This is a genomic window from Desulfosporosinus metallidurans, from assembly GCF_001936615.1.
Taxonomy (GTDB): Bacteria; Bacillota; Desulfitobacteriia; order Desulfitobacteriales; family Desulfitobacteriaceae; genus Desulfosporosinus; species Desulfosporosinus metallidurans.
The window spans coordinates 1-46,882 of the sequence record NZ_MLBF01000037.1; the positions used below are offsets into that span (position 1 = coordinate 1).

The window sequence follows — 46,882 nt, forward strand, 5'->3', positions numbered from 1 at the left end:
TCTTCACCGACACTATATGTTGATTTAACTGATAGTGTCATAGAACCAGGTAGAGAACTAGCAAAAGCTTGAGTTTGTGAAAATAAGATAGAACTTATTAAAATAAAGCATAAACCTAATACTTTTATTTTTTTACTATTTAGCATTGTTATGACCTCCCTCTACACACTACAATATTTTTCATTACCTCAGCATAACCAACTTTAGGTCCATTTTTCCGTGCTTGCAACAACCTGTTAAAAAGCTGCGACCGACATTCTGAGCTAGAATCTTGGTAGAATTTCCATTGATCTTCATTCGTAAATCCGCCTCCTTCCTGACTTGGCTTTCTTTAAACCCCCTCAATTTTTTATTTGCACTATATAGACGTCTTTAAATTGATTTTGGATTTAAAATAAAGAAAAAAATTTAAAAATATGAAAGGCACGAAGCAGAATATTCACTATGGCTAGTTAGATGTGGATGCAAATTCAACAGAATTAGTGCTTATTTGAGTGCTATAATTAGTTGTCATCGTAATACACTGGTTTTTGAATAGTGGGACTCCTGACATCAACACTGTCGGCAGTACACGTTAGTTCCAACTGAAACTGGATCCCGTGCTCACTTCTTCCAGAATAAGCCATGTATATCACACAAATACCCAGTGTTATTGCAATGTGAAAAAATACAATAATGTAATAATATGGGTTACCCTCAAATATTTCTATTATTTAGTAACTTCGACGAATTATAAAGCATTCCTTTATAAATATTTCGATTCATTATGCTAATATTCTACAGCGTTTTTCCTCGTATGTGAGCTAAAACTAATCTGGCAAAATCGGGATTTTAAGATATTAACAAGAATCATTTGCCTATAATATTATTATAATCAAGTTGATTATAGAATTAATGACAGCGACAAAGGGGTCAGCTCCACCTATACCGCTCCACCATCGGCAGATAGATATGTCCATTAATATTGTTCTCAAATAGGTCATGGGAGGATTCTGCTATCAGAATATCCTTGTATAGCGATTCCCTGCAAAATTCCTGCAAAGGCTTCGGCACACACAAACCCAATTTATGAATGTCCATATCCTTACAAGCATTTAACACTTGCAGATAGTCTTTTGCCTCATGGGGCAGGATGCTTCCGCAGAGCAAACGGATGTCCGCCTCTCTGAATATCGTGGGTGGTTTGATTTCCCCGCAGTCGTAAATGATGAAGTTGTAGTCTTTATCCAGATCATTGGTAAAATAGGGGTTGACACCGCCGACAGGATAGGCTTCTCCGTCTTTTTCCGCACTTATTACCATATTCAATCCGGCCTAATCTCAGCAACAGATGCACGCAATATACCGCCTGTTGCTGATGGTGGATAGGTCCCGTTCTTCTTCTATTTTTTATAAGCAATATGACGTTTGATGATTTTGGTTTCAAACTCTCTACAGTCGGCATAGCTGCTTTACTTGGGGCAAAAATGACAAAAAATGGACGTAGGGTATAAGGAAAGCTCCTTGTAACCCTACGTCCTTAATATTTTAAGCTAATTAAAGAACTAAACGACTTTAGAGCAGACCAATTTCATCATATAGGTAACGTTCATTCTCATGAGTATCACACAGGAGAAGAAATGTGGGAACAATGTGACGGCGATATTGATGCATATTTGGATTTTGTAGGAACAGCAGGGACATTTATTGGCTATGCAAAAACTTTAAAAAGGCACAAATTCGATATTAGATGTTATGTCGTCGAACCAGAAACAGCTTCTTTTTTAGCTGGTAAGCCAGTTTCAAATCCAAACCATAAGATACAAGGCGGTGGATACTGTATGGAACTAGGGTTCATAGAGAAAGAGTTGGTATCAGGTTATTTAAGTATTACTAATGAAGAAGCTATTCAGATGGCAAGAAGTTTAGCTAAAACTGAAGGAATATTTGCAGGTTTTTCTTCTGGGGCAAATGTAGCTGCCGCAATTAAACTTTTAAGTGGTGCTGAGAGAAATAATTCGATAGCACTAACAATAAACGATTCAGGATTAAAATATTTAAGCACAGATTTGTATGATGCCTAATAACAGAAAATGGAACACGCGGGAGCGCCTTATATGAAGTGCCCTAGGAGTCTGCCCTATATTACTAAACCCATCAAATGTGATACCTAATCTTTCATGTCTTCAACGTCATTAATATCGCATCCCGAAAATGCTCCAAAATTCACCCAGACGGACTTGTCTGAATCTTAGGAGACGCCCCGATTATCTAATACGGTCTATATCCACACGTTCCGATAGGTAATGACACCCCACAGCATTACCAGTTAGGGTTCCAAGTCGCGAAGATTGCCAACGAACAGCCGCGTGCATCAACCACGGTTTGGTGCGCGAGGGGGCGCTTTAGGCGATGGCTAAAGTGAGTTAAATGTGTCGATGTGCCGGGGCACACTGTTTAACAATCATTCTACAGACTTCTCTTTCCGGGCCTTTTTCTTTAGTGCCTTCTCTTGGCGTTTCTGATACATCTCATGAATCCAAATACTTACCGGAGCCTTCCACTGTTCACTTTTGCTTGGGATGTTTTTGATCAGACTTCTTGGATTCAATCCCATTTCTTTGGCCATTTTCACGGTTTCTTCGTTCAGTCTGCATTTCTTTTTTGCTTCAGCCCATTCAACATCCTTGTTGTTATTACTGGCCATACCATTGTCCTTTCTTGGGAAGATTTTTATCTAAGAGAATTATTGTCTTCTTTCAAATACCTTCTAGCCAATTCCCGCGCCTTCTCGATACCTTCTTCAGTCAGATATACTGATTTTGCACCGCGGCCGTCACTAACCAAACCCCCATCGGCCAATTCATTTAACGACTCGAATGGATACCCTTTCCAACTTCTGCGAACTGTAGTAAATCCAGCGTCTTCTTCCCAAGATGTTAAATACAACAGCAACAGTGTCAACTCATTAATCGTGTCGCCCATTTGGTGCTAAGTCACTCCTTCTTAATATTTGAGTAAAAAATTTATCTCATTTTTGCCGAACGTACCCACGCTCACAATAACTCGTCACCGAATATTGCCAACTGACATCCGTAGCGCATCAGCCACGGTACGGAGGCGAGGGGCGTGAGGGGCTTAGATATATGTTCTTTAGTCTGCTGCCGGACAACACATCTTACATACCCCCAACTCCATTTGAGAACCATGTTAGATAGCTGATCGGAATAATAGCATTACATAATAAAGCTATTATTCCGAACAAGAACCTCTTGTTTCTGTATAATGAAATAAGTGAAATTATGACTCCAACGAAAGAAATAACGAATACTACTATCAAAGAATATTCAAACAGATAAAACAAGTCCTCGATATGCAAAATGGGCCCTAAAAATACCATTATCACTATCGTTAATGTTGATAAAAAGGGGCAAACCCATATATTTTTTACCATTATAGCACCTCTTAATTAAGGTTTCACTGGAATACCAGTCACCCATCAAAAACGCCCATGTTTCCCCAAGACATTACCTCGGCGGTTCGCCATAGGGGGTTTTAACCAGATGCGCCATTCTTTCATCGTCCATGGTAGTCACCCCGCCACATATCCCAACGACCCTGTTTACCAAGATTTTACCCCGGCGGGCTGCGCCCATATATGTGCATCAAGCACGGTTCGGAGGCAATATCTCTGGAAGGGCTTAGGGTACGGGCTACACGCCATTTCTTAACAACTAACCAATATGTTGAGGTTCATTCCCTACAATTTTATATTTCTCTTCTTCGACGACGGTCCCATCTTCTTTGGCCTTTTTAAACGTTATCAGGTCATAGCCGTCACTGTTTTTACTTTGAGATGTTTCATAAATATATCTCACACCGTTTTCAAGCCGTTCTCTAGTTCCAATCCAATATGGACAGTTATTCAACAAGGGATTGGATTTTGTCAATTCTGCGAATAGTTTATTTGATGCCTGTACGTTAATATCTGGAAGCTTCCTTTGTACAGGAGCCGCACTTACTTCTGCCGTTCGCCCAATACTTTTTAGGTATTCTGCAGCCTAGGCTTCCTGCTGCTTTGATAGATCCAAATAATACTTGTCTGCTAAAAGCACTTGATCTTTAAACTTATTGGAGAACATCTTTTTCATTGAATCAATATACGCCGCTCCGTCCTGAGGTTCCTTATAATCAAGCAAAGAGTACTCGCCATGTTCATTTTTGGAAAATGTTATTACTGTCGGAATGGCTCCACTTCCGCTAACCTTAGTGAAAATGCCATTTTCGAAGCTGAAAGCTCCATAACTCGCTATAGTATAAACCTTGGTAGTTTCATTACTCTCCTCGGTACCAAGGATTATGTGTCCCTCAGTGGCAGTTTCCCCAGGTCCATAGGCAGTTATCCTGGATTTTATGGCATGGCTTACAGAAGTATCAATATCTTTTAAGATTTGAAGTTGTGGCCCCATTGGAGAACTTTGTTTAGTTAGGCCATTTGCCACTAGTACGCCACCCAGAACAACCATGCACAATAATCCAACAATAAGCACACGTCTTTTCCTAACACTTGCAAAGTATGCCACAAGTTTAGCCTCCTCTCTCAGATGAAACTGAGCTGACGCCAGTTTTACTAGACATTACCCAAGCGTGGTTCGCTATGTTTAGTAATGGAACTACCACCCCCCACAAAAAATCGCTACCGAGGATTGCCAACAGAGACCCATATGCATCGAGCACATTTCGGAGGCGCGGGGTGTAAGGTGTTTAGGGTACGACTGAAGATGTCGTCAATATAATCCGCCTAACATTCCATAAACATCCTTGAATTCTAATGTTATTTTGGGTATATACGAGTCCAAGTATTTCCTCCATCAGTCGTTTTAAGAAGAGTATTAGGAGAACTGTCCTTTGACCGAACAAGCACCCAGCCGATCTTGCAATCGGCAAAGTCAAGCTCCATGATGTTTTGCCCTTTCTGAAGCAACTCCTGAAGAGTTTTATCAGGATTGGTTTCACTCCAAGTCTTGCCCCCATTACTGGTATGATAAAGCTTTCCATTAACCGGAGCAGTGGAACCGGTATCCCGATGTTCCGATCGCCAGTGCCACCAATCATTGGCGTTAATGAAATCTATTGTTAGGCTTTCAGGCTTGACAGGTTTCCGACTTTGCCACGTTAATCCCCCATCTTGGGTTACGTAAAATATAGTCGCGTATTCAATAGTTTTATGGCTTTCAGGTACAAATGTAGTCATGAGAATGCCTTCCTTAGAATCAGTCGAAAGAAATACTGGAGGAGAAACAACATCAATTTCACCGCCTGAAAAACCATTTGGAAGAACGAGTTTTTGCTGCTGCCAAGTGAGACCGCCGTCCCGCGTCATATACAGCTTATTGCGGGTAGTGCTGGTGTTAGCTCCCACTACCCAGCCGGTAGCAGAATTGCGGAAACGAATCGTTCCCCCAAAGGGAAGAGCATTTTGAGAACCATCTGTAATGGATATTTTAGACCATGTAGCCCCACTGTCAGTGGTTGCAAACAATTGGCCAGGAGAAGAATTCATGCCGTGATCCGGTTCTATCATCAACCACCCGCGTTCTGAATCTATAAAGTTCAGAGAGCGGGGGAAGCGTTCGGCACCATTGTTCTCCACCGACACTGGGGCAGACTGCCAGGATTGCCCCCCATTATTGGTCCGGAAAACGATTATTTTGGACCCTTTGGACCCATCTTCTGTCGATGTTGCCACCCAGACAGTGTTAGCATCGAGAAATGCCAGAGTAGTACCACGAGGATTCGCAAGTTTCTCGGGTGGTGTGATATCCTCCCACTGGTTACCTCCATCGATCGTCCGCAAGATCCTGCCATTGCCTAAAGCCCAGCCGGTGGTTTCAGTAACCATCCGGATAGACGACAGTCCAAGTGCTTCCTTGGATGTATTGTCAGTCGTATTAACTGGTTGATTTGTTTGAGGCTCAGCAGGTTTCCCCATTGACAAACCAGAGCATCCCACCAGCAACAAACTTATAATCAATACAGCCACAGGTATGCTAATTTTCTTTTCCATTAAAGCCTTCTCCCTTTCCTCAACGCCTTCCAGTTTGCCTAGACTTTCCCCCTGCGTGGTTCGCTTTGTTTAGTAACGTACCTACCTACCGCCTACGATAACTCGTCACCGAAGATTGCCAATGGAGGGCTATATGTATCAAGCACAGTTCAGAGGCCAGCTATCATATTGTCTTTTTTCTAATTATTTTGATCCTCCAACACCTATAGACTTCATGCACCGTAGGATTTTTATGGCATCACCTGGGTTATCCCGCCAGTCTAGCAGATACCAGACTGAATCATTCACCTTCCAGAAGATTTCTGTGGTAGGGTGGTTTGCGCCAAGATAAAGGAAATATAATTTCCCGGGGGAACCCGAAAGAGCCAGGCCATTTACTCCAATGGTTTTGATGATCTCGGAGGCATAATTTCTGGTGCTATCCTCTTTATTGTTCGGTCGAGCCGCAACAAAGTAACTCCACTGACCAATTTCCCATGAGATTGCCCTATAAGCATCAAGGTCCATAATATATTCCTTGCCTTCAATTCCATTAGGAAGGGTGATCGTTTTTACTTCTTTGTTTTCATTGATAAACTGCTCTACTATTGGTGGTCCTAGAGGGTTCTCAATGTTACCGGAAAGTGTCCCTGCATATGTACCGGTATCGGTTCTTTGATCTGGAGTCCACTGGTCGATTTCTATCGTAAATCTATTCTTGCTTGTTTCGAGATTAAGATGCCACTTATTTTCCTGATAAGGGGGAGGAAGGTAAGATGGTAAATAAACAGGGAAATTACTGGTTTCTAACAACAACTTTCCGGAAATAGGTCTAAATGGTGTGGCTATTTTCGTTATTGTTCCACCTTCAACCATAAATGCTTTTGTACCCATAGATGAAATTAGGATGACTATAAAAATGATCGTAATGGCAAATGAAGTCGTTATTTTCATATGATTTCTCTCCTTGGCCTTGAAATTTTTCGGCGATTCAAGTGCCCGAATAAATACCCACGATATACTCCCCGGTGTTAAGCCTAATACACCCACCGCCCCACTATAGCAGATCCTCTAAGATTACCAACAAACCACCGCCCTCATCAACCACGGTTCGGAGGCGCGGCGGCGGGAGAGATCTTTGGGCACGGCTAGCGGAATGGGAAAATGGACAAGCAGGGAAGATGCAGTGTGAATGTGCTGTAAGAAGGCAATTGATTTTGCTTTGCAATTTCCTATTTAATTCTTCTTGCTGTTTTCTAACAAATCTATGATTCGATCGAGTTTCCTCAAAACCTCCATGTCACTTTTCCGCTTGTTCGAAATGGATATTAACTTAAACAATATTAAGCAAATGACTAAAAACGAAACCACCTGTGCGATTAAAGTATAATCAATAGCAATTGGACTACCCACCGAAATTCCTCCCCATGCAACAATATAGACGACATTTATAAAATTGATTAAGGTTCAGATAAACGTAATCACGTTAAACATTCCCACCAATGCTCCAACGCAATCTGTTTCCTTAGACTTTACCCCACTGGGATCGCTTTATTTACTAACAAACTCATTCACCCACGATAACTGTCACCGACGATTACCAACATTCACCCGTACCGCATCAACCACGGTTTGGAGGCGAAGGGCGGGTGAGGGAGCTTTGGGTACGTTTAGCCACTAGGAGTACAACTCAAATCAGCGTGTGAGGGCTTCGATTATAGTCCCATGTAAAAGTCTCTTTAGTGATTCCTCGCCATTTATCTCCTGAAATTGAGCAATCCATTCCCTTACGATCCCCAATACCTGCTCCATACTCAGTTCGCCCTTGCCGTATTTTCGCAGTCCCATCTATTACAACAGCAATCTTTTCATCTTTTCTCTTCTTTGACATTATGTTATACCCTCATATGGCGTTGTAAATCTCTTTAGAAGAGAGCGCATCATGCTCTCCATAATACTGTCAATTTTTTTTGCAACCCTGGGGATCTGATGTCCGGATTCTCGAATTCGTTTCTGCCTTTTTAGTGGATACTCATAGGTAATTTTACCTTCCCATGCATAATCGAGTTGCTCTTTTACATATCTTTGCTCACTCTCGGTAAGCTCATTAAAATCCTTGCTATCATCCACTCTTTGCGTTAAACTCCCGATAGTCATTGGTAATCACATCTCCCCAACTTCTTATAATATCAATCGCTATTGCTACAAAGACAATATCGTATTTCCTTGGCATACCTGACATCGCTACATAATGCCAATCCATGCTTCCCTACTTAGTACGGCGATTCCCAATTGCCATTAGGTGGACATAAACCTCTACTCTTGATTTCATTTCATTTGGAAGAAGATTAATGGATGCACCACTATGTTCCCTAATGTGGTCATTGTTTCTGCACCTTCTGCACATCTCTCAGAACAGCTTAATTACCTCTTCCTCTAAATCCTTCGGTATTGTGGTACGGTCCAGCTTTGCCCTGAACTTCATAATGGCAGTTGTTAACTCATCTCTGTGATGGCTCTACTTTTTCCATATGGCGATAGCCTGATCCAACTTTACTTTCCGATCGCCGGTCCACCAAGTATATGGATACGCCCCACCACTTGCTCTAGCCTCAACAACACCATTCCAAGCACTTACCTTAGAAGGCAACTCTCCTGGATCAAGAACTAGAATTCGGCAAAGGCTTAGCGTCCCATTGTTCTCTTTTGAATACTCCAAACCTACTGCAACTACCCAATGTCCAGAGCCTGGATATTCCATACCCATAATAACGGGATGGTTTTCTTTAATGTGCTTTTCGACAAAGCTCTTTACACCTACTCCACTTTCTTTAAAAGGTTCAGTTCCTAGCCTTTTAGTAAATGCCCCATCGATAAAATCCTGTAGTTCTTCCAAATTAGTTCCATCTCTAAAAAGTCCCTGGCCCCTATGTATCTTTTCCAGAACCTTACCAATTGAGGTTTGCTTACTATAACGTGAAGATAAAACTGACGTTCTGTCAGCGAGTCCACAAATCAATAGGCTCATTAACAGACAGTACGGTCCACAAGCCCCATCCAAGGAGCCTTGGTGAAGATGTACCTGCTGTTCCTCCTCTTTAGGTCCCATCGCGGCAGGCCCTTCATGCGTAGTATCTATAAGGTCAATCACGTGAATCTCTGTCATTAATATCTCCCCCATTCTCTTTTGGCACGCACTTTATCCCCATTTTAAGAATTAAAAGACAAAAATACAATTGAGTTGGCAAATATGAATATGATTGATAATTACCGTGCACTTTTTCAGAAAGCCTATGTATGGTATAGACATAGGGACATATTCACCCCCATCGAAGACCGCTAATAAGTGAATGGCTTAGTATTAACCCAATGAAAATTTGTTCAGCTTCAGAAGGGTGACCCACAAAGTTGTTAAACTTAGGTGTCTCAGATGAATGAATCAATCAGAGAGGAGGATTTTGATAACTACATTCGATGAAATAGAATATTTTTTCATGCGGGTCAGTTGAGAAAGCAATAAGGAGGGCATTTAAAAATGGGTATACTACAAGCTATTTGGGTATTAAGCATCTTGGTTATTTTAATTGATGTGGTACTTTGGTTAATTTTCAAAGTCAAGAAAAACCTAAACCGAGCAAAGTTATGGAAAAGGCTTTTATTTGTAAGGATAGGCTTAAGCCTATCTTTTTTTATTGTTATGCTCATAGTACACAATCAAGCAAATATTCAGACTGACGTTCTTCAAAAAAACGCCAGTACCCTTAAGGCACCAGTATCTCAGACATCCCTGCCAAAGAGTAACGAATGGAAAATTTCAGATATGAAGGTAGGGTTGCCGTTTTCAGACGTTGAAAATAAACTTCCGTCGGACGCTACTATTGAAGTAAAACTAGTTAAGGGTGTGGAAGCGTACGTGATCACGTCTGACCAGCAGAAAAAACAATGGACCTTTTCCAAAGAAGGAATGCTTCGGGGTATATCGGTTAGCACGGCAGGCAGTGGTTTGGACGGGGGACTAACAGTAGGTGACAAAGAGTATCACATTACGGACATAATGGGAGCGCCGACAATAAGTCCTAACAATAGTCAGGATAAACTCTACGTTTATAAATTTCCTGATAACGAGATCCAAGTTCGTGTTAATGAAGGTTCCGTTGATCGGATTAATCTGAATATTCCCGACGGCTACCCTGTACCTTCACTAAAAGCTGATGAGGCCCAAAAAATCCTTTTGTATTACAACACAAAAGTGGCGGATAAATTCTCCAACTCACCTCTAAATACTAAACCGAAAGATACCAAAGACGCCGTCCAGAAAAATTCTCCAAGCGACAAGACAAAGACTGTCCAACCTTTAAATCCCACTACTAAGGCACCTACGAAGGCATCCAGTAAGACTTCGTATGATAGAGATAAGCTTGTTGCAACAGCAAAGATAGTCAACTCTTATTTTATAGAGTATCAAAACATTAGTTTGTCTAATACCCCGGCAGATAAGAAAAGCACACTTAAAGCTTTGCAAGAAAAGGCTGATTTATGGAACTTGTCCATAACTTTGGAAGAGAATATTGTTGTCCAATCAGAAGATAAGTTGTTGTGGCGTTGGTTAGTTCAGTTCACAGACCAAGTAGGTAGTGCGATAGACTATCATCTTGGCTACCTAACGGGAACAGATCCTACGTTTAAGGCATTATCTCTTTCCGAAGGTCAAAAGGCCCTAGTGAACGCGGTAAGTCTGGCTGCACAATACCAAGAAAAATTTGGAGATCTGTAGTGAACCAGCTCTTTACCTCATTAATACTGCTACCAAGAAAGGATGATCAAAATGTCAGAAGAACCAGCAAAATACGAAGCTAATGGCAGCGCTAAAAATGAGAATTGCGATGGCGTCGATCCATTCCAAGAGTCGATGCAACGTGTTGCCAAAGCCCACGATAAACTTTTACAAAGACTCTTCGGGTTTGTACCGGACCAACCTGAGACCTATGTTGTCAGTAGGAAGAAGTACACCAAAGCAATGAAAAGTGTTCAGCAGGATTTTGATCTCGTTGAGGGGGACCCAGATTTCATCTTGTTTATCTTCGAACAATTGAGCAGGTCGCCACGATTTACTGATCTTCGAGAAGATAAATGGTGAAATGCTAAGCAGGTCTCCTTGGTTTTATGACGAAATAAATTAGAATCATACAGGTCACGTGGACATGTTAATAACAGATCCAAAGTCATCTGAAGCCTAGGGCCGGCTAAAGCCAGCCTTGGGGATGAATATTTTCTAAGCCCACATTGTTTTATAGAACTATAAATATATGAAAGCATGCTGTAAAAATGATCCCAGTATATTTAGCGATGAAAGAGGAGAAAAGCCCTCCTTCATTGTATGTATACAAATAGATTGGAGTGGTTGACATGCCATTAGATGAAAAAGATCAACAATTATTTCGAGACTATGTTATGCCCTTCATTGCCAAAAATCGTTCTACATCAAGCCAAACGATTCTTGAACTGTTGGAAAAGGAAGAGCCAAAACTTCTGAAGCGCATTAACAAAACAAGTAAAAAGATTGGTCCTCTAGCTTATATTGGAAGATATCTACTTGCAAAATTTAAAAAAGAGGGCTGGTTGGTTAACGAGGATGAATTGTGGACGGTAAACATCAATCAGGAGCGCTGTGCTCAATGTTTTAAACTTCTTGATGAGGTATATTTAGTTGACATTGAAAACAACCGCTTCTGCAGCGAAAATTGCGCGGATGACTTTGAACCGGAATTTGTCGAGCCTTATGATTCATACTGGGATCAATACATGTATTTGTTCCATACTTTTAGCGAGCTGTACCCTAAATTTGCTGTATTCAAAAAACCCCTAGAAAAGGTAGAAGTCATTAGTCCGTCCACTCATTTGGCTTTACTAAAAACACTGCAAAAAATTGAAGAACATGTTTATAATCCAGAAAATGACGGAATTATGCTTGACGAGGGGGCAGATGGCCCGATCGCCGCTGAGATTTATCGGATGCTGTCCATTTTGAACAACGAACTGCTGCAACTTCGCAAAGTTGAAAAGGTGTTCCGTAAACACCGACTCAAACAAAAAGGAGTCTTTGCCATTATTGTGGATTCCGAATATTTATCTGGTTCCAGTAAAAACGATGCAGTTTTTAAGGAATTTATCCGTAAAAATCGAAGATATAAAATGTCTAAGAGCAATATGTGGGGAACTACTAAGCTTGAAAAACGCAACCAATGGTACGATGAACTAATCCCTCAATTAAAAAGCGCACTCCATTATGAAAATTATGTTGAGTGCCCGATTTGTTCATTATTAAGTGAAGAAAATCATACAAAAAAGGCCAATGATAATTATCGTTACTGTGAATATTGCTATGACGACGTTAGGCTAGCTGGAGGGTTTGACCGTGAACTTTATGACTAACGATCAGTCATTTCCATTACCGCTAATTCATCGTGATATTCCATCAAAAATTTTATAAATGCTTTACCTGCCAAACGTATGTTGCTTTTCTTCTACACTACGCGGAACTTGTCGTTCCGCGTAGGTACCGCCCTCTTCAAAATAGGTCCATTACCCTTTGTGGAGAGACAAGTTCCATCGAATATAAACCTTTTTAAATTATACTAAGCAGCATAATGCATCTATTCCAACGTTCTCATACCAAGCCTCTTTCACTATTCCTTGCGCTGTTGCGTATGGAGTGATCAGAGGTATACCCAACTCATTTGACATGCAAATACCACTGATATAATCCCTATTAACTTGAGGATATTTAGTCTTTAAATCCTGATACCAATTAATCTTAGGTGCTACTAAATGAATGCGCGAATCATTACTCATCCAAGTAATAATTCTTCTTATTAGCTGGGACTCTTGGCAGAATAAAGATATATGAATGTCATATTGAGCCGCATACGTAATATAAATTCGTTTATATTTCACTAAGTAATCAATCCTATTTAAGAAAAAAAGCATATAGATTGACTGAGCATCCAAAAGAATCTCCTCACCCAATCGTGACCGTTCTTTCTCAAGCACTCTGCCATCTTTACGAAAAATTTGCATCTGTTTCTCAAGTTTCGCACCCAATAAAATGGCTGAAATTTCAGTCTAAAAAAGGTGAAAAATATAGCTGAAATCCGCATGAACACTGAGTTTATGGTATAATTAGATGTCGATCCAAATTAACCAAAAATGAGGTGTTATCATGCGGAAACCTGTCAAAGAAATTGAAAACGTGCTCCAAAATCATGGTTATTCGATTAACAACATTATATGTGAAGTTATGAAGACCTTCAAGCTTAAAACACTGTGCCACCAAGTTAGCTTTCAAAAACAGGCGGGCTACAGTACTTCGGAAATCCTCGTACTCATGTTGATGCTACCCCTAATGTTACTAAAAAGTGTCCACGCTTTATACAAAAGTGAATCTAAAAAGGTTACCACTATGAAAAAAGACACTATCTATCGCCTGAAAAATAATGAAAAAATGCCTTGGAGAGCATTACTACTCGTTATGGCTAAACAGTTCCAACGATTAGTGAATCCTACAAACGAAATGGATGACAAGTCCGCCTTCATTCTGGATGATACGACTATCGCCAAAACAGGTCGGAGAATTGAACAGGTTAGCAGGGTATTTGACCATGTCGCAGGGAGAAAAGGTACTAAACTAGGCTTTAAAAATCTCACACTTGGTCTATTCGACGGTAAAATCTTCAAGCCTTTGGACTTCACCCTTCAAGCAGAAAAGGCACTAACGAAGGCTCGGCACCGCAAAGAACAGTACAAAAAGCTGAGAGATCCAAAATCTGCCGGGGCGAAACGTATCCGAGAATGCCATGTTAGCAAAATTACGAACGGTCTTGACATGCTGAAACGGGCTTTAAAACAGGGATTCAAAGCCAAATACGTACTTGTTGACAGCTGGTTCAGCAGCCACGAGTTTATTCAAACGGTTCGGGAACTGGGCAAAAATCCGATGCATTTGATTTGTGGAGTCCGTAAAGATGGTCGAAAGTATCTCTACAAAGGGGATTCCTTCAACGCCAAGGAATTGCATAGCGTTTTAAAAAACGAGGGTCAAGAGAAACGTTGTCGGAAGCGAAATACCCGTTATTTCGAAGCCGTTGTTGATTATGAAGGAATAGGGCAAGTTAAATTGTATTTTTGCCGTTTTCCCTATCAGAAAAAATGGAGGTTGTTTCTCTCGACCGACACATCCCTCAGTTTATTGAGCATGTTGGAGATCTACAGCGTCCGTTGGAGCATAGAAGTCTTTTTCAAGGAAACAAAGCAGTACCTTAAATTAGGGACGTGTCAATCGAGGGACTTTGATGCTCAAATCGCTCATATTACAACTTGTTATGTTCTCTATACTCTTCTGGCCTACTTTCGTCGAGTGAACGCCTATGAATCCTTGGATGGTTTGTTTGCCGAGATTAAAGACGAACTTATTGAGAAGAATGTAGCGGAACGCCTGTGGGAATTATTTGATGATTTACTACAAGTGGTGATAACAAGCATCGCCAAGTCCGGTTTAGTGGACCTTTTGGAATTTAAGAATTCCCATGAATATGAGTACTTGAAAGAGCTATTTGAGAATTCATTTCTTACTAATCAGCTGAAAGCCCTTGAAAAGGCTAGTTAATCATTAATAATCAAAAGGTAACAATGACATTAGGCTACCGGGAAACAAGAAAAGCAGGGATCTAGAGGGGTGCGAAACTTCAGCTGTTTGATAGCAATTATCTCACATACTTTACTAGGCATAAGTAAGGGGCTATCAACTTGTTTTCCAAGGAGAATCTCAGAAGCGTTTCTTATATGTTGATCGATAGAAAATCCTACAATTTCAGCCTTATCTAAATACTCTTTCGCTTTTTCAAACTGATTGTTGTTAAGGTATAGAATACCAATCTCATACAATGCATGGGGCACCGAAAATTCTTCATATATTTTTTTATATTCGTTTATTCTCTGTTCATAGTTACTGTAATCACAAATCAACGGCTTAATCAGATTTTCCAGTTCCATTTTAACGTTTTCGTCAATTATCAATGCTTCATATGCACAATAGAAATCCACAGCTTTTTCATAATTTCTCTGATTTATCAAAAATACAATATATACACAATAAAAATTAGAAGCATCGGGGGCAGTAATATCCCTCTTCTTCGTTGCCAAAGTATCATAAATCTCTTCAACCATTTCAGGACGATTGCACCTTGTGTAAAATTGTAGCAGTTGTTGATAAATAAGCGGTGACTCTAATTTTTCACAGAGTTCAATATATCCTTTTTCAGCATCTGCTAAATTACCCGATAACTCCTGAGCATAAATATCATACAATTGGTCTGTGTCATCTTTCCTCCAATTTTCCTGATACTTTTTATAATATTCATCAAACAGTTTCGATCTTCCTCTAAAGAACAGCGCATCTAGAAAAAATTGATACAACCTTTTTGTGGATATTTCTTCTCTGTCTATTATAGATCGCAATTCATCAATAATAATATCGAATTTCTTTTGTCTGTGATAATACCCCATACTAATTAATAGTCTATCTTCAGGGTTTAACCTTAGTAATACATTATTATCCATCTTACCCATCTCAAGGTCGCAGTTTGCTTTCATCAAAATCATATCATATTCTTCACCAAAATATGGATATACTGCATCGTATTCCTTGGATAAGCGATAATACTCTTTGGAAATCTCCAATAATTTAAGATACTGATATCCTATTCGCTTATATACACTTTCTTTAAACTTACCATTGCTCTTGGCTATAACCAGTTCAAAACAATCTCTTGCCCTACGTAACATAGACAAATCAACATCAATCAGCCGGATTAAACTTTCTAAATGTGCCTCCTTAATTGCAGCATAATAGTAGTAGAGCCCCAACTCCTCTAATATATGTAAATCATTACCCAAATTATAGGCTTTGTTTAATAGTTTAATTGCATCCAAGTATTGTTGGTATACTTGTCCCGCCAAATTTCCCAACATTAAATAAGTGTATTTTTGCTCCTCCTTCGATACTTTCTGCGCATATAATTTGAAATCATTATCCACATATTTATGTAGTGTTACCCTATATTCCTGTAGCTCTTGTGGTTTGGCAACGCTCCTTGGCTCTTCAACACTACTACAGGCCTTCAAAAGATCTCTAAATACAAGTAAGGTGGGATCATTTGATTTAAATTTAATAGCCGCCTCTATAGCTTCAATCGCCTTATCCCATTCATGCAGATTATAATAGTACTCGGCTTCTCTCCGATAGATAAAATAATAATCCTCTTCCGTATTTATTAAACGGGCAAGTTCTAGATATCTTTTCATACTTGGATAATCACATAAATACCCATAACAAAACACCATTCCTAGATAGACATCTCTTTTCTGATTATCAGTCAATATCTGAAAATCTTCATCCGTCAGTAAGCGTAGGTATTTCTTTAGGGCAGTGCCTATCTGATATTTAGATTCATTCTGTTTGATCTGACGTAAAAGTTTATCTAATTTGCCTTCTGTCGCTGAAATATCAATAATTTTATTCTCAACGCTACCGGTATCCAATTTCTGCGGTGCTTGCTCCAGTAAACAAATCGACTCCAATATACGCCGAATGGCTTCTTGATGACTTGTTTCAGTAATCGAATAAATTATGCATTCCACATCATAACGATTTCGAAGTTTGTGAATTTTTTCTTCCGTTGCTTCGCTTTCGCTTAATAGTATAAAATGTCTGGATCGTGTTAGACGCTTTGATTTATCCATTAACTCTTGAAAATAAATATCGTCTAGGGAAAAACCAATAAATAGGAACGTGTAGCGATTTTTAAAAGCCTCAAAAGTCTCTTTATATAATTCACTTTGGTAAAGTTTTTCATATGATTGCTTTGAAAAGACTATTGTATTTGGTTTACCTATCATTCCATGAAGATTTATGATCGTATTGTCATATTTATTGTGTGCGATCTCATTTAAAAACCCTTGCCCAATATCCTCCAATGTAAAGACTTGAGATTCAAAATAATCAGCCAAAAAGTTATCGTAGTTCGTCGTAATATATTTTGTGCAATGCATCTCTATCAAATCTACGTAATTATGGTCAACATCTTTATCAGTGGTTTTCTTATATTGTAAAATATAGTCACTGACGGCGGTTTGAATATTTAGCTCATCAATACCTTGGGCTTTTATCTCATCAATTGCATCCAAATAATCTTTATTTTTAATCAATTCTTGAATTGACTCCATCTGTTTTTTGGAGAGATTATACATAGAGCCAATTCGAATAATTAATTCACCCCAATCTGGCATTTTAAAACACCTTGACAGCCCAGTCCCAATTATCGGCACCAAGGTCTGACTTTTATACGCTTCTCGTAATGTACTTAGATTATATTGCATAAGATTCTCTCCCTTTTGCGCTAAGGTAGCTTATCCCACTTTGTCTAATCATCCATTTTATATGACGTAATCATCTCTAAGGCATTCCACATATTGATTTAATTACCTCCCGAATTTGTTGTAACAGTCCAACAAGTTACAAAAACTGCCAGAACTTCGATCTGGCAGTTTACCCCCCTTGTTCAAGTGAGTAATTTCGAAAACCCTGTTTGCCTAGTATCGCTGGATTCTAGGGGACTGGGTTTTCGCTTTTCCCCCAGAAACTTATCTAAAAACCGAAAACTTTTTCCAGTTGTATTGGAACTACATACCAGCTATGGAACTAATCTACCTTGACTTTTCGGAGTTACCCCCAAAATTGATCGAATGGCATTTATTACCATATCTTTAAATATTGGGGTGATCACTCTGTTCGGTCATTGGCAAACTCATTCCGAGTATCAACAATTACTCATTCAAAACGTCTTACTTTTTTACCAATTAGACAAACCCAGAGTAACTCGGCTCGCCAAAGCACTATCTAAACTCTATATCCTTGATCTGGATGGTTTAAAACCCATTTTACAACCTTATTACTCTAATACCGGGGCACCAGCTAAACACCAACCTGAGATCTTTCGTTCCTTTGTCCTGATGTCTGAATTAAAATACCACGGCATTTCCGATTGGGTTGATACCCTTAAATCTGATGCTCTTCTTTGTTCGATGATTGGTGTTTCTCCTGATGATGTTCCAGAGGTAGGAAATCATTATGACTTTATTGACAGGTTTTGGTTGGGAGAAAACCCCAATGCCCGGGATTCTCTCCACCCCTTCAAACGCAAGCCCCGTAAGAAGCTTGGCAAGAACCAGAAACAACCACCACGTCATCCTGGTATTATTCAAAAATTTGTTGATTTGGCCTTGCAAGGTAAAACCTTTGAACTTAGACCCGAAAGGCTTCTTCAACAAATATTTGCCAAAGTTGCTGTAGAACCTTCCGCTAAGGCTGGCCTTCTTGGGGATACTCAGAAGTTGGGTATCTCCGGAGATGGTACCTGTATTAACACGGGCGGAAGTCCTTATGGAATAAGAGTTTGCGATTGTAAATCTAAGGGTCTCTTCAGCTGTGATTGTCATCGCAGATTCTCTGATCCTGATGCTCGTCACGGCTGGGATAGTTACCACGAAGTCTGGTTCTATGGGCATTGTGGCTATTTCTTGTCTGTCTATAATCCAATCTTAAAGGCTGATCTTCCACTCTATCTTCGCCTAGTTGAAGCTCAACGTCATGATGGGGTTAGCGCCATTGTCGCTTTAGCCGAAGCCCGAAAGCTCTATCCACACTTTAAGTTCGACCGGTTTATTGGAGACGGTGCTCATGATAATTACCCAACCTATGAACTCCTCAATGCCTGGGATACTAAAGCTGTGATTCCTTTAAACTCAACAAATAAAGGCCATTTTAAGTTTCCTCCACCTGTTAAAGTTAATGAGTTTGGTGTTCCCATTTGTTTAGAAGGTCTTCCTATGATTAACCATGGTTTTATGAAAGATCGTTGCCGGAATAAATGGCGGTGTCCCCTTGCCATGGGCAAAATTAACCATTGTTCTCATAAGGACCAGTGTTCGCCTTCTCCCTATGGAAGAACCGTTTACACGAAACCCGAGTGGGATCAGCGCCTTTTCACAGCCATCCCTCGCGGTAGCAAAGAATGGAAAACTGAGATGAAGAAACGTACTTCTTCAGAACGTGTCAACAAACGAATCCTAGAAGATTACAACCTAGAAGAAAGTCATACTCGTGGCAAAAAACGTTTATCCTGGTGGGTGATGATTCACTCCACAAACATACACCTCGATGTAAGACTTAAACTATCCAATTTTAGCCTTCTCGCCATTCTGGATGATCTGATGACAAAAGTGGCTTAGATAGCAAAATCCCTTTTTTATGCTGGGTACTTGTTAAAATCTATCTTTGATAGGTTGGCTTTGCTATTCCATTCTTTTTGAGCCTTGCAATTATTTCTCGGTATCAAGCTTTAGAACCTTATTACCACCACCTAAAATTATTGCAGAATTTTCTTCTGGCCTACTGGAAGTTAGTTTTCGAAATTACTCCAAGTGTCCTAATATTGATTGCCCCCATCTTATCGCTTTACATTAACTTCCAACCCTTGTGGTGGTATGAACCCAACCAACTAACAAGACTCAGTTCCTTTTTTGAGGCTATGATCAGATTAACTATTGAAGCTTTAGCTTAAAGCCGCCAACAATTGTTGATAGACGTTACGACCCTGATCGTCCTGTTTCCACGCCATGAGAAAGACGCCCTTGCCTTGACTTTCTCTGGCCCATAGATGTCCAAGATTGTCCTTCTCTCCGACATCTTGGGGGTTGTATAAGTCCCCCTTGTATTCCACGACTAAAATACGTTTATCTTCAAGGAGGGCCACAAAATCGGGGTAAAAATAATCCGTTGAAGTTCGAAAGCGGAATGAGCGGGAATCTCGTTCAATATTTCTCACCCAAAATCGGAGGCGATCTCCCAGCATTTCGATAGCCCAGGCACACTCCATTTCTTCGCCGTTCATTTCGAATATACTTGGATAAAAATGCTTCTTAAAGTCATACTTTCCGTGATATTGACGAGGGGGAATGTACGCATTAGGTTCGAAGGAAAAACTGTAATTGTAGGAAACTTCGACATTTGGCGACTGCCCATATAAAAGTATCTGATAACCACGTAGTTTTGCCTGTTGGCGCAATCGGCCAATTTTGTTATTCAGCACCTTCTGCAGTAGAAAACGCCCGCGTGAAAGGGCCGTAAGTGGTATTTTTCGCTCATCTTCCAGAGAGGCAACGGTGCAACGAATAAATTCCAGCATTTGTGGCTGTGGAACATCTGGCATGCGTAGGCGCTTATCCAACCAATAGGACAATTCATTCACTGTCCATCCCGTATCCACAAAGTCAAGGTTTAATTGTTCAGCGGGGGCTACGATAGATTGACGGACATGCCCGTCCAAAATATCAATTGCAAAAGTCATACCATCTGGTTGTAACGAAAACTCTGTCTCGGTTAGTTGTGCTGGGCCAATTAGTTTCCAATCCGCGGCATAAAGAAAAATCTCATCGTCTGGTAATTCTAGTTCACCATCAATAAATAGGCATAATTGAGGAATGATAAATTTATCGCCACGATTGACGGGAGCGATTGCACGCTGTGTGGCGGATTGATGTAAATGCAATTTAAGTCTGGTTTCAGCTTGACTTCCTTGGGCATGGGAAACAAGTTTCTCCAAAGCAATGGAACTTATAGCACTCACGACTGTGGCTATCATCCCACCCGTGTCGGATTTTGACATGACGATGGCTTGTTTATCTGTATCAGGAAGGTCGCTTAAATCTACTTCTTGCGACAGCATTACAACAATCGGATCGGGCTGACGGAACGGTTCATAAGGTTGATCGTCTGCGAAGTCAAAGCTAGGTTGACGGGGTTCCAAGCTCTCGTCAATTTCTTCTTTTTCAAAGCCCATCTTTTCCACAAGACGGTCGTGAAGTTGCGTGACAGCATTGGGCCAAGATATCGATGATACGTAGGCGTAAGCGCGATTTAATACTTCATTTTTGCGTCGCTTTGCGTAGGGCATCCGTAAAACACGACCTAAAATTTGTTCAACGTCTTTGGCGGAATGGATATTTGCCACGGAGCAAAACACATAGGCAAAAGAACAGTCCCAGCCTTCTTTTAATGCCTGCACTGTAATAATGAACTCAATCGGACAATTTGGATCGAATAGATTGATTCCGTCGAGTTCTCGCTGATCACCTGTGACTACTGCGATTTTTTCTTCTGGGATATTTTCATTTGTTAACAAGTGCTCCTTTAAGACCTGCCAAGTGGTTTCTTGGCCCTGATTTTCGGCCTGAAACAGAACAATTGGGCGAATATATTGCGTCTCTTTTCCGCACAAAACTTCAAGCCGTTTGCGTTGCAAAATACTGTCCCGTACCGCTTCAGGCCACGTTTTATGTTCAGTCAGCACAATGGGAAGTTTAATCATTTCTTCGGCTTTAAGCTCCATCGCAGAAACGCTGTGCAACACGTTGCTATTTGAAGCGGGAGTTGCCGTGAATTCAACAACACAGGCAGCGTTGACACGCTCAAACACCTCAAAGCTTAGACGAGTTACATTGTTGTGAGCTTCGTCCACTAAAACAAGAGGGCGGTACATCCGCAGAAGATTAACAAAAGAGAATCGAATTTTCCCTTGGTCGTCACCGTTATTGATCGTGTCAAAGCCGGTAAACCCGACAGGAATTTTACTAAAAAGCGGTTCAAGATTCTCATTATGGGCATATACTTTACGCGAATCCGTGTTAGCTTCTTCGGTTTTGATCGTTTGCATGGTGCCGAGGACAATCACAGCTTTACTCGTTAAATCATGGGGACGGATTTGTGTGAAATCTGTTATATCCAGAACCATAAAATTGCCATTGAACGCTTCTCGTAAAGTTTCGTAATTATAATTGCCTGGGGTCTTGAGGGTCTCCAGTGTCTGCGAGCGAATAGTATTACTTGGAACCAACCATAGAACCAACGGAAATTCCCTTTCTAGATAACTTTCTGATGCTATCCGAACCGATTGGGCAGCAAGAAGGGTTTTTCCGCCGCCGGTCGGTAAGCGAAGACAGGTATATGGGACATTATCGAGCGAGGCGGGCAATGAATTAAACGCACGCTTGTTCACGACGCCAGGCTTTTCATGGGCATCATAAGCAACTTTCGCTCCGAGAAAACGAGCTTGTTCTAGATAGGTTTTCAGACTGTCCAGTGCATTAATTTGGTATGTTTTTAGCGGTATTCTTGTCATTCTCAACCCACCTTTACATCATAGGGTGTTTGCTTAAAAATAATATTGAGGGCATTGAGACGAGCCTTTCCTAGACGACTGGTTTCACCATAAATCACCTTTGGCCCGTCATGGCTGGAAAGATAGGACAGAACCTTCGAAGTCAACACATTGCCGCCGTTTGGGCGCTTGTCCCCCAAAATTCCGTTGTAAAGAAGGTAATAGGCTGTCCCATTATAGGTACCAAGATATGGGTTAAGGGCTTCGCTACGAAGTGCTGTACGAGTTTCAGAAAACCAGATATGGGCGGCTAGGTGAGCAAAGTGAATTTGTGGATTGATCCGCCCCTCGCCATCAAACACCGCCGAGCCAAGCTGATAAAACCGGAATCCTCCTCCGCCTTTCCATCCCACAGCCTCCGATATGCCGCCCTGTTCGCCCTCAATCACCTTTTTCAGGCGTGTAACACAATGTGTCACAGCATGGTCGCCCATTTCAATGCCGATGTAACGACGTCCCATTTTGTGCGCGATAGCAGCAGTTGTACCGGAACCAAGGAAACTGTCCAATACAAAGTCACCGGGGAGCGTAGCAATATGCAGAATTCGCTGCAACAAAAGTTCTGGCTTAGGTGTTCCAAAGGCGTTACTAAACAGTTTTTTCTGTTCAGTCATTGAGGTTTGGGTACTACCACAATCGCTTGCGCTCCACACACTTCTCGGCACTATAGCTTCGGCATCTTTAAGAAACATTTTGAATCGAGGCACTTTTGAAGTTCCATTCTTGCCCCAATACAAAAGATTGTTAGCCTCGTTTTGAAGGTGTTTGTCCATACCATATCGCCAGGTAAGGGTTTCCGGCGGCCAAATAGTTTCACCTGTGACTGGTTTTTTTATGCCGTAGTACAGGTTAGGCCGTTCAGTACGCGTTTTATTACCTGTATAGGTTACTGAATTCCACGGTCCTCGTGGGTCATTGTCAGGATTTTTGTAATAAGCGTTCTGTTGTTCTGTTCTAGGTAATCTATTAGGCGACCAGCTTTCACGGTTCTTAGCATAAACAACAACATAATCGTGGTCTGAACTAAAATATTTTGCATCATTAGCTGGCGATACACGTTTCTGCCAAACCACATTAACCACAAAATTTTTTCTCCCAAAAACCTCATCCATAATCACTTTTAAATAGTGAGCTTCGTTGTCGTCAATTGTAACCCAGATACTACCGTCTTCCGCCAGCAGGTCGCGTAACAATTCAAGACGCGGATACATCATACCCAACCACTGGCTGTGTTCCAGGTTATCATCGTAATGCTCAAACGCACTACGGGTGTTATAGGGGGGGTCAATAAAAATACACTTTACCCGACCCGCATAATAAGGTAACAATGCTTTGAGTGCATCTAGGTTATCGCCCTGTATCAGCATATTCGATGTGCTTGCGTCGCCAAATGAATATTCGTCCTGCTGTTCCAATAGCCGATAGGGAACCTGCTCGGTAGTTCGGATATGTTTGTCTCTATTAAGCCATTGTAAGATTGGCATTGCGTTCCCTCGTTTTCTATGATTTTTGCCTTCGATTTTCTATTTATTAACATTTTAGCACAAACCTTAGACATCCACTTGGAATATTTATTTCCACTTAAATCGTCACGCCAGAAATGTTGTGACTTGACAAGATGGGTGGGTTGCCTGCCTAAAGTAGCATCTTGTCACGAATGTTTGCTTTTCCAGCTTGAGTATAGGAACTCCGATATCACTTTGGCACTATTCATAGCTAGTATTGCATGTCTAACGCTTGGTTTATAGTACTTCGCATTTGATCTTCCGTGTGCATCGCTCATTCTATTTCTAAGGCTAGCAAGTCCATTAATTATTGAAACCATTCCAGACAGAATTTGTTTGAAGCATTCTTCCTCATAAAGACTCGGGTCTGTTTTAAGAACTTTGTTGACTTCTTTGTAAATCTTAATGAGATTACCATCACAGTCACTCGAAACGTTGTTTTCCTCCAAGATAAACAGGCAAACACTTTCAACCAGTGTTCTAGCATTGGTTATTGCACCATCGTAGTCACTGTTATCAATTTTCACTTCACACTTTTGCATTTGTTCTTTTATGTAATCAAAGCCTAGTTCCTTAAGTCCCTTACAGTCGATATGGTGCATCGGTTCAAGATCAAAATCAACGAAGAATCGCAATGACCTAATCTCTGGGGAATTATCTTTAGGTGGGTACACTAACATTACCGCATTTAATAAGGTTTTCTGTTCGTCATCACTAATCTTTACAAGTTTTTCGTAGTCTTCAATTGGTGAAAAAATATCAAACGAACTGATAGTCGAGTAAGAGTAACTGCCGTAAGTAGAAGACTCATCAACTACCGAGTGAGAGTTTTGGAGTTGGTCAGCTAAGTCAGCCCTTTCCCGTCGAATAAGAATTTTACATACTTTCTCGATACCTGGGTCTATCATTCTCTCACCCCTTATAGATACTATAAAGAAAAACGCAAGTTATCTGTTATCCCCCATAGGTCCCTACTTGCTACGGGGTTTACGAGGCGACACAACCACACTCTCTGACTTTCTACAGTTTTCGTTTAAATTCCTTCCAAAACATCTTCGAAAACTGCTGTTTATTTTCTGTGGGAAACTAAAACCAGCGCGTTCCATTGACGTTCTGGCAGTCACCAATTTTGACTATACACTCCGCCTATTCCAAAACGGCCTAACTACGAATTGTCTAAAACGGAAAACATGGCTCTGTAAATTCAACATTATAATTGAAACTAGGTTTGTGAACAAGTATCATGGGATCACCAACTGGCTTAATAAGTGTTGTTGTTACATCAAATATAATCGCATTATCTCCTGAATATCTAGTTGAAGAGTACGATATTCCATTATAGCCTGCCAACCGTGCACAATCTGCTATAAAGCGTGTAACAAAATACTCTGGTTTCCAATTGCTTTTTCTATCTTGAACTTTTTGGTCCAACAAACGTCTAGATAATAATGCTACTAATATTTCACTTTCTGTCATTCCGATTCTATTCCAATCACTTCGTAGATCGAGAATTTTAGTAATGCCACCAATTTCATATTCCTGAATCCAGACTAGACCAGGTTTAAAATATTCCTCAAGAACTTCACCTATAGCAGTCTCCCTATAATCGGCAATATACAGAACGCTTTGACCAGTATGGTGATATCGCCCATCTCTAGCCCTTCCTATAGGAGGCGCTTGCATATCCTTACTTTCATAAACTTCAGAGGATGAAGCTGTTCTCCCTCGATACCATTTTCCACTTAGAGACAAAGAAGGTACATTGCCTCTTAAGATTTCTTTATATATCTTCCTTCCTAATGCAGTAGTAAGTGCAAGTGAAGGATATTTATCCAAGTGTGACTGAAGCTCATCTATCTTACGTCCATATTTCCTTTCTGCGAGTCTACTTTTTTCTTGCGTTTCTAAATCAAAGTGATCCGCTTTGCCGACTATATCGTACCGTTCGAAGTTTGATGCTCCGCAATTATCACAGGTGATATGATTAGCGATATCGCCCCTAAATCTCTCAGGAACATCAAGTTCATCAAAAATCTCCTCAAGTGTGGTTTCCTCTCCTAGTATCCATATGTATTCACCGCCATCGTAAGGTTGGCAGGTCGGGCAATAACTTACTTCTTTTTGAACTTGTTGAAAATATCTCTGGGCAATCTTATTAAGTGTAGGTAAAAAATCATCTGGATCCACTTATAACATCCTCTCTCTGTTAATAACAAATTAGCGATTCATTTCACCTAAATAGTTGCAAACACCTCTAAAGCGGCGATATCACCGAACCAGTATTGTAATATTTTACATCAAATCAATCTGGCAAATAATTCAGATGACCCCTTCCAATCTCCCCACCAACATGTTTTAGCAAGACATCACCCCGACGGGGTTCGCCGTGATGGAGGAGCCGTGTCATAATGCACGGTTCGAAGGCGAGAGTCGAACCTAGAAGTAAGATAGTAAACGCTGCCAAAATTCATCCTAATTAATATCGTCTGATATTAGCAATCTCGATCAGCCTACTGAATATGTCCTCCCAATTGCTGCTAAGGTTTAAGGTTTTGACCAGAATAATTTTTCCACTAATAAGATATTCTAAATCTAGTTCTTCTCCATTTGTCGGATACAACAACATTCCTGTAATTGCTCCATGAAAATCGCTGCTGTTTATATATGTATAAATTTGATACAAGTTGCTTGAAATCAGCTTATTTGTTTCACTGTAGTTTCTCTTTCCAAAGGCAGAGCGATAAAACTTTGTGTCAATAATTAGTTGTGTTTGATTAATATTGTCTTCAAGAACAATATCCGTTCGCATTTCAGGTAGATATTCCAAGCCAATGTGATTGTACTCGCTACTTATACTCCATGAAATTTTGGGCGAATGAACCGTAAAATCCCTACGGGGCAAATGCTTCTTATAAAAATTCAAGACAAATTTTTCATAGAGGATCGCCATCTGTTCGTTCCGAATAAAATCTGCAAACCGCACGGCATTGCCCTTTTCGTTCGTTATCAGTCCGTAATAAAGCAGTTCGCAAATATTCATTAACATTTTGTAATGGATGTTGTTGCGATTGTATTTAAGAAACGAAAATGAATTATTTGTCAGCCTTATCTCATCAATATCTGAGAAGTGATACCTTGTTTTAATAAGCTCATTCTTCAATACTCTGTCAAGTTGAGGGTATTTTATCAAAGTACTGAGGGTTGTCTTAAGTATCTGATTGAATGGTACATTATTGGTAAATTCATCAAAGTCACAAATCACTTTCCTACGTTTTAACGATTGGCGTTTAATTGTTTTCCCCACATCAATTTTACCTCTAACTAGTGATAACTCCTCACAATATTCCTTATACTCTCGATGGAAGCCACGTTTACGCAAATTATTGATTCCACTAACCATTACCTTTGCCAGTAAATTGTAGATATTATCAAACTCTTCAATTCCAGTAATTTGGTCATCTGCTTGCTGCAACGTATTCCATGCGTAGCAAAGCATGTAATAAATGTTCTTGATCGGTATTTTGGGACTTTCAGTCATGTCCATCACCTAAGCAACTCATCTATGGAACTTTTTGCCGTTTCGATGTCGTCAAACCAGTACTCTTCTAACAATGGAGCAATTTCATATCTAATAATTGTTTCGTACCAACCGCTATTGATATTTTCACAATCGCAGAAATAACTATGCCCGATACGAAAACCACTACCTAAATTCGGATCAGTCTCAATTTTATTGTTTAAGTAATTGAGCTTTGTAATAATTTTTTTAGTTAAGACGGCATCAACATCTTTATCCAGCAAATATTGTTCGAACATTTTCACTCCAAAAGCGGGCTCAAGTTCGAAAAAGCTAAAGCGTCTACGCAGAGCATAATCAATCATAGCAAGACTACGGTCGGCTGTATTCATCATCCCAATAATAAACACATTGTCAGGCACGCAAAACTCTAAATCCGAATAAGTCAGCACTATTTTCTCGCTGCGCTTATCCGCTTCTATGAGCATAAGGAGTTCACCGAAAATTTTGCTTAAGTTACCCCTGTTTATTTCATCAATGATAAAGAAATAGGGCTTATTCGGATTGGTTTCAGCGTGTTTGCAAAATTTGTAGAAAACGCCAAACTTTAAAGAAAAACCGTTGTCATCTGGTCGGTATCCCATAACAAAATCTTCATAGGAATAGCTTTGATGAAACTGGACGACTTTGACTCGTTCTTCATCTTTCACACCCATGATCGAGTATGCAAGACGTTTGGCCGCAAAGGTTTTCCCCACACCAGGTGCACCTTGCAATATGATATTTTTCTTTCGTTGGAGAAGTACTAATAGGGTATCATATTGGTCATCTCTGATAAATACGTCTGATAAAAAGTCTTGTTTGGAATAGAGTTCATATATCGCTTCAGCTACATCAGCAGTTTCATCTTTGGAAGGTTCAGACTCGTTTACAATCTTCTCAAGACTTTCACAAAACTCTTCAAAGTCTGTAATATCCGTCAGGGTTTTTATGGCAAATTTTTCAGATAATTCCCATCTTCCTGTTTTAAGCCATTTGACATGACGCACATGCTTGTATTCTTCTGTGTTATCATCATACTCGTAATCCGAAATAACTTCTCCAATTCCAAGCAAAGTTTTCATACCAACCTTCGCATAGATCTTATCACCAATTTGGATTTCATTGCAGAATTGCCATAATGCAAGGCCACTGTTCCTATGATTACTTTGTGTTCCGTATGCAATCTTGAGTTGTTCCTTCATTTCATCTTTAGTATTAAACTTCTTTAAATCACTGACTTTCCCCCACCCGATTGCCATAATACCCTTCTCTATAAACTCATCCCACATATAGGCATCTTCTCCTGGAGCAAATGCCCAAGTTTTCTGATGGTCAATTATCAACGTATTTTCTTTTTTATCCGCTTCCCACAACTTTCGTATTTTTTCCGAATGTAAAATTGCTGAATATACATAACCATCGTTCATAGGATTTTTAGATCTTATTCCAATTTCGTGCATACACTCAAATAAATCACCGTCTTTTCCCTGGAAAATGAAATCCAATATCTCTTCTTTTCTCTTATCTGAAAAAACAGATATAGTCTTATCCGGTTCTAGTAGATATCTAATTGCATTTTTTACACCATCGGGTAATTCATCAAGATTAATATCTCTTTTTAACTTCAAAAAAGATTGCAGCCAAATATTTTGTCTAACAGAAGTATGCGCCATTGTCCGTTTGTCATCGTATTCATTGAATTTATTTTTCATCGCTGCGCTTTTATCAATATAGCTTACTAACTCTCCAATTATTTTCAGGACTTTATATTCTTGCAAATTAAGTTGAGATTTCTCAAGTAATTTTTCAAATGAAAATGGTTTTTCATTTGATTGTGCAATCAAATTATCCAAGATAGTATCTTCAACAACAAGTTGCTTGAACTCATTGTACTTATCGAGTGCTTTTTGAAAATAGTATTCCTCACTGTTTATGATTGATTTAATATTAGTGCTCTCTGCCGCTTCGCGGATTTCTTCTAGATAATCGTTAAAGAAAAAAAAGAACATTTAAAAGCCTCCGTTTACGTAAATTTTTTTAATTACTGCATTCAACAAATTACGGTCATTGGAATTTTCTAACTTCCCCAATAATTCGCCTCTACACAAAACTTCCACCTCTTTCATCGTTATCCTTCTAAGATCGCGGAAGTAATCTAGTTAAAAACAAAAATGACCAGACCATATCAGAACGATCCGACCGTTCATGAAAGAGACCTATTCTCTGACACCTTTTGGGACATGCCAACTGCCACCTAAACGGAAATTAGCCACGGTAATAGCAATATTATATAATGAACCTGTTTCAGTTTAAGAGCACTTACCTTTAACCTGACTCACCAAACCGTGCATACGTGTTCTCCTGGTCGTATACATAAACATTCTTCATTTCAAATCACTTGATTAGTGAAACTTTCTATTCGTTATTCGTCCAATCGACTTACAAAACAACTCCCATTCCAGCGGGAACATATTGTCGCCATACTTTTTAATAGTTCTCTCGACTGTGAAAATCTCAACGCTCCAATGAGTGCCATCACACACACCAACCTCTGTATAATTGGCTTTCCAGTTCAGCAGATTGACCATCTTTAATTTCTCTATAAAAGCTTGTGATGTAGAAACCTGTATTGACCTCTTGCTAGTTTTCTGTGTCTCGCCTTCATTGAAGCTCCAAGTGGTCTGAAGATTATCGAAATCAACTGTCACGTCATAATAGCCACCGAAGTATCCGCCAACTGATGCTTTGATGATCTTTATTTTTCCGTAAGCCTCGTCCATAGCTTGCTTTCTATTCCATTCATGTCCACAGTCGTTACAGGAGTAATCTGGATTCATTTTTCCGGCTTCAGCCTCTCTGGAACGCTCATAGCCTGGCATACCGCAGTCTATTTTTACTGAATTCTTTGACCCGCATTTAGTGCACTTCTTGTATATTATTGCCACACCTAACACCTCTTTTACAGTCCTCTGAGTATGCTGGATACATCCTTCAAATCTTTTATTTCTATTTCTCTCATCTCTTCGAATGGACTATAGCCGTTCCACTGACCAGAATAGGGATAATACCATGGAAATGAGGTTATCGAACGTAAATCCTTTGATACAAGATAGCAAAGAGAATTAGTATCGATCCCGATATCTACAGAATCATTTTCTTTTGGTTCCCAATTTTTCTTGCTTATTTCTATTTGGACGAGAGATAAATGTGGAAATACATTTATCTCTGCTTCTTCAAATGTGCATTCAACCCAATACGAATCTATATCCTCATCCGCTTGTTGCTTTCTCGGAAAGTTACAGCATGGCCAGTATAATTTGATTTTCAAAATAGATCACCTCGCTCAATGATATCTGGGTTCTTTGAAATTTCAATTTGACACTGTTCTTAACTTTAAGGTTCCACATCTTTCCTGTTTGTCCTTCCAAGGTAATAGAATTAATCCAAAATATACAAATTAGGACGAATCATCGGGGATACCGCTAGTTTGATCTACATACTTTTACTCCTTTTGACAATCCTCAATCAATGAACTCCAAATCTGCAGGAGACACAATCCAATGGACTTAGCCTTACTCCTCTTATCTTTATTCTAACTCGTCTATGGGACAAAAAAATGTTGACTCAATTCTGGTTCTTTAACTTCCTTCCGAGATAGCAAAATAATCCAAGAGTGGCAGACAGAATCAAATAGGCCAGATCATATCAAAATGATCTGACCCTTCAAGTCTAGTTCATTGGCTCCCTTTTGACGCCAGAAAAAAACAATTCTGATGGAATCATATCATATACAATATGTTCCGGCGCGCTTGCCATACCTCAAAAATGTCTAAACTAAGCCCTACAAACATGTTCCCAGACAGTAGCTAGTCCTAGTAAATTGTTTAATAATATAACTCAGACTCCGAAACCACTATCTGCCTTTAGCTTGGTTTTCTGTTGAGACAATGATCTCGACGTGCCTATCAATAACCTATCGTTCTAATAGAAGCCCATGGACTTGGCCTTTATTAGGGATTAATTAGCCGCCTTATTCTATCCATCATAGGGGGATTAACCCTAATAAAGTTGAAAAACTCCTTGCTATTTAATACCACTACGTGACTATCTTCTATTACACAATCTGGTGCAGATAATTTATCTTTCCTTGTTTGTCCTTATCACCAGTACTAAACTGGCTTATATCAACCGATAGTCTATTGCCTCTTCTTTGAACGAAATGTTTCTGACGAGTTTCATATAATTCCTTCCAAATTACACGACCACGATCCTTATAATCATCAAAAATACCAACCGGGAACCAATCGGGGATTGGCAATTTCGCTTCTCGGTAATAGTCTCTAAATATTTTTCGAGCGAGATAGAGATAATCATTCGGTTGATAAAAATCTTCGTTGTTATTAATAATTTGAGCCACTCTCCACGAAAAATCAGCAAAGAGTAATTCATCTGAGGCGCCCATGATTTGACTCAAATATTCTTCGGCTTCTTGCTTGCGTTTTGTATCGAAAGCATTATTTACCCCCAGATAGTAGATCCTTCGTTTAATCTGATGTGAAACATCAAATTGGGAAGCATTCGTTGTTCCTATTAAAACCGGATGTTTAGAATCATAGGAATTTGTTACCTCTTTTATAAATTGCTCCCCTTTGAATGCTAGTTTACTTGTGAAAAAGTCTCGTCCTATAAATAGGCATAAGGTTACTCGACTTAAAAAAATCTACTATCACATTCTTACCAGAAATGTGCTCATACGGCATATACTTAGATGGATTACCCATTAAAATGCTGATATATTCAATTATGCAACATACTGTCCTAATTATAAGAACCTCACTTTCAATCTGGTAGTTGGTGTAAATAAAAAACGGCCGAAGTCTCAACAGAGTAACCTCAGCCGTATTTTATATTCCTATTCAATTGTGCACTCTATCTCTGATCCATCAAGTTAAGTAAGTTCCATCTTATTTCGGAGCTTTCTATTTTTCAAGATCTTGGCTCCTATTTGGACCTTATCCTAGATGAACAAATGCCAGACAACCATCTGGCAAATTACTTCTGTGTCCGACTTAGTCCATATTCTCACGAGCAGGTTTGACCAAGACAGCCACCTCAGCGATGCCACGGCATGGACTGGATGTACCATCGTCCCATGGTAGCGATACTGGTAACCTAAATATATACATACAAATATGTTAGGAAAGACGCTATCCCGGCGGGTTCGCCCAGATAGAATAGCAGTGTGCTTCAAGCACAGTTCAGTATACAAGGCCCTTAGCCTACGCGAGGCCTAACGTCCAAGAATAGCAAGTCGCAAAGATAGCCAACAGAAAGTCATGTCCACATAAAATATACTGGACTACAAAAAAATACCTTGAAGTCAAAAGATCGTCGATGCATTGAGGCATTGAACGCTTATGGACATTCTGATCACCTCCTTAGTCGTTTGGCTAATGAGATGGATCCATTAGGTATTCAGCATAGCTTCTCTTGTCTTCAGCTTCCTCTTCATCGTAAGGGGTAACCTCGTCATAATGCTCCCTACAGTATCCGTCTATAAGATCCCGCTCATGATACGCCGCTTCATCTTGGCACAAGGGGCACCTACCGTATTCCTCATAATTCTCTAGGCAATCTTCACAGATCATTTTGCGAGAATAATCTTCCGCTGTACCATTGTTGGAACCTCGTTTAAAGATCGGTACAAGGTTTTCTAAACACTTACATTCAATGCACTTTTTCATTTGAAATACCTCCTTCGTTAGTATCTTGATTATACAAACTCTGGTGCGGTACGTCATGTGAGTCAAAAATCTAAAAAATGGGGTAACCCATTATTGGTATTCGTCAATTTTATAAAGTAATCCGATCATCATATCGGTTATTTTTTTAAGATACATTATGAAGGAGTCCTTAATCCCATATATAATTTCCTTGTCATATATCTCCAACAGAGTATTGTAGTAAATGCTCTGGATTTTGTTTTTAAGTATGTATTCATCGATCAAGTTGCACTCTCTAAATAGCCCACGGCTAATTTTTTCTCTTATAAACATAGATTCCTTAATGGAATTGAACGTGGCCACTCCAGTACTATTCACCACTTTTTTAACCATAGTGTGAGCGTTCGTGCCATTATACTTCAGCCCATCTTCAATAATCTCTCGGTATACAACTTTCATATGTTGCAAATAATCAGCCGATAACTGGCGCCCAGCACTTATGTTTAACACCATACACAAAGCTGCGCATTGTGAAAACCGCTCATTAAATCTCTCATACTTTTCACGTTTACCTTCCAAAATTATGTTTATTAAATCCTTCTTACCGTCTATTTCGCAAATAAATCTGCCTTTACAGTCGAAATTTTCATGAACAGTTTTCTGATAAATAGGCTCCAACATTTGCTGGTTTAGCAACTCATGTATACTAACATTTACCCTTTTCTCATTTCTCTGCCCTATACTTAGTATGCAATTGGCAAAATCCTGAAATATGTTATTTTTCTTTATAGTACGCGGCATAATTTCATTCGAAGCCTTACTCACGAAATCAAGAACCTCTGACAAAAAATCAACTCTTTTACTAATTGCTTTGTTTGTAAGAATGTGGTATATAATGGCTTGTAAAAAAAGGTCTGAATATGAATTTTCTGTAAGCATGAAAACTTGCATATCTTCTTTTGCATTTACCATTCCTAAAGCCCTTAATTCATCATTACCCTCTGTGCATTCGCGATGATACTCAAATATGTGCCCTGATATCTTTTTATAATTTTCGGCAAACCCCGATGATAATTGTCTTAATTCTCTAATTGAAGTAGCATTTGTGTTCCGCAAGGATACAAAAAGCTTGCCCTCGTTGTATACTGGATGAAAGCACCCTACTGCGGTATCTTACAATAAAACTCGTTAGCAAGTTTGTCTAGCTTAAAGTCAGTATTATATTTGTTCAAATTAGATATTAACTTTCTATTTGGATATATCCCCAATGATTTTTCACCGATAAGGTTTTCTTCTGAATCTATTAGACAAATAGCCAATTTTATAAATTGCTTTTGTTCTTCATAAGAATATTGTGAAACATCAAAACGAAAATTTTCCGCTCCTAGTAGACTTGTATAAAGGCTTTTCACACGTTTATACATCCGGTCTAACTCATCCGGAACTTTTGCTATTTCTTTAGCAATATCATACTTAATGTTGCAAGCCACAATGCCACTCCTTTATATAAACGTTCCCTTTCATAGTATTTTTAATCCTCATATTCTTCGTACTCAAATTCCTCAGACTCCTCATACTCGTAATCCTCATGTTCTTCGTGCTCAAATTCCTCAGGTTCTTCGTAATCTTCATCTTCATGTCCAAATGGATCTGATGAGTCGATTACTTCAACATCATCAAACTCAATTGATACTGAGTCGATATCTAACGTTTTATTTTCTTCATCATGATGACCTGACAGTAAATTGATGCTAATTCTCGCATCTAGCTGAGAAAACACATCGCCACTTAACTCCATGTTGGGCTCTTTACTATCATAATGGAAGTTATGATCGACTGAAACTTCAAACTCAACTCGACAATTAATCACAACATAATCATCAAAAATCTCATATGATCTGTCTGTAATCTCAACACCCTGAACTGTATCCACCATAACAAAATCAGAATTACAATTCGTATTAGCAATTTCTGATAATTTATCTTGGATTTCACCATATATATTTTCATGAAGATAATCTTCTATCTCTAGAAGCAACCCATCCTCACGATCAAGTTTATCTATTAGTGCCTCCACATTTTTACTCACAAGCTCAGAGCTCATTCGAACAAAGTCATTGAAATAGATGACGAATATTTCAGCGCCGCTTTCCTTGGCTTCATTGATTAGCTCATCTCTAACGCCAATAATTTCTTTATGCTCTATTTTAAACCAATCTTCCTTTTTATCTCTTGTAATGAATAGCATCGGTATTTTGTCTAAATGTGATTTTTTCATTATTTCCTGCCATACAATCAAATCACCAAACTCATTACTATCTTTATCCCAATCGCAGTACCCTGGAGGGATTCTATCTGAATATCTTGCAGCACCAATTGATTGTATATTTTTAAGTTCTTCATCTGTTAAAATTGATGAAGACTTAGAACATATAGATTTCTGAAACACTTGCACCAAACCCGATAGCAAGAATTCTCGGTTTTCTTTAGTAGACGAATCCATCCTTTGGTTAAAATCAGATAATAAATCATAAAACACCTCATTCATATCAACAGATGAAACAACATCAGCTAATAGCCCATGGCCTTCTTCGTAAAGTTCATTAGACAATGATTTAAAAACTTCACTCATTTTTGTAACACTATTATCCAATGTTTTATGAAACTTATTAAGCCTTCCAAGTGCTCCAGATCTATCGCCTTTATATTCAAAATTTTTACTCATTTCCACAGCAGCCACATGATTCGATATCCATATCCGTTTTTCCACAAACAGTAGCGTATCCATTACACACTTAGCTAACTCAACATTGCACTCTTGAAGAAACACTAAGGCAGATGTGTCTAACGAAATGATGGCTTCACTCCAAAGTCTTTTAAAAACTTGCGCGTCCATATATGCCAAAATATTCACCCCCATCAAATGGTTATCCAGGTCTTAAAGATGGCTTATGTTGTTGCCACGCCAGGGTTGCTATATACCCGAAATCCCATGAATATTCACATCTAAAGAACTTTCCACATCTTTCCCTCATTTCCTCCCAATGTGCCTCGGTTTGTCGGATCGGCTCGATAGATTTTGAGAAAGTAGTTATGCTAAGTTATCTCTTGAAAATCGCATAAAACCAGCTTTTATAGCCAATTAACCGTTTTGATCCCTTAGCAAATAGTCATATAACTTAGTAATATGACTATTTGTTTCTTTATCTGATGTTAGGTTATTTCTTAGAGTGGGTAGTTCACTGCATAGCTCACTGTGAACTCTACTATAGTTCATCAAATGAGCATACCACCCCCTTGGTTTAAAAGTAAGTTTTTTCAGAGCTTCACATAATACATGTTACTGCTTTTGCCGCCGTTTTCCCGCCATCTATTTTCCTTGCGAAGATGTCCCGTCCTTTCAAGATCTGTGACGGCTCTTTTTACGGTGCTCCGTGACAGCTTCAGTTCTGTAGCGATGGTACCAATCGCCGGATAGCACTTGCCGTCCTTGTCAGCCCGATCATGCAAGTACATATAAACAGTAACAGCTCGATGTGGAAGCTCTGATGCATAAAGTGATCAAAAGTATCCCATTGCACCCCTCCTTAATCTGTGCGCAGCGGTGGTTCCTATTCCTGTAGATCCCGAAATCGTGAACCCTTTATGCTCGAACAGCGGGGGAGATGAGCAGTAACTTGGTGCCATTCAGTATACCGCTCCACCATCGGCATATAGATATGTCCGTTAATATTGTTCTCAAACAGGTCATGGGAGGCTTCCGCTATCAAAATATCCTCGCTTAACGATTCCCTGCAAAATTCCTGCAAAGGCTTCGGTACACACAAACCCAATTTATGGATGTTCATATTCTTGCAAGCCTTTAACACTTGCAGATAGTCTTTTGCCTCATGGGGCAGGATGCTTCCGCAGAGCAGACGGATGTCCGCCTCCCTGAATATCGTGGGTGGTTCTTTGATTTCCCCGCAGTCGTAAATGATAAAGTTGTAGTCTTTATCCAGCTCATTGGTAAAATAGCAGTCAACACAGCCGACGGGATAGGCTTCTCCGTCTTTTTCCGCATCATAGATATTGACAATCCAGTTCAAATGCCGGTTGGTATTGGTCTCCACATAGCAGGCGAAAGCCCCCCGCGCAATGAGCCAAGCCGCCAGGTTAAAGGCGGTGACGGTAACGCCGCTGCGCCGCTGTGTGCCGGCAACGGCAATCTTCACATTTCGGGCGTCCCACCTGTATTTGACAATTTCTTTTGGTATCAAGGCTTCGGGAAGAGCGATATCCTGCATAAGGCTTTCCTGTGGCCGCTTATACTTTTGCATACCATCTTCCGAGAGACACTCGGCAAGCTCATCCCTGATGCCATCCATGCTATCGGCAGTCACAATATCCGTTACGCCGATATCTACCAGCCTACCGATATAGGCGTCTGCATTTACCATATCCGACAGGATGGGGATGATTCTCACATTGAGCATCATTTGCATGGATTGGAGGGCAACGATGAAATCATCAAGCTGCTCCTCTATACAGGAAACATCCACAAGGAAATACTTGCAGCCTATATAATTCCTGATGTCCTTTGCGGCAAAAAGCTTCAAGGAAAACCTGCCGATGAGCTTCTTTATCACAAGCTCCTGCCCTTCCATAAAGTCGGTCAGTCCGCTTTTCCCATTACTCGAAAGATACAGCTGCAACGCTCACACCTCCGTCATAGGGCTTGTTTTCCTGCTTTTTGAGATTTGCAGTAAAGAGCAGGATGATCCCGATTACCACAATCAGCACATAGATAAACAATTCAATCAATTTTTTTCGGTTATTCATTGTCTACCTCCGTATTAAAATACTCAACCAAAGTAAAGTGCTTGTTATGTCGATATAATCCAGAATGGGCCGCCCGCTTCGGCGCTTTTATGGGCTTCATTCAGTATGATAGATAAATCCCACGCCTGTTCGCTGCGTTTTTTGCTGGCCGGGTCCGCCACCAGGATTTTTCCCCCGGCGGTCACGCCCCTGAGTACGATGAAATGCCCGCTGGACGTAAAATGCCCTTTGCCCATCAGGGCGACCACCAGCTTACCGGAGGACAGTGCATCAACGATTTTTTGCGTTTCCTTTGCCGGGCAGCCTTCCGCCAGCAAGCCAAAGGCTTTCGCTGCGCCCGGAATAAGGGAATGATAGGAACCGCCGCCGGGAGCCCAATACCCGTTATCATAAGACCATTTTGCCATTTCCACAGGGTCAACTGTTTTACCCGTCAGGCTGGATACTACCATAGCCATTGCGGTAGGACCGCAGCCATACCCGCCGATGTTGTCTGTCCCGTAAGGCTTGTCTTTATATTGTTCAGCTCCTTGGTTGTAGTAGACCACCGGCGTAACTCCATCGGTGAAAATCACGCCCTTATAGGAGGTTACGCCGCTTTCATAATCCGTTGCTGCAAGGTACTGGTACATCCCGTAGTCGTTTTGCAGCCGCTCGACCTCGGTAATGGCCTGGCTATCGAAAAACTCACCCAAAAATTCCAGCGGGTGGGTAAGGATATAAACGAAGGCCGTCAGGATGAGAACTACACACAGCAAGGGTGTAAGAATAATAATCAGCAGCCTTTTTCTTGCTTCCTCATCGGAGGCAAGCTTTAAGGCCGCCTGGGCAAGAAGCTTTGCCGTTGCCGGATCAATTGCCATAAAATCAAATCACCTCCATTTAAAAGGCGCTCCTATAATGAGGAGCGCCTTTGCGGTTCATTGGGCTGTGTCGCTAGTGTTTATTAGAATCAGTTCGCACTTCAAAGGTATTGGGGTCAATCAGAATCACAGTCTTTCCCAGGGTGCGGGCAAAAGCAAGGATGTTGCCCGCGCCGCCGGGTTTGCCGTTCCATACCGCAAGCACATAATTACTTTGCTTGACCATGTATTCCTTTTTCTTTTTGATGCAATCCTTAGTGTAATGACGCTGCAAAAGGGTTTCCTTATCGCATCGTTCCACAATAGAAAAGTACCTGTCACGCTGCCCTATCGTCCATTTTGCCGCCTGATCCTCACAGGGAATAACGCACTCCAGGGTAATTTCGGGATAGTCTCTTTTGAGGTCAAGGACGATTTCTGCGGCAAACTGGCCGACACCTAAATCAACACCACACATGAAATGAGTAACTCCCAAAGCTTCAATCAAATAGACCGCCTGTTCCTTCAGTACCTGCTTCAACCGCAGGCAACCGGCGTTTTCTTCGTCGAACCCAATGGGAAGGCTTTGTGGGCGGGGTCCCGCAAAGCAGCAGGCAGGCCTTATATTGGCTTCTTTAATAAGCATCGTCATTTTAAGCAACCACCTTTCTCATAATAATAAGGAATTAAGGCATATATTTTCTTACATTATATGGAATACATTTCCCTATGTCAATAGAAACATATGCTGTAATTCCGTATAATGAACCGATGTATTGTCTATAATCATATATACAAGGTGGTGAATTGTAATGTATGAGGATTTGTTTTACGAAAGATTAACTAGGCTCCGCACACAAAAAGGGGTTTCCGCAAGGGATATGAGCCTGTCTTTAGGTCAAAGCGAAAGCTATATCAATAAAATTGAGAACAAAAAGTCGCTGCCGTCCATGACAGGATTTTTTTATATCTGCGAATATCTGAATGTCCCTCCAAAGGATTTCTTTGATGACGAAGTAAGCTTTCCGACAAAATTAAATGACTTAATTGATGAGTTAAAGAAGCTAAACGATGGTCAGTTGGAGCATCTTCTGGCTATTATTAAGGACTTAAAGACAAAGTGAGAAAAGCAGGCTGCATGAGATATACAGCCTGCTTCTTTTTTTATCTTCCTCCAGCCTTACCCATATAGTCAAACTTGTATTCAGGTATCTCAAAATTGACGTGCAGACGCTTGGAACCGATCACAAATAAGGCGTGGCCTCGTTTCTTGCTTTCCAGCAATTCTTCCTCCGCTTCGGTAAGATTGTAAAGTTCCTTTGTTTCCTGCAAATTCTTTCCGTCCGTCCCCATAATGATTTTGATACAGGGGATGTCAAGTAGGGCCTGCCCATACATCTTGATTTCAGGGGAAAGAAAATCCACGACGCTGTGGGAGATGATGATTAGTCCTGCTTCATATTTTCTCGCCCGTTTTTCCACATTGCGCAAAAACACAAGGCTCTGCGGCACCTGGGGGTCGATCATCAGGTAGGCTTCATCGCAAATGAGCAATACCCGCTCGGTTCTGTCTTTGGACATCTGCTCCCAGCACCAGGTCAACAGGTTGAAGTATTGCGTTCTTTTGATGTTTTCGCTGGTGTTTTGCAGGGAATGGGTGTCCAAACAAATGCAGCGGGAATGGGTTTCCACGACAGTGTGGCCGTTCCACAAAAAGCTGTCGCTGCCGTTGGCTACATCATAGAGCAACAAGGCCAGGTCACGATAGACGGGATTGTTGCTATCCTTCTCCGCTTTTTCGGAAATCAGCTTGTGCAGATCACTGAAGGTGGGAAACTGTGTGTTGGACAGGGTGGTAATATCCGTGTCCCAATAGATGCCGAACTGGTTGTAAAGCTCGATGACGCTCTGCTTCAGGATGGCCTTCTGCATGTCCGTGAGGCTGGGCAGGTAGAGATTGAAGAAGATTTCCAGATTCTTAACATGGAGCGCCATGTCCGACATGCCGTTGCCCTCGTCCCGGTACAGTTTGCCGCCCTTTTCATCCGGCTCGTCCTCGCTGTCCCTGGGTGCAGGCCGGATTTGCAGGGGATTGATTTTGCCGTTGGCGCCACCCCCCGCGTTAATCCAGTCGCCGTTCAAATTCAGGCACAGGTCCCGGTACTCCGATTCGGGGTCGATGAAAATCAGCTTGGTGCCTTTCATATATTCCGCTAAAGCGATATGCTTGACGGCGGTGGATTTGCCCACGCCGGCCACGCCCATAAAGACCATATTGGAATTGGTGCGGTCATTGCCGCGCTTCCAGGTGTCTACTATTATCAATCCGCCGTTGTTGTCCTTTGCAAAATAGTACCCGGTGCCGTCATTGAAACCGGAGCTTGCAAAGGGGAAGCCGCCCACAAAGGTGCTCATGGGGATAATCCTCTGCACAATGCTCTCCACCACCGGACTTACGGGATAGGTTGGGGAAATGGTCTGCAAGCCCTCTTTTTGCAGGTTGGCAAGGGTTCTGACCTTGCATTTCATCACGCTGACGACACTCTCCACCCTTCGGCACCCCTTGACAAAGCTTTTTTCGTCATGGGCCACCGGCATGATGACAAGGCTCATCAACACCACGGTTTCGCCGTTTTGGTCGATCTGAAGCATGATCCGCTCTCCGTCCTCCGCGGCTTTTTCGCTTCTCTGCCTGGTAAGAGGGTCCTTGGCGCCGTTGGCGGTGGCCCGGTTTTGAATAATGCTCTTGGATATGGCTGAAATCAAAGCGCTGTTGTCCACCGGCTGGATGCCGATGGAAACAAGGGTGCCCGGTATGTTGGTGATTTTACTCAGCCAACCCGTATCCACCTTTTGCGGATAGCGGACAACGCCGTAAATCTTTCCCATGTTTTCACCGATCACCAGGCTGTTTCTCTTGATTTCAAGCCCCATCGGAGAAATGACGTTTAACAGGGCCTCATTAACCGGTACAAACTCGGTCTTTTTTCTTGAGATTCCTATCAAAATGCAACACCTCCGCCTAAAATGGGAATGGAAGGGGTAAAGTCCGTGTCCTCCAGGTGCATATAGGCGGGGTTGTTGATGAGGTTGCAGAGCCGCACAATATTCTGCTGTTCCAGGATTTCGCAGCCAATCCCACAGTCGTCGAGGTTTCCCGCAAAATCCTTTGCCTTCACCAACAGTTCCTTTTCGGCGCCCTCGTCGGCTTTTTCCCAGAGAACGATGTAAAATTGGCGCTCCACCACCTCGCCGGACAGGGCAAAGGTTGTCATCTCCAGAATTTCCTGTTTGAGAAGTTCTTTTTGCTTGGTGTCGGAGGTGGCAAGCGCCGCCGACAGCTCGGAGATCAGGGGCGTAATGTCCACCGGACGGGATACGGCAAGAAATTTAAAGGGGTGCTGTATGCCGGACATGCTCGCTGTGAGCTGCTTGACCAACTGATGTTTTTCGCCCTTGCTGAACAGGTCGATGGTGATGGGGTTTATTTTCAGATAACAGAGGACAAGCTGGTCTCTTGTGTAGAGATATTTGCCTTTGATGTCCTTGACATTGACAAACTCATTGGCTGTCTTTTGCTGGCCGTCCGCTACCGCAGCCTGTTTTTTCCTTTTGTCCGACAGCCTGATGAAAAGAAAAGCGCCGCCTCCCAAGGCAGCGCACACCAAAATCATAATGATTGGAAAAATCAAGCCATTTCCACCTCGCTTTCTTCGATTTCCTAAATGCCTTCGCAATCTACCGATTTGAATAGGCTTCTATGCCCCAGGCGTAACCACCTCCAGATAAAGAAAGAGCTGCACCCGTTTAGGTACAGCCCCGAAAGCCCTGCATTATAGCTCCATTTCGTCTTCGTCCTCATCTTCGTCATTAAAAAGAGCCTTCAAGAAGTCGTCACTGCTATTGTAAGATTTAACGCTGACATAGCTCGCGTCCTCGACCTCTTGGACTGTATATAATTCCGGCTCCCTAAATCGTCGCATGTATTTTTCGATTTGCTCATCCGTAAGAGAAGCTTCTTCACCTGTTCCATCATCACGGCAGATGATAAAAGTCCCCGCCACAATATCACCGTTATCCAGCTTGCGATTTCCTGGAAGCCCCAACAGCTTGCCTTCCTCATTGCAGTAGAAGAAGGTGTCTCTGTCAAGTCCGACATACTGTATATTTCCGCCCACAATCTCCTGCAAGGACCGGAGATCGTTTTCAATTTCAGCAACATAAGGCGGCTTTTCAGGCTCTACAACCAAAACACGAAATTTTTTCAGATCCGTTTCGTTTTCCATAAAAATAAAAAACCTCCTTCCGTACTTATGGGTTAAGGGGCGCAAGGTGCCAATCGTCATAGAGTGAGCCGGAAATACTTACATCATCCCTTATGCTGATTGACAGCATACCGGCAGGGGTCCAGGCGTCCTGAATGTAGGTATCCACCGTGTACTGCCCGTTGGGATACCAAATTGGAAGAAAATGCACCCTGCGATTGTAGGTGGAATACCTGTTTGTCTTAAACTGAAACTGCGCGGAGTATCCGTTGGCCGTCCGGTCCAGCAAGCGCCAGTAATCCTTGTAATGGAATTCGGGAAAATAGGCGGTCGCCGTCTGCCCACCCGTCACATGAGAGGACGGTGCGTTGGTTGTAAACTGTGCATTAACGATGGTTTTTACCCCATAGCCCGATTTCATGGTGCTGCCGCTGGCGGTGGGCACTTTATCATCCGGCAAAAGGCTCATGCTGCCAGAAAGGGATGCGGAATAGTTGTCTCTGAGAAAATCATACCAGCCGTGGTCCTCCCACCGGCCGAAATCATACCAGCTTCCATACTCACCGCCGACCCACACCCAATGGGATATCCATACCCAATAGGGATGCCATTGCGCCCACCAAACGCCCCAGGAGGCCGAAGCTTTCACTGCCCTTGACGGAATACCGACTGTCGTAAAACCGTCGTTTCTATCCGTTGCCGTAGGATTCGGCGGTTCATTTTCGTCCAGACGGATAATCTTTGCAAGAATTGACGTTTGGCTTAATGTGCCTTTTGTACTGCTTACCGTAATGGTGATTCCCTCCGGGCTGGAGGGTGTGTGCCATTTGCACCACACAAGCTGGCTTTGGCCTGCGGGTATGACGATATTGCTGACGGTGTACGTACTGCCCTTGATCCTGAAAGTCACTTTTGCGGGACTGTTGGGATTGATTTCCCCGGAAGCATAGAGCGTGACTGGAGTAATCACGTCCGTATCAACCGTGTATTCGTAATCATAGCTTGTCTCAGGAGCCGGGGTTGGGGGTTGTCCGGCAAACCTTACGATACCCAGTCCGAGACAATTGATAATGGTATCGTTAGACTGGTTTTGGCCCGTCGCCCCAGAATAGGCGGTAAAACCCAGGTCCGGGGTTTCCAGGAACATCGATAAAGGCAGGTTTTTATGGGTCAGAGAACCCATCTTGGAGCCCAGACCACCGCTTAGCAAATTGTCGTACATGGCGGCTTCCGTTGCGGTCATGGCTACTTTCTGCCCTTGAAAAGTAAAATAGGCAATAGGCTCTAAGAAGAGTTTGTATTCTCCGCTAATGAGGGATTGGTATTCAATCCCTGTAAGTTGAGAAATATAGCGGACAATAATTTCATCACAAAAATATGCTTTAATTGCATCAATATTAACGCTACCATCCGCGCTAACAATTTTCGGCATTTCTATAGATGGATTTGCATACGTGTATGTGTTTGTTTCAAGCGACAATGATGTCCCATTTTGGTATTGGATTTTACTGATCTTTCCAAAATGATACTGTACTGTTGGCGTTTTATTAGTGATGTCAATAGATACTGTTGCAGGCGAACCCGTATTCGCATTGACAACCGTTACACGAACCCCGTCATTACCGCCGTTCCAATAGTTTTCATCACTTCCTCCTCCAAGACCGCCGCCACCTCCATCAATATTTCCACTACCGCCCGTATCGGCAAGAGCGACCATCGGCGAAAAGCAGAAAAGCAGCACAAGGCAAAGCATGAAGGACATAATTCTTTTCAAATGAGCACCTCCAGTCAAAATAAAAAGGAGTATGGCTTTTCATACCATACTCCAACGATTTGTTACGGCTATATTCAATCCATCTGACCAACTTTGTTTCCTGTTAGCTTGTCACCTTCGTTGCCTACTATTACACCCTTGCTGCCGCCGCCTTCATCCTTCACCCATCCAAAGCCGGGGATATATACCTGGCCGTCCTTTTTGTCCCCACTTTTGGGTTCACTGCTTTTTTTCTCCACAGTGGTCTGCTCTTTATCATATACAGGCGGCGTATCGGGATTTTTCAGGGCACCTGCATCCTTGACCACAGGTTTTTCCGGTTCAGCCGGTTTTTGTGGGGTTTCGGCAATTGGCACTTCAACGTCCTGCTGCTTGCTTATATCAAGGACTACATTGCTTGATGTCTGGCTTTCCGTCCCGTTGGTGAGGGCCGTAATATTGGAGACGGATACCCCGGCCTTGTCGTCGGTTTTTATATCATCCACTGTTACGTTATTGCTTATGTTATTTGCGATATTTGATTTATTCTTTTCACCGCTACCTCCGCCAAAGGAGAAAACGGCAACGGCCAGAACGACACACAGGGCGGCAAGTCCTGAAACCAGCAGCCTCTTTTGAGTCTTGACATTTAATTTGCTCATAAACTCAACCTCCTTCATAGGGTTTATCTATAAAAAACGAAGTGTATTTTCATACATATTATACCATTACAGCTTGGGCCGCGTCTAGCGGCCATTAGTCCTATAATTTTTTATCCCTCCGGGATAAAATGCACAATGTTTTTAGAATTTTGGTGTAAATCCTCCTTTCAGCTTCATGGTGATTTTCAAGGGTGGAAGATGTCTCCACCCAAAGGATAGGGGCACTTCCACATCCACTGTCCCCGTCGCGGATAGCTGCGAAATGTCGCCGGTGTTGGTCGGGGCAAGGGGCGCGTTCTGCATACTGACGGTAAGGTCGGACAGGGTGTATTCCACATCGGGGCCTGTGTATTTTACAAATTTTCCGCTTTCCGTTTTTACGCCCAAGGTGCTTTCCAGGCGGGAGTATACATCCCCGATGTCCAGCTTGACCACCCAATCCGTCCCGCTTAAGGTATAGCCTCCGCTGTAGCCCTCGCGCAGCCCGTTGTAGGCGTCGTCCCAATTCTCGGTGGCAACGTCAATCATTGCGGACTGAACTGCGTCCCGCACACCGCTTGCTATGACCATCAGCCGCATATATTCAAAGACCGTACAGGACAGGATAATCACAACAAGGACAATCGCCAGCGTCAAAGGGGCGGAATTACCGGAGGTATGCCGGAGGATTTTCTTTGTTTTTATCATTATTTATGATACACCTCCGATACGCCTGTCGCCTTCGCGGTCAGGGTAATGGGGAAGGAAGAAAAATCACCGAACAGGCCGATATCGACCGTGGTGGAGAGGGTTACGGTAAATTCTTCGTTCAACTGGATGTTGCCGGTTTTCGACCAACTGATGGCCGGGTCCAGGCCGGTTTCAGCTTTAAGACGGTTGGCTCTTGCCGTGGTTTCGCTCCCCACGCGCCCGGCGATTTCAGTCGTGCGGCAAAGCTCCGTCGCGAAGGTGTCAAGCTGCTGTTTAGCAACAAACACCGGCGCAACCCTGACCACCAGGGCAAGCACCATCATCATCGCGAGGACCACCACGACCGCATCAATATATCCTTTTCCGCTTTTGGATTTCAGCACTTTTATCATGGCTCCACCTCCGGGTCTCCTTCCTGCTCATCATCGGGAAGCAAGTCATAATCTGCTTCCTCGTTTCTCCGATCTTCCATTTCCCACAGATGATGCTCCAATTCTTCCTGCATACTGAAAGAATTTTCATAATCCCATGAATGAGCAATGACAAACAAAGGTTCTTGAAATTTCATAAGGTATTCCATCTGTTCCTCCAAAGGCTCAACGCTTTTCGTGAGCAGGTGGTAGACCAGCCGCATATTGGCAAATTCCCTTACCTGTCCTATAATTTCGGCTTTGTCCATGTCGTTTATTTTATTGAGATAGGCTTT

Annotated in this window: 43 protein-coding genes and 1 pseudogene; 7 read left to right on the forward strand and 37 right to left on the reverse strand. The window is 41.5% G+C overall.

Features of this window, described 5'->3' with window-relative positions:
* Positions 1 to 912 precede the first annotated feature (912 nt).
* On the reverse strand, positions 913 to 1,302 hold the full coding sequence (locus DSOL_RS17990; protein WP_207649644.1) for a hypothetical protein: 390 nt from the start codon (positions 1,300 to 1,302) through the stop codon (positions 913 to 915).
* Positions 1,303 to 1,535: 233 nt separating this feature from the next.
* Here DSOL_RS17990 and DSOL_RS17995 point away from each other — a divergent pair, with 233 nt between their 5' ends.
* On the forward strand, positions 1,536 to 2,063 hold the full coding sequence (locus DSOL_RS17995) for a pyridoxal-phosphate dependent enzyme (protein ID WP_139314516.1): 528 nt from the start codon (positions 1,536 to 1,538) through the stop codon (positions 2,061 to 2,063).
* 380 nt (positions 2,064 to 2,443) lie between these two features.
* Here the strand turns inward: DSOL_RS17995 and DSOL_RS18000 are convergent, their stop codons facing one another.
* From DSOL_RS18000 to DSOL_RS18040, 8 genes are all read right to left on the reverse strand, one after another.
* Positions 2,444 to 2,686, reverse strand: a complete 243-nt coding sequence (locus DSOL_RS18000; protein WP_075366200.1) for a hypothetical protein — start codon at positions 2,684 to 2,686, stop codon at positions 2,444 to 2,446.
* A gap of 26 nt (positions 2,687 to 2,712) precedes the next feature.
* A complete protein-coding gene (locus tag DSOL_RS18005; RefSeq protein ID WP_075366201.1) occupies positions 2,713 to 2,964 on the reverse strand; it encodes a DUF6429 family protein in 252 nt (83 codons plus the stop codon).
* Between the two features lie 1,076 nt (positions 2,965 to 4,040).
* On the reverse strand, positions 4,041 to 4,562 hold the full coding sequence (locus DSOL_RS29020; protein WP_235838879.1) for a hypothetical protein: 522 nt from the start codon (positions 4,560 to 4,562) through the stop codon (positions 4,041 to 4,043).
* Between the two features lie 251 nt (positions 4,563 to 4,813).
* Positions 4,814 to 6,046: a WD40/YVTN/BNR-like repeat-containing protein gene (locus DSOL_RS18020; RefSeq protein WP_075366203.1), complete on the reverse strand. Its 1,233-nt coding sequence runs from the start codon at positions 6,044 to 6,046 to the stop codon at positions 4,814 to 4,816.
* Between the two features lie 183 nt (positions 6,047 to 6,229).
* Positions 6,230 to 6,979: a hypothetical protein gene (locus tag DSOL_RS18025; protein WP_075366204.1), complete on the reverse strand. Its 750-nt coding sequence runs from the start codon at positions 6,977 to 6,979 to the stop codon at positions 6,230 to 6,232.
* Positions 6,980 to 7,715: 736 nt separating this feature from the next.
* Positions 7,716 to 7,916, reverse strand: coding sequence for a hypothetical protein (locus DSOL_RS18030; protein WP_075366205.1), 201 nt, complete (start codon positions 7,914 to 7,916; stop codon positions 7,716 to 7,718).
* Positions 7,916 to 8,182, reverse strand: a complete 267-nt coding sequence (locus DSOL_RS18035) for a hypothetical protein (RefSeq protein ID WP_075366206.1) — start codon at positions 8,180 to 8,182, stop codon at positions 7,916 to 7,918. Before DSOL_RS18035 ends, DSOL_RS18030 begins: the two co-directional genes overlap by 1 nt.
* Positions 8,183 to 8,543: 361 nt before the next feature.
* Entirely contained in the window at positions 8,544 to 9,191 is a 648-nt protein-coding gene (locus DSOL_RS18040) for a papain-like cysteine protease family protein (protein ID WP_075366207.1), read from the reverse strand.
* Between the two features lie 369 nt (positions 9,192 to 9,560).
* Between DSOL_RS18040 and DSOL_RS18045 the strand changes: the two genes are divergently transcribed.
* From DSOL_RS18045 to DSOL_RS18055, 3 genes are all read left to right on the forward strand, one after another.
* Complete coding sequence (locus DSOL_RS18045; protein ID WP_075366208.1) at positions 9,561 to 10,799, forward strand: hypothetical protein; 1,239 nt, start codon at positions 9,561 to 9,563, stop codon at positions 10,797 to 10,799.
* 51 nt (positions 10,800 to 10,850) lie between these two features.
* On the forward strand, positions 10,851 to 11,162 hold the full coding sequence (locus DSOL_RS18050) for a hypothetical protein (RefSeq protein ID WP_075366209.1): 312 nt from the start codon (positions 10,851 to 10,853) through the stop codon (positions 11,160 to 11,162).
* A 269-nt stretch (positions 11,163 to 11,431) separates the two neighbouring features.
* Positions 11,432 to 12,457: a hypothetical protein gene (locus DSOL_RS18055; RefSeq protein WP_075366210.1), complete on the forward strand. Its 1,026-nt coding sequence runs from the start codon at positions 11,432 to 11,434 to the stop codon at positions 12,455 to 12,457.
* Positions 12,458 to 12,655: 198 nt separating this feature from the next.
* Here the strand turns inward: DSOL_RS18055 and DSOL_RS18060 are convergent, their stop codons facing one another.
* Complete coding sequence (locus tag DSOL_RS18060) at positions 12,656 to 13,102, reverse strand: hypothetical protein (protein WP_075366211.1); 447 nt, start codon at positions 13,100 to 13,102, stop codon at positions 12,656 to 12,658.
* Positions 13,103 to 13,244: 142 nt separating this feature from the next.
* Here DSOL_RS18060 and DSOL_RS18065 point away from each other — a divergent pair, with 142 nt between their 5' ends.
* Positions 13,245 to 14,687 (forward strand): IS4 family transposase, encoded by a 1,443-nt coding sequence (locus tag DSOL_RS18065; protein ID WP_075366212.1) that lies wholly within the window; start codon positions 13,245 to 13,247, stop codon positions 14,685 to 14,687.
* Positions 14,688 to 14,716: 29 nt separating this feature from the next.
* Here DSOL_RS18065 and DSOL_RS18070 read toward each other — a convergent pair whose 3' ends face one another.
* Positions 14,717 to 17,368 carry an SIR2 family NAD-dependent protein deacylase gene (locus DSOL_RS18070; RefSeq protein ID WP_170871551.1) on the reverse strand — a complete coding sequence of 884 codons (2,652 nt, stop codon included), beginning with the start codon at positions 17,366 to 17,368 and terminating at the stop codon, positions 14,717 to 14,719.
* A 456-nt stretch (positions 17,369 to 17,824) separates the two neighbouring features.
* Between DSOL_RS18070 and DSOL_RS18075 the strand changes: the two genes are divergently transcribed.
* Positions 17,825 to 19,369, forward strand: a complete 1,545-nt coding sequence (locus DSOL_RS18075; protein ID WP_207649645.1) for a transposase — start codon at positions 17,825 to 17,827, stop codon at positions 19,367 to 19,369.
* Between the two features lie 323 nt (positions 19,370 to 19,692).
* On the opposite strand, the gene DSOL_RS18080 is transcribed toward DSOL_RS18075, so the two are convergent.
* The 18 genes and pseudogenes from DSOL_RS18080 to DSOL_RS18160 form a co-directional block, all read right to left on the reverse strand.
* Positions 19,693 to 22,317 carry a DEAD/DEAH box helicase gene (locus DSOL_RS18080; RefSeq protein WP_075366214.1) on the reverse strand — a complete coding sequence of 875 codons (2,625 nt, stop codon included), beginning with the start codon at positions 22,315 to 22,317 and terminating at the stop codon, positions 19,693 to 19,695.
* A gap of 2 nt (positions 22,318 to 22,319) precedes the next feature.
* Positions 22,320 to 23,840, reverse strand: a complete 1,521-nt coding sequence (locus DSOL_RS18085; RefSeq protein ID WP_075366215.1) for a site-specific DNA-methyltransferase — start codon at positions 23,838 to 23,840, stop codon at positions 22,320 to 22,322.
* A 167-nt stretch (positions 23,841 to 24,007) separates the two neighbouring features.
* Positions 24,008 to 24,769, reverse strand: coding sequence for an abortive infection family protein (locus DSOL_RS26830; protein WP_083642718.1), 762 nt, complete (start codon positions 24,767 to 24,769; stop codon positions 24,008 to 24,010).
* Positions 24,770 to 25,037: 268 nt separating this feature from the next.
* A complete protein-coding gene (locus tag DSOL_RS18095; RefSeq protein ID WP_075366216.1) occupies positions 25,038 to 26,048 on the reverse strand; it encodes an RES family NAD+ phosphorylase in 1,011 nt (336 codons plus the stop codon).
* Between the two features lie 289 nt (positions 26,049 to 26,337).
* Complete coding sequence (gene mcrC / locus DSOL_RS18100) at positions 26,338 to 27,399, reverse strand: 5-methylcytosine-specific restriction endonuclease system specificity protein McrC (protein WP_075366234.1); 1,062 nt, start codon at positions 27,397 to 27,399, stop codon at positions 26,338 to 26,340.
* A 5-nt stretch (positions 27,400 to 27,404) separates the two neighbouring features.
* Positions 27,405 to 29,429: an AAA family ATPase gene (locus DSOL_RS18105; RefSeq protein ID WP_075366217.1), complete on the reverse strand. Its 2,025-nt coding sequence runs from the start codon at positions 29,427 to 29,429 to the stop codon at positions 27,405 to 27,407.
* A gap of 393 nt (positions 29,430 to 29,822) precedes the next feature.
* A complete protein-coding gene (locus DSOL_RS18110) occupies positions 29,823 to 30,365 on the reverse strand; it encodes a hypothetical protein (RefSeq protein ID WP_075366218.1) in 543 nt (180 codons plus the stop codon).
* Positions 30,366 to 30,379: 14 nt separating this feature from the next.
* Positions 30,380 to 30,748: a hypothetical protein gene (locus DSOL_RS18115; protein ID WP_075366219.1), complete on the reverse strand. Its 369-nt coding sequence runs from the start codon at positions 30,746 to 30,748 to the stop codon at positions 30,380 to 30,382.
* 786 nt (positions 30,749 to 31,534) lie between these two features.
* Positions 31,535 to 31,894 carry a hypothetical protein gene (locus DSOL_RS18120; protein WP_075366220.1) on the reverse strand — a complete coding sequence of 120 codons (360 nt, stop codon included), beginning with the start codon at positions 31,892 to 31,894 and terminating at the stop codon, positions 31,535 to 31,537.
* 976 nt (positions 31,895 to 32,870) lie between these two features.
* Positions 32,871 to 33,164, reverse strand: a complete 294-nt coding sequence (locus DSOL_RS18125) for a hypothetical protein (protein ID WP_075366221.1) — start codon at positions 33,162 to 33,164, stop codon at positions 32,871 to 32,873.
* A 90-nt stretch (positions 33,165 to 33,254) separates the two neighbouring features.
* Positions 33,255 to 34,115 (reverse strand): hypothetical protein, encoded by an 861-nt coding sequence (locus tag DSOL_RS18130; protein ID WP_170871552.1) that lies wholly within the window; start codon positions 34,113 to 34,115, stop codon positions 33,255 to 33,257.
* A gap of 188 nt (positions 34,116 to 34,303) precedes the next feature.
* Positions 34,304 to 34,633 (reverse strand): hypothetical protein, encoded by a 330-nt coding sequence (locus DSOL_RS18135; RefSeq protein ID WP_075366223.1) that lies wholly within the window; start codon positions 34,631 to 34,633, stop codon positions 34,304 to 34,306.
* 41 nt (positions 34,634 to 34,674) lie between these two features.
* Positions 34,675 to 36,039, reverse strand: a complete 1,365-nt coding sequence (locus DSOL_RS18140; RefSeq protein ID WP_235838884.1) for a PIN-like domain-containing protein — start codon at positions 36,037 to 36,039, stop codon at positions 34,675 to 34,677.
* Between the two features lie 422 nt (positions 36,040 to 36,461).
* Positions 36,462 to 36,719, reverse strand: a pseudogene (locus DSOL_RS18145) (helix-turn-helix domain-containing protein).
* Positions 36,720 to 36,754: 35 nt separating this feature from the next.
* The gene (locus tag DSOL_RS26835; protein WP_235838881.1) at positions 36,755 to 37,837 is read right to left on the reverse strand and encodes a hypothetical protein; all 1,083 of its coding nucleotides are present in this window, start codon (positions 37,835 to 37,837) and stop codon (positions 36,755 to 36,757) included.
* Complete coding sequence (locus tag DSOL_RS28080; RefSeq protein ID WP_170871553.1) at positions 37,815 to 37,964, reverse strand: hypothetical protein; 150 nt, start codon at positions 37,962 to 37,964, stop codon at positions 37,815 to 37,817. The genes DSOL_RS26835 and DSOL_RS28080 overlap by 23 nt, the downstream gene beginning before the upstream one ends.
* A 44-nt stretch (positions 37,965 to 38,008) precedes the next feature.
* Positions 38,009 to 38,827, reverse strand: a complete 819-nt coding sequence (locus tag DSOL_RS18155; protein ID WP_075366225.1) for a C39 family peptidase — start codon at positions 38,825 to 38,827, stop codon at positions 38,009 to 38,011.
* Between the two features lie 73 nt (positions 38,828 to 38,900).
* A complete protein-coding gene (locus DSOL_RS18160) occupies positions 38,901 to 39,458 on the reverse strand; it encodes an SLOG family protein (RefSeq protein WP_235838882.1) in 558 nt (185 codons plus the stop codon).
* Positions 39,459 to 39,618: 160 nt separating this feature from the next.
* Between DSOL_RS18160 and DSOL_RS18165 the strand changes: the two genes are divergently transcribed.
* Entirely contained in the window at positions 39,619 to 39,930 is a 312-nt protein-coding gene (locus tag DSOL_RS18165) for a helix-turn-helix domain-containing protein (protein WP_009624140.1), read from the forward strand.
* Positions 39,931 to 39,970: 40 nt separating this feature from the next.
* On the opposite strand, the gene DSOL_RS18170 is transcribed toward DSOL_RS18165, so the two are convergent.
* The 8 genes from DSOL_RS18170 to DSOL_RS18205 all read right to left on the reverse strand — a co-directional run.
* Positions 39,971 to 41,812, reverse strand: a complete 1,842-nt coding sequence (locus tag DSOL_RS18170; protein ID WP_083642722.1) for a VirB4 family type IV secretion system protein — start codon at positions 41,810 to 41,812, stop codon at positions 39,971 to 39,973.
* The gene (locus DSOL_RS18175) at positions 41,809 to 42,498 is read right to left on the reverse strand and encodes a TraC-like domain-containing protein (RefSeq protein WP_075366226.1); all 690 of its coding nucleotides are present in this window, start codon (positions 42,496 to 42,498) and stop codon (positions 41,809 to 41,811) included. The genes DSOL_RS18170 and DSOL_RS18175 overlap by 4 nt, the downstream gene beginning before the upstream one ends.
* 141 nt (positions 42,499 to 42,639) lie before the next feature.
* On the reverse strand, positions 42,640 to 43,092 hold the full coding sequence (locus tag DSOL_RS18180; RefSeq protein ID WP_075366227.1) for a DUF3846 domain-containing protein: 453 nt from the start codon (positions 43,090 to 43,092) through the stop codon (positions 42,640 to 42,642).
* 25 nt (positions 43,093 to 43,117) lie between these two features.
* Positions 43,118 to 44,845, reverse strand: coding sequence for a DUF8193 domain-containing protein (locus DSOL_RS18185; protein WP_075366228.1), 1,728 nt, complete (start codon positions 44,843 to 44,845; stop codon positions 43,118 to 43,120).
* Positions 44,846 to 44,919: 74 nt separating this feature from the next.
* On the reverse strand, positions 44,920 to 45,486 hold the full coding sequence (locus DSOL_RS18190; RefSeq protein WP_075366229.1) for a DUF6550 family protein: 567 nt from the start codon (positions 45,484 to 45,486) through the stop codon (positions 44,920 to 44,922).
* A 141-nt stretch (positions 45,487 to 45,627) separates the two neighbouring features.
* Positions 45,628 to 46,173 (reverse strand): hypothetical protein, encoded by a 546-nt coding sequence (locus tag DSOL_RS18195; protein WP_083642724.1) that lies wholly within the window; start codon positions 46,171 to 46,173, stop codon positions 45,628 to 45,630.
* The gene (locus tag DSOL_RS18200; RefSeq protein ID WP_075366230.1) at positions 46,173 to 46,568 is read right to left on the reverse strand and encodes a DUF4320 family protein; all 396 of its coding nucleotides are present in this window, start codon (positions 46,566 to 46,568) and stop codon (positions 46,173 to 46,175) included. Before DSOL_RS18200 ends, DSOL_RS18195 begins: the two co-directional genes overlap by 1 nt.
* Positions 46,565 to 46,882: hypothetical protein (locus DSOL_RS18205; RefSeq protein WP_427854430.1), on the reverse strand; the 318-nt coding region annotated here is incomplete at its 5' end. The genes DSOL_RS18200 and DSOL_RS18205, both read right to left, overlap by 4 nt.

Bases quoted from the DNA above. Each gene is read 5' to 3' on its own strand.
- DSOL_RS18160 (WP_235838882.1), bottom strand. From the start codon at position 39,458: ATGACGATGCTTATTAAAGAAGCCAATATAAGGCCTGCCTGCTGCTTT.
- DSOL_RS18000 (WP_075366200.1), bottom strand. From the start codon at position 2,686: ATGGCCAGTAATAACAACAAGGATGTTGAATGGGCTGAAGCAAAAAAG.
- DSOL_RS26830 (WP_083642718.1), bottom strand. From the start codon at position 24,769: ATGATAGACCCAGGTATCGAGAAAGTATGTAAAATTCTTATTCGACGG.
- DSOL_RS18065 (WP_075366212.1), top strand. From the start codon at position 13,245: ATGCGGAAACCTGTCAAAGAAATTGAAAACGTGCTCCAAAATCATGGT.
- DSOL_RS18055 (WP_075366210.1), top strand. From the start codon at position 11,432: ATGCCATTAGATGAAAAAGATCAACAATTATTTCGAGACTATGTTATG.
- DSOL_RS18085 (WP_075366215.1), bottom strand. From the start codon at position 23,840: ATGCCAATCTTACAATGGCTTAATAGAGACAAACATATCCGAACTACC.
- DSOL_RS18165 (WP_009624140.1), top strand. From the start codon at position 39,619: ATGTATGAGGATTTGTTTTACGAAAGATTAACTAGGCTCCGCACACAA.
- DSOL_RS18075 (WP_207649645.1), top strand. From the start codon at position 17,825: ATGGCATTTATTACCATATCTTTAAATATTGGGGTGATCACTCTGTTC.
- DSOL_RS18050 (WP_075366209.1), top strand. From the start codon at position 10,851: ATGTCAGAAGAACCAGCAAAATACGAAGCTAATGGCAGCGCTAAAAAT.
- DSOL_RS18020 (WP_075366203.1), bottom strand. From the start codon at position 6,046: ATGGAAAAGAAAATTAGCATACCTGTGGCTGTATTGATTATAAGTTTG.
- mcrC (WP_075366234.1), bottom strand. From the start codon at position 27,399: ATGACTGAAAGTCCCAAAATACCGATCAAGAACATTTATTACATGCTT.
- DSOL_RS18130 (WP_170871552.1), bottom strand. From the start codon at position 34,115: ATGGTAAATGCAAAAGAAGATATGCAAGTTTTCATGCTTACAGAAAAT.
- DSOL_RS18195 (WP_083642724.1), bottom strand. From the start codon at position 46,173: ATGATAAAAACAAAGAAAATCCTCCGGCATACCTCCGGTAATTCCGCC.
- DSOL_RS17990 (WP_207649644.1), bottom strand. From the start codon at position 1,302: ATGGTAATAAGTGCGGAAAAAGACGGAGAAGCCTATCCTGTCGGCGGT.
- DSOL_RS18105 (WP_075366217.1), bottom strand. From the start codon at position 29,429: ATGTTCTTTTTTTTCTTTAACGATTATCTAGAAGAAATCCGCGAAGCG.
- DSOL_RS18035 (WP_075366206.1), bottom strand. From the start codon at position 8,182: ATGACTATCGGGAGTTTAACGCAAAGAGTGGATGATAGCAAGGATTTT.
- DSOL_RS18030 (WP_075366205.1), bottom strand. From the start codon at position 7,916: ATGTCAAAGAAGAGAAAAGATGAAAAGATTGCTGTTGTAATAGATGGG.
- DSOL_RS18180 (WP_075366227.1), bottom strand. From the start codon at position 43,092: ATGGAAAACGAAACGGATCTGAAAAAATTTCGTGTTTTGGTTGTAGAG.
- DSOL_RS18080 (WP_075366214.1), bottom strand. From the start codon at position 22,317: ATGACAAGAATACCGCTAAAAACATACCAAATTAATGCACTGGACAGT.
- DSOL_RS18155 (WP_075366225.1), bottom strand. From the start codon at position 38,827: ATGGCAATTGATCCGGCAACGGCAAAGCTTCTTGCCCAGGCGGCCTTA.
- DSOL_RS18045 (WP_075366208.1), top strand. From the start codon at position 9,561: ATGGGTATACTACAAGCTATTTGGGTATTAAGCATCTTGGTTATTTTA.
- DSOL_RS18200 (WP_075366230.1), bottom strand. From the start codon at position 46,568: ATGATAAAAGTGCTGAAATCCAAAAGCGGAAAAGGATATATTGATGCG.
- DSOL_RS18070 (WP_170871551.1), bottom strand. From the start codon at position 17,368: ATGCCAGATTGGGGTGAATTAATTATTCGAATTGGCTCTATGTATAAT.
- DSOL_RS18040 (WP_075366207.1), bottom strand. From the start codon at position 9,191: ATGACAGAGATTCACGTGATTGACCTTATAGATACTACGCATGAAGGG.
- DSOL_RS18140 (WP_235838884.1), bottom strand. From the start codon at position 36,039: ATGGACGCGCAAGTTTTTAAAAGACTTTGGAGTGAAGCCATCATTTCG.
- DSOL_RS18060 (WP_075366211.1), bottom strand. From the start codon at position 13,102: ATGCAAATTTTTCGTAAAGATGGCAGAGTGCTTGAGAAAGAACGGTCA.
- DSOL_RS18125 (WP_075366221.1), bottom strand. From the start codon at position 33,164: ATGAAAAAGTGCATTGAATGTAAGTGTTTAGAAAACCTTGTACCGATC.
- DSOL_RS28080 (WP_170871553.1), bottom strand. From the start codon at position 37,964: ATGAATAACCGAAAAAAATTGATTGAATTGTTTATCTATGTGCTGATT.
- DSOL_RS18025 (WP_075366204.1), bottom strand. From the start codon at position 6,979: ATGAAAATAACGACTTCATTTGCCATTACGATCATTTTTATAGTCATC.
- DSOL_RS18005 (WP_075366201.1), bottom strand. From the start codon at position 2,964: ATGGGCGACACGATTAATGAGTTGACACTGTTGCTGTTGTATTTAACA.
- DSOL_RS18190 (WP_075366229.1), bottom strand. From the start codon at position 45,486: ATGAGCAAATTAAATGTCAAGACTCAAAAGAGGCTGCTGGTTTCAGGA.